Annotated in this window: 42 protein-coding genes; 24 read left to right on the top strand and 18 right to left on the bottom strand. The window is 65.7% G+C overall.

Annotated elements, in window-relative coordinates; translation table 11 throughout:
- Positions 1-227: 227 nt before the first annotated feature.
- The 4 genes from LGM89_RS36845 to LGM89_RS36830 all read right to left on the bottom strand — a co-directional run bounded on the left by LGM89_RS36845 (position 228) and on the right by LGM89_RS36830 (position 5,158).
- On the bottom strand, positions 228-1,787 hold the full coding sequence (locus LGM89_RS36845; protein WP_089494714.1) for a DHA2 family efflux MFS transporter permease subunit: 1,560 nt from the start codon (positions 1,785-1,787) through the stop codon (positions 228-230).
- 28 nt (positions 1,788-1,815) lie between these two features.
- Positions 1,816-3,030: an efflux RND transporter periplasmic adaptor subunit gene (locus LGM89_RS36840; protein ID WP_089494715.1), complete on the bottom strand. Its 1,215-nt coding sequence runs from the start codon at positions 3,028-3,030 to the stop codon at positions 1,816-1,818.
- A 52-nt stretch (positions 3,031-3,082) separates the two neighbouring features.
- The gene (locus LGM89_RS36835) at positions 3,083-4,579 is read right to left on the bottom strand and encodes an efflux transporter outer membrane subunit (RefSeq protein ID WP_226275797.1); all 1,497 of its coding nucleotides are present in this window, start codon (positions 4,577-4,579) and stop codon (positions 3,083-3,085) included.
- A gap of 87 nt (positions 4,580-4,666) precedes the next feature.
- Positions 4,667-5,158: a MarR family winged helix-turn-helix transcriptional regulator gene (locus tag LGM89_RS36830; protein ID WP_089494717.1), complete on the bottom strand. Its 492-nt coding sequence runs from the start codon at positions 5,156-5,158 to the stop codon at positions 4,667-4,669.
- A gap of 330 nt (positions 5,159-5,488) precedes the next feature.
- Here LGM89_RS36830 and typA point away from each other — a divergent pair, with 330 nt between their 5' ends.
- The 6 genes from typA to LGM89_RS36800 all read left to right on the top strand — a co-directional run bounded on the left by typA (position 5,489) and on the right by LGM89_RS36800 (position 15,174).
- The gene (gene typA / locus LGM89_RS36825; protein ID WP_039358989.1) at positions 5,489-7,315 is read left to right on the top strand and encodes a translational GTPase TypA; all 1,827 of its coding nucleotides are present in this window, start codon (positions 5,489-5,491) and stop codon (positions 7,313-7,315) included.
- A gap of 318 nt (positions 7,316-7,633) precedes the next feature.
- On the top strand, positions 7,634-10,498 hold the full coding sequence (locus tag LGM89_RS36820) for a 2-oxoglutarate dehydrogenase E1 component (protein ID WP_046545499.1): 2,865 nt from the start codon (positions 7,634-7,636) through the stop codon (positions 10,496-10,498).
- A gap of 135 nt (positions 10,499-10,633) precedes the next feature.
- Positions 10,634-11,908 carry a 2-oxoglutarate dehydrogenase complex dihydrolipoyllysine-residue succinyltransferase gene (odhB, locus tag LGM89_RS36815; RefSeq protein ID WP_089456100.1) on the top strand — a complete coding sequence of 425 codons (1,275 nt, stop codon included), beginning with the start codon at positions 10,634-10,636 and terminating at the stop codon, positions 11,906-11,908.
- Between the two features lie 83 nt (positions 11,909-11,991).
- Positions 11,992-13,422 carry a dihydrolipoyl dehydrogenase gene (gene lpdA / locus LGM89_RS36810; RefSeq protein WP_089425219.1) on the top strand — a complete coding sequence of 477 codons (1,431 nt, stop codon included), beginning with the start codon at positions 11,992-11,994 and terminating at the stop codon, positions 13,420-13,422.
- A gap of 99 nt (positions 13,423-13,521) precedes the next feature.
- Positions 13,522-14,619, top strand: coding sequence for a cell division protein ZapE (gene zapE, locus LGM89_RS36805; protein ID WP_226275793.1), 1,098 nt, complete (start codon positions 13,522-13,524; stop codon positions 14,617-14,619).
- A gap of 144 nt (positions 14,620-14,763) precedes the next feature.
- A complete protein-coding gene (locus tag LGM89_RS36800; RefSeq protein WP_089494720.1) occupies positions 14,764-15,174 on the top strand; it encodes a transposase in 411 nt (136 codons plus the stop codon).
- A 103-nt stretch (positions 15,175-15,277) separates the two neighbouring features.
- On the opposite strand, the gene LGM89_RS36795 is transcribed toward LGM89_RS36800, so the two are convergent.
- The 4 genes from LGM89_RS36795 to LGM89_RS36780 all read right to left on the bottom strand — a co-directional run bounded on the left by LGM89_RS36795 (position 15,278) and on the right by LGM89_RS36780 (position 20,970).
- A complete protein-coding gene (locus tag LGM89_RS36795; RefSeq protein WP_046545504.1) occupies positions 15,278-15,739 on the bottom strand; it encodes a DUF2147 domain-containing protein in 462 nt (153 codons plus the stop codon).
- Positions 15,740-15,905: 166 nt separating this feature from the next.
- Positions 15,906-17,591 carry a ShlB/FhaC/HecB family hemolysin secretion/activation protein gene (locus LGM89_RS36790; RefSeq protein WP_226206444.1) on the bottom strand — a complete coding sequence of 562 codons (1,686 nt, stop codon included), beginning with the start codon at positions 17,589-17,591 and terminating at the stop codon, positions 15,906-15,908.
- A gap of 144 nt (positions 17,592-17,735) precedes the next feature.
- Positions 17,736-19,160 (bottom strand): collagen-like triple helix repeat-containing protein, encoded by a 1,425-nt coding sequence (locus LGM89_RS36785; protein WP_089494722.1) that lies wholly within the window; start codon positions 19,158-19,160, stop codon positions 17,736-17,738.
- A gap of 40 nt (positions 19,161-19,200) precedes the next feature.
- Positions 19,201-20,970: a collagen-like triple helix repeat-containing protein gene (locus tag LGM89_RS36780; RefSeq protein ID WP_226275791.1), complete on the bottom strand. Its 1,770-nt coding sequence runs from the start codon at positions 20,968-20,970 to the stop codon at positions 19,201-19,203.
- Positions 20,971-21,648: 678 nt separating this feature from the next.
- Between LGM89_RS36780 and LGM89_RS36775 the strand changes: the two genes are divergently transcribed.
- The 14 genes from LGM89_RS36775 (at position 21,649) to LGM89_RS36710 (ending at position 35,280) form a co-directional block, all read left to right on the top strand.
- The gene (locus tag LGM89_RS36775) at positions 21,649-21,819 is read left to right on the top strand and encodes a Flp family type IVb pilin (RefSeq protein WP_089472660.1); all 171 of its coding nucleotides are present in this window, start codon (positions 21,649-21,651) and stop codon (positions 21,817-21,819) included.
- Between the two features lie 82 nt (positions 21,820-21,901).
- Positions 21,902-22,402 (top strand): prepilin peptidase, encoded by a 501-nt coding sequence (locus tag LGM89_RS36770; RefSeq protein ID WP_089494724.1) that lies wholly within the window; start codon positions 21,902-21,904, stop codon positions 22,400-22,402.
- The gene (locus LGM89_RS36765) at positions 22,399-22,869 is read left to right on the top strand and encodes a TadE/TadG family type IV pilus assembly protein (protein ID WP_089494725.1); all 471 of its coding nucleotides are present in this window, start codon (positions 22,399-22,401) and stop codon (positions 22,867-22,869) included. The genes LGM89_RS36770 and LGM89_RS36765 overlap by 4 nt, the downstream gene beginning before the upstream one ends.
- Before the next feature lie 85 nt (positions 22,870-22,954).
- A complete protein-coding gene (gene cpaB / locus LGM89_RS36760; protein ID WP_089494726.1) occupies positions 22,955-23,866 on the top strand; it encodes a Flp pilus assembly protein CpaB in 912 nt (303 codons plus the stop codon).
- 66 nt (positions 23,867-23,932) lie between these two features.
- Positions 23,933-25,267: a type II and III secretion system protein family protein gene (locus tag LGM89_RS36755; RefSeq protein ID WP_089472664.1), complete on the top strand. Its 1,335-nt coding sequence runs from the start codon at positions 23,933-23,935 to the stop codon at positions 25,265-25,267.
- Positions 25,268-25,312: 45 nt separating this feature from the next.
- Positions 25,313-26,593, top strand: a complete 1,281-nt coding sequence (locus tag LGM89_RS36750) for a fimbrial protein (RefSeq protein ID WP_089473244.1) — start codon at positions 25,313-25,315, stop codon at positions 26,591-26,593.
- Positions 26,594-26,596: 3 nt separating this feature from the next.
- On the top strand, positions 26,597-27,961 hold the full coding sequence (locus tag LGM89_RS36745; protein WP_089494727.1) for a CpaF family protein: 1,365 nt from the start codon (positions 26,597-26,599) through the stop codon (positions 27,959-27,961).
- Positions 27,954-28,949: a type II secretion system F family protein gene (locus LGM89_RS36740; RefSeq protein ID WP_179254808.1), complete on the top strand. Its 996-nt coding sequence runs from the start codon at positions 27,954-27,956 to the stop codon at positions 28,947-28,949. Before LGM89_RS36745 ends, LGM89_RS36740 begins: the two co-directional genes overlap by 8 nt.
- A 4-nt stretch (positions 28,950-28,953) precedes the next feature.
- A complete protein-coding gene (locus LGM89_RS36735; protein ID WP_089494729.1) occupies positions 28,954-29,964 on the top strand; it encodes a type II secretion system F family protein in 1,011 nt (336 codons plus the stop codon).
- Positions 29,965-29,987: 23 nt separating this feature from the next.
- The gene (locus LGM89_RS36730; protein WP_089494730.1) at positions 29,988-30,875 is read left to right on the top strand and encodes a tetratricopeptide repeat protein; all 888 of its coding nucleotides are present in this window, start codon (positions 29,988-29,990) and stop codon (positions 30,873-30,875) included.
- Between the two features lie 24 nt (positions 30,876-30,899).
- Entirely contained in the window at positions 30,900-31,229 is a 330-nt protein-coding gene (locus LGM89_RS36725; protein WP_226275789.1) for a DUF3613 domain-containing protein, read from the top strand.
- A gap of 11 nt (positions 31,230-31,240) precedes the next feature.
- Entirely contained in the window at positions 31,241-33,115 is a 1,875-nt protein-coding gene (locus LGM89_RS36720; RefSeq protein WP_089494732.1) for a TadG family pilus assembly protein, read from the top strand.
- Between the two features lie 17 nt (positions 33,116-33,132).
- A complete protein-coding gene (locus LGM89_RS36715; RefSeq protein WP_226206434.1) occupies positions 33,133-34,524 on the top strand; it encodes a sigma 54-interacting transcriptional regulator in 1,392 nt (463 codons plus the stop codon).
- A 54-nt stretch (positions 34,525-34,578) separates the two neighbouring features.
- Positions 34,579-35,280, top strand: a complete 702-nt coding sequence (locus LGM89_RS36710; RefSeq protein WP_226206433.1) for a DUF2968 domain-containing protein — start codon at positions 34,579-34,581, stop codon at positions 35,278-35,280.
- Between the two features lie 77 nt (positions 35,281-35,357).
- Here LGM89_RS36710 and hfq read toward each other — a convergent pair whose 3' ends face one another.
- A complete protein-coding gene (hfq, locus tag LGM89_RS36705; protein WP_226275799.1) occupies positions 35,358-35,936 on the bottom strand; it encodes an RNA chaperone Hfq in 579 nt (192 codons plus the stop codon).
- 295 nt (positions 35,937-36,231) lie between these two features.
- Here hfq and LGM89_RS36700 point away from each other — a divergent pair, with 295 nt between their 5' ends.
- A complete protein-coding gene (locus LGM89_RS36700; protein WP_226275788.1) occupies positions 36,232-36,516 on the top strand; it encodes a hypothetical protein in 285 nt (94 codons plus the stop codon).
- A 23-nt stretch (positions 36,517-36,539) separates the two neighbouring features.
- On the opposite strand, the gene LGM89_RS36695 is transcribed toward LGM89_RS36700, so the two are convergent.
- The 4 genes from LGM89_RS36695 to LGM89_RS36680 form a co-directional block, all read right to left on the bottom strand.
- On the bottom strand, positions 36,540-37,457 hold the full coding sequence (locus tag LGM89_RS36695) for a DUF1571 domain-containing protein (RefSeq protein ID WP_226275787.1): 918 nt from the start codon (positions 37,455-37,457) through the stop codon (positions 36,540-36,542).
- Between the two features lie 29 nt (positions 37,458-37,486).
- Complete coding sequence (locus LGM89_RS36690) at positions 37,487-39,241, bottom strand: AMP-binding protein (protein WP_226275786.1); 1,755 nt, start codon at positions 39,239-39,241, stop codon at positions 37,487-37,489.
- Positions 39,242-39,397: 156 nt separating this feature from the next.
- Positions 39,398-40,219, bottom strand: a complete 822-nt coding sequence (locus LGM89_RS36685) for a TetR/AcrR family transcriptional regulator (protein ID WP_226275785.1) — start codon at positions 40,217-40,219, stop codon at positions 39,398-39,400.
- A gap of 215 nt (positions 40,220-40,434) precedes the next feature.
- Entirely contained in the window at positions 40,435-41,655 is a 1,221-nt protein-coding gene (locus LGM89_RS36680; protein WP_226275784.1) for an MFS transporter, read from the bottom strand.
- Positions 41,656-41,937: 282 nt separating this feature from the next.
- Between LGM89_RS36680 and LGM89_RS36675 the strand changes: the two genes are divergently transcribed.
- From LGM89_RS36675 to LGM89_RS36665, 3 genes are all read left to right on the top strand, one after another.
- A complete protein-coding gene (locus LGM89_RS36675) occupies positions 41,938-42,480 on the top strand; it encodes a GNAT family N-acetyltransferase (RefSeq protein WP_226275783.1) in 543 nt (180 codons plus the stop codon).
- A 136-nt stretch (positions 42,481-42,616) separates the two neighbouring features.
- Positions 42,617-43,243, top strand: coding sequence for a ParB-like protein (locus tag LGM89_RS36670; RefSeq protein ID WP_047850977.1), 627 nt, complete (start codon positions 42,617-42,619; stop codon positions 43,241-43,243).
- A gap of 7 nt (positions 43,244-43,250) precedes the next feature.
- Positions 43,251-44,981 carry a SulP family inorganic anion transporter gene (locus LGM89_RS36665; RefSeq protein ID WP_089494741.1) on the top strand — a complete coding sequence of 577 codons (1,731 nt, stop codon included), beginning with the start codon at positions 43,251-43,253 and terminating at the stop codon, positions 44,979-44,981.
- Between the two features lie 33 nt (positions 44,982-45,014).
- Here the strand turns inward: LGM89_RS36665 and LGM89_RS36660 are convergent, their stop codons facing one another.
- From LGM89_RS36660 to LGM89_RS36640, 5 genes are all read right to left on the bottom strand, one after another.
- Positions 45,015-45,950 carry a carbohydrate kinase family protein gene (locus tag LGM89_RS36660; protein WP_226275782.1) on the bottom strand — a complete coding sequence of 312 codons (936 nt, stop codon included), beginning with the start codon at positions 45,948-45,950 and terminating at the stop codon, positions 45,015-45,017.
- A gap of 131 nt (positions 45,951-46,081) precedes the next feature.
- Positions 46,082-47,026, bottom strand: coding sequence for an ABC transporter substrate-binding protein (locus tag LGM89_RS36655; RefSeq protein ID WP_089425243.1), 945 nt, complete (start codon positions 47,024-47,026; stop codon positions 46,082-46,084).
- An 82-nt stretch (positions 47,027-47,108) separates the two neighbouring features.
- The gene (locus LGM89_RS36650; RefSeq protein ID WP_039358899.1) at positions 47,109-48,146 is read right to left on the bottom strand and encodes an ABC transporter permease subunit; all 1,038 of its coding nucleotides are present in this window, start codon (positions 48,144-48,146) and stop codon (positions 47,109-47,111) included.
- A gap of 42 nt (positions 48,147-48,188) precedes the next feature.
- Entirely contained in the window at positions 48,189-49,742 is a 1,554-nt protein-coding gene (locus LGM89_RS36645) for a sugar ABC transporter ATP-binding protein (RefSeq protein ID WP_226275781.1), read from the bottom strand.
- Positions 49,729-50,976, bottom strand: a complete 1,248-nt coding sequence (locus tag LGM89_RS36640) for an ROK family protein (protein ID WP_089494743.1) — start codon at positions 50,974-50,976, stop codon at positions 49,729-49,731. The genes LGM89_RS36645 and LGM89_RS36640 overlap by 14 nt, the downstream gene beginning before the upstream one ends.
- Between the last annotated feature and the right edge of the window lie 594 nt (positions 50,977-51,570).

Genomic DNA, 51,570 nt, shown 5'->3' with positions numbered 1-51,570 from the left:
AGCGCTGCTGCGCCTCTTTGTACGTCAGCTCGCCCTTTTCGACCTGGGCCACCACCGACAGCTTAAAAGCCAGACTGTAGTCCCGCTGCGTCCGCTTGATCCCTTGCTCCATTTGGCACCTCTTCGCGTCAGCGAAAAAGTGTCAACCTATTTCAGGACAGGTCAATTGGAATAAAAAAGCCCGGTCGATGTCGACCGGGCTTTTTGTTTGCGTCCAGACTGCGTGTTCAGTGTGCAGCCGATGCCGCGGCACCTGCATCGCCGCCGCCCGAGCGCTCGGGTTTCGTGATCCAGATCAGCCCGATCAGCAGCACGAAGATTGCCGCCGAGATGTAGAACAGGTCGTTCACGCCGAGCTGCGCGGCCTGCTGCGTGGCCATGTTGTTGATCAGCCCGTGCGCCTGGTCCTGCGTCAGCCCGAGGTTGCCCATCTGCGTGACGGCCTGGTTGAACGTCGGGTTGTAGACGTTCGCCTGCTCGACCAGTTGCGCGTGATGGAAGTTGTTGCGATGGTCCCAGGCCGTCTGGAAGATCGACGTACCAATACCGCCGCACATGATCCGCACGAAGTTCGACAGGCCCGATGCTGCAGGGATGCGGTGGCCGGGCAGGCCGGACAGCGTGATCGACACCAGCGGGATGAAGAAGCCGGCCATCGCGATACCCTGCACGAGTGTCGGCAGCGTCAGCGACCATTCGTCGACGCCCGTCGTGTAGCGCGAGCGCATCCAGAAGCACAGCGCAAACGTCAGGAACGACGCCGTCGAGATGAAGCGCGGATCGGTGCGCGGCAGATACTTCCCGGTGAGCGGCGACAGCAGGATCGCGAACAGCCCGACCGGCGCCATCACGAGACCGGCGTCGGTCGCGGTGTAGCCGATCTGCGTCTGCAGCCACAGCGGCAACAGCACGAGGTTGCCGAAGTACAGGCCGTACCCGATCGACAGCGCAACCGTGCCGCCGGTGAAGTTCCGCATGCGGAACAGCGACAGGTCGACGACCGGGTGCTCGGCAGTCAATTCCCAGATGACGAAGAACGCAAACGCAATGACGGCGGTCAGCGCGAGCACGATGATGGTCGTCGACGCGAACCAGTCGAGATCCTTGCCCTTGTCCAGCATGATCTGCAGCGATCCGACCCAGATGACCAGCAGCGCGAGGCCCACGCCGTCGATCGGCGCGCGGCGCACGGCCGACTCCCGGTTGCGATAGATCGCCCACGTTGCGGCGGCGGCGGCGATGCCGACCGGGATGTTGACGTAGAAGATCCACGGCCACGAGTAGTTGTCCGAGATCCAGCCGCCGAGGATCGGGCCGGCGACGGGCGCGATCAGCGTCGTCATCGCCCATAGCGCGAGCGCCATCGGTGCCTTGGCGCGTGGATAGCTCGACAGCAGGAGCGCTTGCGACAGCGGAATCATCGGGCCTGCCACCGCGCCTTGCAGCACGCGCGACCCCAACAGGAACGGCAGGTTGGGCGAGAGACCGCACATCCACGACGAAATCACGAACAGGATGATCGACGCGAGGAACAGGCGCACTTGCCCGAAGCGGTCGGTCAGCCAGCCGGTCAGCGGCACCGAGATCGCGTTCGCGACCGCGAACGACGTGATGACCCACGTGCCCTGGTCGGACGACACGCCGAGGTCGCCCGAGATGGTCGGGATCGCGACGTTCGCGATGGACGTGTCGAGCACGTTCATGAACACCGCGAGCGATACCGCGATCGTCCCGATCACGAGTTGCCCGCCCTGCAAGGGCGGGTGAGAGACAGGAGCCTGTGCCATGTCGGTTGTTTTTCCGGAGTCGGAACGGTTACATCATCTTCGCGACGGCATTCGACTTCGACGCGGCCGGCGCCGATGCGTTGCCGCCTGCGTTCTCGGCGACGATGCGGGCGATTTCGGCGTCGGCTTCGTCGCCGTATTTCGCGAACACGTTGGTCTCGTAGACGGTGTTCGGCGCGTTCACGAGCTGGTCGCCGCGTTCGTCCTTGATGTCCACGTCGACCTGCATCGACAGGCCGATGCGCAGCGGGTGCTTGTCGAGATCCTTCGGATCGAGTTCGATTCGCACCGGCAGGCGCTGCACGACCTTGATCCAGTTACCCGTCGCGTTCTGCGCCGGCAGCAGCGAGAACGCCGAGCCCGTACCGGCCGAGAAGCCGACCACCTTGCCGTGGTAGACCGCCGACGAGCCGTAGATGTCGGCCGTCAGTTCGACCGGCTGGCCGATGCGCATGTGCTTGAGCTGGACTTCCTTGAAGTTCGCATCGACCCACACGGCGTTCAGCGGTACCACCGACATCAGCGGCGTGCCCGGCGACACGCGCTGGCCGACCTGCACCGAGCGTTTCGCGACATAGCCGGTGACCGGCGCGGGAAGCACGTTACGGGCATTCGCCAGGTAAGCGTCACGAACCTTCGCGGCCGCGGCCATCACGTTCGGGTGCGAGGCGATCGTCGTGTTCGCGGTCAATGCGCGATTCGATGCGAGCTGCTGCTGCGCGGCGTCGACCGACGCCTGTGCGGCCTTCACCGCGTCGCGGGCATGCGAGATCTCTTCCTGCGACACGGCGCCCGTCTGCGCGACGGCGAGGCGGCGACGCAGGTCGTCCTGCGCCTTCGACAGGTCGGACTGGCGCAGCGCGACTTGCGCGCGGTACTGGTCGTCGTTGACGAACAGGCCGCGCACCTGGCGCACCGTTTGCGCGAGATTGGCTTCGGCCTGCTGCAGCGCGACTTGCGAGTCGGCCGGGTCGAGCACGACGAGCGGATCGCCGGCCTTGACGGTCTGCGTATCGTCGGCCTTCACCGCGATCACGGTACCGGTGACTTGCGGCGTGATCTGCACGACGTTGCCGTTCACGTACGCGTCGTCGGTCCCTTCATGGAAGCGGGCGACGAGGAAGTAATACAGGCCGTACGCAATGGCCGCGATCACGATGACCGCGACGAGCAGCGTCATCATTCGCTTGCGCTTGCCGTTGTTCTGCGGCTGCGCGCTGGCGGCGTTTTGTTGGTCGCTCATGGCGATTTTCTCCGTCCGTTATTTCGAGTGTCTGCGTAGTGGTGGCGCCGGATCAGTTGGCGGCCTGTTTTGTCGGCTTGTCGGCATCGGGTGCGGCGAGCGGCGTGCCGGTCGCGTCGAACCCGCCACCCAGCGCCTTGATCAGCGCGAGCTGCATGTCGCGGCGGCGCATCTTCAGGTTGGTCACCGTCTGCTCCGAGGCGAGGCGGTTGCTGTCCGCGGTCAGCACCTGCAGCTGCGGCGACAGGCCGGCCTTGTAGCGGATGACCGCGAGGTCATAGGCGCGCGTCGATGCGTCGAGTGCGCGTTGCGCATCGCCCATCTGGCGATCGACCGCGCGGATCGATGCAACCTGCGTCGCGACGTCGTTCAGCGCACTGATCAGCGTCTGGTTGTAGTTCGCCACCGACAGGTCGAAGTCCGCGTAGCGGCCCTTGAGCTGCGCGCGCAGCGCGCCGGCGTCGAAAATCGGCAGGTGGATCGCCGGGCCGAACTGCGCCTGACGGCTCGCGAAGTTCAGGAATTTGCCCCAGCCGAATGCATCGAAGCCGAAGCCGGCCGCGAGGTTCACGTCGGGATAGAACTCGGCCTTCGCTTCCTTCACGTCGTGCATCGCGGCTTCGACCTGCCAGCGCGCGGCGACGATGTCGGGGCGGCGCGACACGAGATCGGCCGGCAGGTTGCCGGGCAGCGCGACTTCGCCGCTCGGGTTCACCACCGGCGCGGCGATCTGCAGCCCGCGATCCGGGCCCTTGCCGAGTAGCGCGGCGAGCTGGTAGCGCACCGTCGTGATCTGGCCATCGAGATCCGACAGCGAAGCCTGGGTCGTCGCGATATTGCCGCGCGCCGTCTGGCGTTCGACGTTGGTGTCGAGACCGGCCGACACACGGCCGTCGGTGATCTTGCCGACCGTCTCGCGGTTGGTGATCTCGCGTTGCGCGATGTCGCGCAGCGCATAGAGCTGCGCGAGCGAGTTGTAGGTGCGTGCGACCGACGACGCGAGCGTGATGCGCGCCTGCTGCATGTCGGCTTCCGCCGCCTTTTCCTGCGACACGGCGGTGTGCAGGCGTTCGCGGTTCTTGCCCCACAGGTCGAGTTCCCACGACGCGCTCGCGAGCGCGTTGTTCTCGCTGTACCACTGGCCGCCGTACGGGGGCGGAAACAGCGCGTTCCCCGAATACAGCTCGCGCGTCCACGAATAGCTGGCTTCCGCCTTCGGCATCAGGCTCGAACGCGACGATTCGATGTACGACGACGCCTTTGCGATGCGCGCCTGCGCCTGCGCGATCGACGGATTGCCCTGCAGGGCCTCGTCGATCAGCCTCGGCAGCTGCGGATCGCCGAACTGGCTGGCCCAGTCGAGCGCCGGCCACTGGCCGCCCTGGGCCGGGAGGCTCTGGGCGGATTCGAATTGCGACGCGGGGGCGATCTGCTTGTCGCTCTTGATGCCGATGTAATTCGCGCAGCCCGCCAGCGCCAGTGCGGCGACCGCAGCGGCGACGGCGGTGCGGCACGACCCGGCGCGCACGGACAACGGGGAGGATTTCATCGCGCTGATCCCTGACTCGGAATGAATGATGGACACTGCAAGGATTTCCTTACATTAATCTGTCAAAAGTAATTGTTATGGCAACTATTACGTGATGCTGCCGCCGGCGGTTTCGCAGTAGTTACTGAGAATGCGGCGCAGCATGCTCTTCAGGAACCCGACTTCTTCCGGCGTAAACCCGTCCAGCACCTGGTCGAGCACACTGCGGAAAATCGGCGGCAGCCGTTCGGCGAGCGCACGACCTTCGTCGGTCAGCTCGAGGCGCACGACGCGCCGATCCTCGATGCTGCGAACGCGGGACAGCAGGCCGCGTTTCTCGACCCGGTCGAGCAGGCGCGTGACCGCGCTCGCGTCGATCCCGTACTCGCGCGCGAGCTCGGCGGCCGTCGAGCATTTGCCGACCGCGATCATGAACAGCATGCTCGCCTGCGTACCCGTGATACCGAGCTCTTCCTGCGTGCGTTGCGTGACGAGGTTGGTCATCACCGATTTCACGCGCGACATCAGATAGCCGACGCTGTCGTTCATCTGATATGAAGACAGCTGCGAGACGGGCGGTTGGGTGGAAGAATCCGACATAAAACCCTGAAGCTGCAATAGTTGACTAGGCAGCAGTATAGGCACAGTTGCTTGCCGCGGCAAATGTTAATCGAACGGCAAAGGGCGCGCTTTGTGGCCCATAAATCCACTATCACATTAAGGTTTTTTTGGGCTTGCCAACGGCGCGGGTTTCGGCCGACCGGCGGGTTCCAGGGGAGGGCGTGCCGGCCGTCTGGTGTTGCGTCGCAACGTGTCCGTCAGCTCGCGACATCCGCACGTGCTATAATTTGTGGCTTTCCAAGCTGCAATGCGCGCGCCCGTGAAAAACGAGCGGGCGCTTTTGCGCGTTCAAACGATTTCCAGGTTTCTATGACCCGCGCCCTTCGCAATATCGCCATCATCGCCCACGTCGACCACGGCAAGACTACGCTCGTCGACCAACTGCTTCGCCAGTCCGGCACCTTCCGCGAGAACCAGCAGATTGCGGAGCGGGTGATGGACTCGAACGACATCGAAAAAGAGCGCGGGATCACGATTCTCGCGAAGAACTGCGCGGTCGAGTATGAAGGCACGCACATCAACATCGTCGACACGCCGGGGCACGCGGACTTCGGTGGCGAGGTGGAGCGCGTGCTGTCGATGGTCGACTCGGTGCTGCTGCTCGTCGACGCGGTCGAGGGCCCGATGCCGCAGACCCGCTTCGTCACGAAGAAGGCGCTCGCGCTCGGCCTGAAGCCGATCGTCATCGTCAACAAGATCGACCGTCCGGGTGCGCGGATCGACTGGGTCATCAACCAGACCTTCGACCTGTTCGACAAGCTCGGCGCAACCGAAGAGCAGCTCGATTTCCCGATCGTCTACGCATCGGGCCTGAACGGCTATGCGTCGCTCGACCCGGCCGCGCGCGAAGGCGACATGCGCCCGCTGTTCGAGGCAGTCCTCGAGCACGTGCCGGTCCGCCCGGCGGATCCGGACGCGCCGCTGCAGCTGCAGATCACGTCGCTCGACTATTCGACGTACGTCGGCCGGATCGGCGTCGGCCGCATCACGCGCGGTCGCATCAAGCCGGGTCAGCCGGTCGCGATGCGCTTTGGCCCGGAAGGCGACGTGCTGAATCGCAAGATCAACCAGGTGCTGTCGTTCACGGGTCTCGAGCGCGTGCAGGTCGAATCGGCCGAAGCGGGCGACATCGTGCTGATCAACGGTATTGAAGACGTCGGCATCGGCGCAACGATCTGCGCGGTGGATACGCCGGAAGCGCTGCCGATGATCACCGTCGACGAGCCGACGCTGACGATGAACTTCCTCGTCAACTCGTCGCCGCTCGCCGGCCGCGAAGGCAAGTTCGTCACGAGCCGCCAGATCCGCGACCGCCTGATGAAGGAACTGAACCACAACGTCGCGCTGCGCGTGAAGGACACCGGCGACGAAACGGTGTTCGAAGTGTCGGGCCGTGGTGAGCTGCACCTGACGATTCTCGTCGAGAACATGCGTCGTGAAGGCTACGAGCTGGCCGTGTCGCGTCCGCGCGTCGTGATGCAGGAAATCGACGGTGTGCGTCACGAGCCGTACGAACTGCTGACCGTCGACGTCGAGGACGAACATCAGGGTGGCGTGATGGAAGAGCTTGGCCGCCGCAAGGGCGAGATGCTCGACATGGCGTCGGACGGCCGCGGCCGCACGCGTCTGGAGTACAAGATCTCGGCGCGTGGCCTGATCGGCTTCCAGAGCGAATTCCTGACGCTCACGCGCGGCACGGGCCTGATGAGCCACATCTTCGACTCGTACGCACCGGTCAAGGACGGCTCGGTGTTCGAGCGCCGCAACGGCGTGCTGATCTCGCAGGACGACGGCGCTGCCGTGGCCTATGCACTGTGGAAGCTGCAGGATCGCGGCCGCATGTTCGTGAAGCCGGGTGACGCGCTCTATGAGGGCATGATCATCGGTATCCACAGCCGCGACAACGACCTCGTCGTGAACCCGATCAAGGGCAAGCAGCTGACCAACGTGCGTGCGTCGGGTACCGACGAAGCCGTGCGCCTCGTGCCGCCGGTCCAGATGTCGCTGGAATACGCGGTCGAATTCATCGACGACGACGAGCTCGTCGAAGTGACGCCGCAATCGATCCGCCTGCGCAAGCGCTTCCTGAAGGAGCACGAGCGTCGCCGCGCGAGCCGCGAAGGCGCGGTCGACTAAGCGTTCCGGCCGTTCACTGCATCACGGAAAAGGCTGCCTGCGGGCAGCCTTTTTTGCATCTGCGCAGTGTGCAGTCGGATTGTCTGCAAAACACTGTTCCCGCGGGTCGTGGCAATCCGGCAAAACCCCGTCGCGCGGTGCTTTCAGGCACATTTCGCCGTGAACTCCGGTATCGGTTCTGTGATATGCTGCGCGCACGCAAGTTTTAGGTCCTTCCAAGCAAGACTTGATTCGCAATCCGCTAAACGGTCAGGCCGTGTCGCGGAAGGTTGAGTAACCCGCTATTTCTCGAGAAGCTCGAAGAAAGGTGAGCGTAAAATGTCAGATGTAATGAAGCAGTTTCAGCTGAACTCCTATCTGTTCGGCGGCAATGCTTCGTACGTTGAAGAACTGTACGATGCATACCTCAACAATCCGGCATCGGTGCCGGAGAACTGGCGAGAGTATTTCGACGCGCTGCAGAATGTGCCTGCAACGGACGGTTCGAATGCCAATGACGTCGCCCATTTTCCGATCGTCGAATCGTTCGCCGAGCGCGCGAAGGCCAATGCCTTCATCCCGCGCGAAAGCACGACCAATCTGGCTGCGGCACGCAAGCAGGTGCACGTCCAGTCCCTTATCAGCGCGTATCGCTTCCTTGGCTCGCAATGGGCCAATCTGGATCCCCTGAAGCGTCGCGAACGTCCCGCCATTCCCGAGCTCGAACCCGCGTTCTACGATTTCTCCGAAGGCGACCTCGACCAGACCTACAGCGCAAGCAACCTGTACTTCGGTTTCGACCAGGCTTCGCTGCGTGACATCGTCAAGGGTCTGCGCGACACGTACTGCGGCACGATCGGCGCCGAGTACATGTACATCAGCGACCCGGAACAGAAGCGCTGGTGGCAGGAGCGCCTGGAGTCGACCCGCGCGACGCCGAACTTCTCGGCCGACGAGAAGAAGCACATCCTGAATCGCCTGACGGCCGCCGAAGGCCTCGAGCGTTACCTGCATACCAAGTACGTCGGCCAGAAGCGCTTCTCGCTCGAAGGCGGCGAAAGCTTCATCGCGGCGATGGACGAAGTCGTCCAGCACGCAGGCAAGCGCGGCGTGCAGGAAATCATCATCGGCATGGCCCACCGTGGCCGTCTGAACGTGCTGGTCAACACGCTGGGCAAGATGCCGGCCGACCTGTTCGCCGAATTCGAAGGCAAGCACGTCGACGACCTGCCGGCCGGTGACGTGAAGTACCACAAGGGCTTCTCGTCGGACGTGTCGACGGAAGGCGGCCCGGTCCACCTGTCGCTCGCGTTCAACCCGTCGCACCTCGAAATCGTGAATCCGGTGGTCGAAGGTTCCGCGAAGGCGCGGATGGACCGTCGCGGCGACGAAGACGGCCTGCAAGTGCTGCCGGTGCAGATCCACGGTGACGCGGCCTTCGCTGGCCAGGGTGTCGTGATGGAAACGCTGAACCTCGCGCAGACGCGCGGCTACGGCACGCACGGCACGCTGCACATCGTCATCAACAACCAGATCGGCTTCACGACGTCCGACCCGCGCGATGCGCGCTCGACGCTGTACTGTACCGACGTCGTCAAGATGATCGAAGCGCCGGTGCTGCACGTGAACGGCGACGATCCGGAAGCTGTCGTGCTCGCGATCCAGATCGCGATCGACTACCGGATGCAGTTCCACAAGGATGTCGTGATCGACATCGTCTGCTTCCGCAAGCTGGGCCACAACGAGCAGGACACGCCGGCGGTCACGCAGCCGCTGATGTACAAGAAGATCGCGCAGCACCCGGGCACCCGTGCGCTGTATGCCGAGAAGCTCGTGCAGCAGGGCGTGATCACCGCGGAAGACGCCGACAACTTCGTGAAGGCGTACCGCAAGGCGATGGACGACGGTCACCACACGGTCGACCCGGTCCTGTCGAACTACAAGAGCAAGTACGCGGTCGACTGGGTTCCGTTCCTGAACCGCAAGTGGACGGATGCAGCCGACACGGCCGTGCCGCTCGCGGAACTGAAGCGCCTCGGCGAACGCATCACGACGGTCCCGGAAAACTTCAAGGTCCACCCGCTCGTCGAGCGCGTGATCAACGACCGCCGCAACATGGCGCGTGGCGACCAGCCGCTCGACTGGGGCATGGGCGAACACCTCGCGTTCGCGTCGCTCGTCGCATCGGGTTACTCGGTGCGCCTGACCGGCCAGGACTCGGGCCGCGGCACGTTCACGCACCGTCACGCGGTGCTGCACGACCAGAACCGCGAGCGCTGGAACGACGGCACGTACGTGCCGCTGCAGAACATCGCCGAAGGCCAGGCGAAGTTCACGGTGATCGACTCGGTGCTGTCGGAAGAAGCGGTGCTGGGCTTCGAATACGGTTACTCGACCGCTGAGCCGAACACGCTCGTGCTGTGGGAAGCGCAGTTCGGCGACTTCGTCAACGGCGCGCAGGTCGTGATCGACCAGTTCATCTCGTCGGGCGAAGTGAAGTGGGGCCGCGTGTCGGGTCTGACGATGCTGCTGCCGCACGGCTACGAAGGCCAGGGTCCGGAGCACTCGTCGACGCGTATCGAACGTTTCCTGCAACTGTGCGCGGATCACAACATGCAGGTCGTTCAACCGACGACGCCGGCACAGATTTTCCACCTGCTGCGTCGCCAGATGATCCGCCTGTTCCGCAAGCCGCTGATCGTCGCGACGCCGAAGTCGCTGCTGCGTCACAAGGAAGCGGTGTCGGACCTGTCGGAACTCGCGAAGGGTTCGTTCCAGCCGGTGCTGGGCGAAACCGACGGCGGCATCGACGCGAAGAAGGTCAAGCGCGTGCTGGCATGCTCGGGCCGCGTGTATTACGACCTCGTCGCCCATCGCCGCGAAGCGAAGGCGAACGACGTCGCGATCATCCGTATCGAGCAGCTGTATCCGTTCGCGCACAAGCAGTTCGAAGCCGAAATGAAGAAGTACGAGAACGCGACTGAAGTGGTCTGGGTGCAGGACGAGCCGCAGAACCAGGGCCCCTGGTTCTACGTCGAGCACCATCTGAAGGAAGGCATGAAGGAAGGGCAGAAGCTGGCATACAGCGGCCGTCCGGCTTCGGCCTCGCCGGCGGTTGGCTACTACGCGAAGCACTACGAGCAGCAGAAGGCCCTCATCGAAGGTGCTTTCGGCCGCCTGAAGAGCGCATCGATCGCGAAATAACCGACGGAAGCGGAACGGGAAGGCGCCATGCGCTTTCCCGTCTCTTTTGGCCGGCCGGGCGCGTCGCGCGCCGCACCGGCCGAAGGAATCGCACGAACCTCGTCACACCCCAGATTAAGCATCCAGGAAAATCACATGGCTATCGTAGAAGTCAAAGTCCCCCAGCTTTCGGAGTCGGTTTCGGAAGCCACCATGCTGCAGTGGAAGAAGAAGCCGGGCGAAGCAGTTGCTCAAGACGAAATCCTGATCGAACTCGAGACCGACAAGGTCGTGCTCGAAGTGCCGGCACCGGCCGCGGGCGTGCTCGCGCAAGTGCTGCAGAACGACGGTGACACCGTCGTTGCCGATCAGCTGATCGCAACGATCGACACCGAAGCGAAGGCAGGTGCAGCCGAAGCCGCGGCAGGCGCCGCCGAAGTCAAGCCGGCAGCAGCGCCTGCTGCAGCCGCACCGGCAGCACAGCCGGTCGCCGCAGCCGCATCGTCGACCACCGCATCGCCGGCCGCATCGAAACTGCTGGCCGAGAAGGGTCTGTCGGCGGGCGACGTCGCAGGTTCGGGCCGCGACGGCCGCGTCACGAAGGGCGACGCGCTGGCAGCAGGCAGCGCACCGAAGGCCGCACCGGCCGCCGCACCGGCGAAGACCGCCGCTGCGAAGCCGTCGCTGCCGGAAGTGAAGGTGCCGGCATCGGCCGCGACCTGGCTGAACGACCGTCCGGAACAGCGCGTGCCGATGTCGCGCCTGCGTGCGCGTATCGCCGAGCGTCTGCTCGAGTCGCAGCAGACCAACGCGATCCTGACGACGTTCAACGAAGTGAACATGGCCCCGGTCATGGAACTGCGCAACAAGTACAAGGACAAGTTCGAGAAGGAACATGGCGTGAAGCTCGGCTTCATGTCGTTCTTCGTGAAGGCGGCCGTCCACGCGCTGAAGAAGTTCCCGCTCGTGAACGCGTCGATCGACGGTAACGACATCGTCTACCACGGCTACTTCGACATCGGTATCGCTGTCGGCTCGCCGCGCGGCCTCGTCGTGCCGATCCTGCGCAACGCGGATCAACTGAGCCTCGCCGAGATCGAAAAGAAGATCGCCGAGTTCGGCCAGAAGGCGAAGGACGGCAAGCTGTCGATCGAGGAAATGACGGGCGGTACGTTCTCGATCTCGAACGGCGGCGTGTTCGGCTCGATGCTGTCGACCCCGATCATCAACCCGCCGCAGTCGGCAATCCTCGGCGTGCACGCGACGAAGGAGCGTCCGGTCGTCGAAAACGGCCAGATCGTGATCCGTCCGATCAACTACCTCGCGCTGTCGTACGACCACCGCATCATCGACGGCCGCGAAGCCGTGCTGTCGCTCGTCGCGATGAAGGATGCGCTGGAAGATCCGGCACGCCTGCTGCTCGACCTGTAAGCCGAGTTTCACCGCATTGACCCGCACCGCACGGGCGCGCGACACGCGCGGCCCGTGCGGTTGCACAAGAAGAAAGGATTGTCATGTCCAAGGAATTTGACGTCGTCGTGATCGGCGCCGGCCCCGGCGGCTACATCGCCGCGATCCGCGCCGCGCAGCTCGGCAAGACCGTTGCCTGTATCGAGAAGTGGAAGAACCCGGCCGGCGCGCTGAAGCTCGGCGGTACGTGCCTGAACGTCGGCTGCATCCCGTCGAAGGCGCTGCTCGCATCGTCGGAAGAGTTCGAGAACACGTCGCACCACCTGGCCGACCACGGCATCACGGTCGACGGCGTGAAGATCGACGTCGCGAAGATGCTCGGCCGCAAGGACGCGATCGTCGAGAAGATGACGAGCGGGATCGAGTTCCTGTTCAAGAAGAACAAGATCACCTGGCTGAAGGGCCATGGCAAGTTCACCGGCAAGACCGATGCCGGCGTGCAGATCGAAGTGAGCGGCGAAGGTGAAACCGAAGTCGTCACCGCAAAGAACGTGATCATCGCGACGGGCTCGAAGGCGCGTCACCTGCCGGGCATTCCGGTCGACAACAAGATCGTGTCGGACAACGAAGGTGCGCTGACGTTCGACTCGGTGCCGAAGAAGCTCGCCGTGATCGGCGCAGGCGTGATCGGCCTCGAGCTCGGCTCGGTGTGGCGCCGCCTCGGTGCCGAAGTGACGGTGCTCGAAGCGCTGCCGGCCTTCCTCGGCGCAGCTGACGAAGCGCTCGCGAAGGAAGCGGCCAAGCTGTTCAAGAAGCAGGGCCTCGACATCAACCTCGGCGTGAAGATCGGCGAAGTGAAGACGACCGCGAATGGCGTGTCGATCGCCTACACGGACAAGGACGGCAACGCGCAGACGCTCGACGCCGACCGCCTGATCGTGTCGGTCGGCCGCGTGCCGAACACCGACAACCTCGGCCTCGAGGCAATCGGCCTGAAGGCGAACGAGCGCGGCTTCATCGACGTGGACGACCACTGCCGCACGGCGGTGCCGAACGTGTACGCGATCGGCGACGTGGTGCGTGGCCCGATGCTCGCGCACAAGGCGGAAGACGAAGGCGTGCTGGTCGCGGAAGTGATCGACGGCCAGAAGCCGCACATCGACTACAACTGCATTCCGTGGGTGATCTACACGTACCCGGAAATCGCTTGGGTCGGCAAGACGGAGCAGCAGCTGAAGGCGGAAGGCCGCGAGATCAAGTCGGGCAAGTTCCCGTTCTCGATCAACGGCCGCGCGCTCGGCATGAACGCGCCGGACGGCTTCGTGAAGATGATCGCGGACGCGAAGACCGACGAACTGCTCGGCGTGCACGTGATCGCGGCGAACGCGTCGGACCTGATCGCGGAAGCCGTGGTGGCGATGGAATTCAAGGCGGCGTCGGAAGACATCGCCCGCATCTGCCATCCGCACCCGTCGATGTCGGAAGTGATGCGCGAAGCGGCGCTCGCCGTCGACAAGCGCTCGCTGAACAGCTGAGCGCGGTATAAGCGCCGGCCGGCCATCGGCCGGCGCAGCCGTCTCATGACGAAGGCGGGCGGGGATTCCCGCCCGCCTTCGTTTTTTCCGGTTTGCCCGATGAACGTCACCGAATACTACACGCGCGAACTGACCACGCGCGGCTATCAGTCCGATCCCGCACAGCGCGCGGCCGTCGATCGCCTGCAGCAATGTTTCGACGAGTGGGTCGAGTACAAGGCGCGCCGCTCGAACGCATTCAAGAAGCTCATCAATCATCCCGACCTTCCGCGCGGCGTCTACATGTGGGGCGGCGTCGGTCGCGGCAAGAGCTTCCTGATGGACAGCTTCTTCGCGGTCGTGCCCGTGCAGCGCAAGACGCGCCTGCATTTCCACGAATTCATGCGCGAAGTGCACCGCGAGCTCGAGGAGCTGAAAGGGCAGGCCGATCCGCTCGACGAACTCGCACGGCGCATCGCGAAGCGCTACCGGTTGATCTGCTTCGACGAGTTCCACGTGTCGGACATTGCCGATGCGATGATTCTGTACCGTCTGCTCGACCGCCTGTTCAACAACGGCGTGCAGTTCGTGATGACGTCCAACTATGATCCCGACGACCTGTATCCGGACGGCCTGCATCGCGACCGCATGCTGCCGGCGATCGCGCTGATCAAGTCCAAGCTCGACGTACTCAACGTCGATGCGGGCGTCGATTATCGCCAGCGCACGCTCGCGCAGGTGAAGATGTATCACACGCCGCTCGGCGCGGATGCCGATCGCGAATTGCGGCATGCGTTTCAGAAGCTCGCTGCCGTTCCTGACGAAAGCCCGCTCCTGCATATCGAGAAGCGCGAACTGAAGGCGCTGCGCAAGGCGGACGGCGTCGTATGGTTCGACTTCGCGACGCTGTGCGGCGGCCCGCGCTCGCAGAACGACTATCTCGAGCTGGCGAGCCGCTTCCACGCGATCGTGCTGTCCGAAGTGCCGCAGATGTCGCCGCGGATGGCGTCCGAGGCGCGGCGCTTCACGTGGCTCATCGACGTGCTGTACGACCACAAGGTCAAGCTGCTGATGTCCGCGGCGGTGCCGGCGGAGCAGTTGTACATCGAAGGCCCGATGGCCAACGAGTTTGCCCGTACGGTCTCGCGAATCGTCGAGATGCAGTCGGAGGAATACATCGAAACGCCGCGCCGCATCGTCGATACGTCGCTGACTTGAGTGCGATTTCCGGCAATTGACGGAATTCAAACGTCAATTCCGGTCAAATTAAAGCAATCTCAGGGTAATTTCGGATTTGTCTTATATTCATTGTTGAGGTGAGCCGATATCGTTGTGTCATGGTTACTAAGGCTGGAGATATCCATGACACCGTATCGCGATCTGACCGATCAAGAGTGGCGCTGCGTTGCGTCGCTTCTGCCCGAAATGCAGCCGCGCACCGAGTTGCGCGGCCGCCCGTTGGCCAATACGCGTGCCGTCCTGAACGGCGTGCTCTGGGTGATCTACAGTGGTGCAACGTGGTCGGCCATGCCGCGTCGTTACCCTTCGTACCAAACTTGCCATCGTCGCTTCAAGGTCTGGCACGAGACGGGCACGTTGATGAGTGTCATGCGTGAACTCTATGGCGACGCAGGCGTGAATCTGTGCAACGAGTTGTCCACGCGGATGCGCAAGCACACGCAATCGAAGGCGGCGGAAGCACGCAGCAATGCGGCGCCCGCGTATCGCGCACCGGGCAGCTATGCGTCGGACACGCTGAAGCATGCAGCGTGATGTTGATCAGTTCCCGCCACGCATGCACCAAAACAAAATCGGCCTGACGACTTCGTCGCAGGCCGATTTTTTCATTGAGCCGCGCATTTAAGCGCGAGCCGCATTATTGCTGGCGAACCCAGGTCTGCGAACGGCCGAGCAGCGACACGCCGATGTAACCGCGCACGACGAGTTTCTGGCCACCGTCTTCGAGCGTCATCTTGCACTTGTAGACCTTGCCGTTCTCCGGGTCGAGAATGTTGCCGCCGTCCCAGTGGTCGCCTTCCTTCTTCATGGCCTTGATGATCGTCATGCCCTTGATGAGCTGATCCTTGCGTTCGTCCGTGCAGGCGGTGCAGCGGCGATCAGGCGTATCGTTCGCGCCGAGGCCCTTCACGACCTTGCCGGTCAGCGCACCATCACCGTCCTCGGCGATCTGCACGAGCGCCTTCGGCTGATGCGTGTTGTCGTCGATCGTCTGCCACATGCCGATGGGGCTGTCTGCTTGTGCGAACGTGGGAGCGGCGCAAGCGAGCAGTACGCCGGCGACGGCGATGGCACGAAACGGGCGGGTCAGTTGAATCATTGTCGTCCTCCTTGTTTTGCATGTCGTGTTCGATTTGCTCGCACGACCGTCTGCATGGGGCGGGGCATGTTGCGAGCTTCGCCAGAATACGTGAAACAACGCGCCACGTTTGATAGAGGGGACTCTAATCGAAACAGCCCGCGGGCGCGGGCTGTTGGGTGGCCGATCAGTTGAGCTGATATGAGAATGCGGCGTTGATGCGCGGGCTGCGTGACGCGCTTTCGACGGGAGCGTCACCCACCGGCTTCGCGACGTTCAGGTCGAGGCTGTAGAAGCGGCTGTCGGTGAAACGCACGCCGATGCCGACCGACGACATGCGGTTCGGCGACGGTGTGCCTGCGTGCAGGTACACACGCGCCATGTCATAGGCGATGTACGGCGTAACGGACTTCATATACGTCCAGCCCGGCGTGAAGCCGCGGTTGACCTCCAGCGACATCCCCCATCCCGAGTCACCCGACGCTTCGCCCGGCTGATAGCCGAGCGCGTAACGCGTCGAGCCGAACGAGATCTGCTCGGACGTCGGCAGCGAGTCGGGGCTGTATTGCCCGGTCAGCGAAACCGACGTGCCGATCCGGAACGGCCACTCGTTGGTTTGCGTGAAGGTCGCGCCGGTACGGACGAAGGTCAGTGATGTCGGGTCGGCGTACGTGATCGTCGAGCCGTTTGCCTGGGCGGTCTGCGACTTCGATGCGCCGAGGATGTCGAACGCCTTGGCCACGTTGACGCTCAACTTTCGCACTTGCTTCGGCTGGACGTTCGTGTAGTCGAGTTGCAGTTGCAGCACGCGAACCTGCGACCGATTGTTGAGGGTCGCGCCGGTGATCTGGTTCTGGTAATTGTCCTCGTTGTGCGCTGCGTAGCCCGACACCGTGCCGAGCAGGCTGCGCTGGTTGTTCAGCAGTATCGGATAGGATGCCGAAAGACCGAGCTTCTCGTTCTTGACCGTACGCTGGATGTACGACGGCAAGCCAGGATTGTCCGTCGGCTTGCCGCGATAGGTGCTCGCGTCGAGGCGCGTGATCAGGCCGCTGCTGCCCACGGGTATCGCGCCGCTGAATGCGAAATAAGTTTGCTTGTCGCGCCCCGGCGGCGCCAGCGCGGAAATGCTCAGTTGCTCGCCGAACGACGTGAGGCCGTTTTCGGTCGCGGTGATGAGACCCTGGACGCCCGGGTGGTTGAAGTCGATACCGGTGCTGACGTTGAACGGCTTGCGGTCGACCGCGAGTTCGAGCGTCGTGGCGCCGTCGGTGGTTTGCGGCGGCGGTACGTTCGCCTTGACCGTGAGGCCGGGCAACAGGCCGAACGTGTTCACGTAGCGTTCGAACGTCGCGCGGCGCAGCGGGCGATCGGCAGTGATATGCGAGGCGATCGCACGAATCTTCGATTCCATTGCACCGGGCTTGCCGGTGACCTTGACGTCCGACACATAGCCTTCGACAACCGTGATGCGCACGACGCCGTTCTCGAACGTCTGCGCAGGAACGAACGCGAACGACAGCGCGAAGCCGCGATCCTGGTACAGCTTCGTCACGCCGTTGGCGGTTTCGATCAGCTCGCCGATCGTGATGTCCTTGCCGACGAGCGGGGTGAAGCGACGCGAGATCTCGTCGAACGGAACGGATTTCACGCCTTCGACCTGGAATGTGGTCGGTGTCAGGTGACGCGACAGCAACTCCTGCAATTGCGGTGCTTGCGGTGCGACCTGCACGGTCACGTTCGGGCCGGTTTTCGGCGCGTTGATCTGGGGCAGGGAGTCGAGCGGGTTACCGCCGACGCGCGTTTGTGCATGTGCCGTGCCTGCTGCCGCGATGGCGAGCAGCATCATCCATCTGTCGAGTCTGGATTTCATTGTTCTTCCTCGTTGGCCTTGCTCTTCGTCTTCTTTGTAATGCCGGCGCGCGACACCAGGGTGCCGCGCGCCGCGTGCCGCAATGCCGGTTGTGTTTGTACGGCCGCGCCATTCGCTCCGGCTGCGAAGGTGCGACCGTCCTCCTTACTTGCCAACGCTACCCAGCGTACCCAGCAACCCCGTTACCGGTGCCAGCAGCCCCGTCGAGCTGCCGCCCGACGTTGCCGTACCCGTGACGCCGCCAACCAGCGACGTGACCGGTGCGAGCGGGCTCGATCCCCCGGATCCTGCTGCGCCGCCGACTGCTCCGGTGACAGTATTCAGCAAACCGGTGACAGGCGCGAGAGGGTTTGCACTGCCTGCGCCACCCGTCGCGCCACCGAGCGTGCCCGTGACCGTCGACACGAGATTCGTGACGGGGGCGAGCGGGCCGCCGCTGCCGCCCGCCGCACCGCTCAGTGCACCGGTGACGGTGGAGACGAGGCCGGTGACGGGCGCGAGCGGGCTGCTGCCCGAACCGCCGGTCGCGCCGCCGAGTGCGCCCGTGAGCGAACCGAGCGGCGTCGAGCCGAGACCCGACAGCAGGCCGCCGAGCGGATTCGTCGAGCCGGAGCCTGACGACGTGCCGTTCTGTACGGTCGCCGTCGAGCCGCCGACGAGGCTCGTGATCAGGCCGGGGATCGGTGCCGCGCCGTTCGGGCCGTTCGGGTTGACGAGGCCACCCGCGTTGGTCACGGTGTTGCCGACTGCCGTGACGAGCTGACCGACGTCGCCGACGAGCGGCTGGCTCGACGTGCCGCCCACCTGCTTGCCGGCCGAGCTGATCGCGCCGCCGACCTGGCCGAGCAGGCCCGAGACGGGTTGGCCGAGGCCGGTCGTCGTGCCGACCTGTTGCGTGACCTGGCCGGCGGTGATCACGAGCGGCGTGATTGCCGAGCTGAGCGGTTGCGTGACCTGCTGCACGGCGCCAGACGACAGTGTCGAGCCGATCGTCGTGCCGGCAGCCGTCAAGCCGTTGGCCACCGTGTCGAGCACGGTGCCGACCGGCGTCGTGACGGGCGCGAGCGGCGCGAGCTGGCCGGTGCCGAGCGCCTTGACCGTCGAACTCAGGCCGGACACCGTGTTGCTCGTCGCGCCGACCACGTTGCCGAGGCCCGCGACGGTCGTGCCGACCGGATCCTTGGTCGTGCCGATCTGTCCCAGCCCGTTGCTCACCGCGTCGGCGGCTGCGCCGACGATCGTGCCGGTGCTGGAGAGCGTGCTGCCGACACCCTTCGTCACGCCGTCGCCCAGGCCCGGCACGCTGATGTTGCCGACCGTGCTGCCGAGGTCGGTGGCCGTCTGGCCGACCGTGCTGACCACGCCCTTGGTGCCGGTGGACGTACCGCTGGTGCCGCTCGTGCTTGGCGTACCGCTCGTGCTCGGGTTGTTATTGTTGTTGCTGCTGGTGGGCGGCGAGCTGACGCCACCGCCGCCGCAGGCGGCCAGCAGGCAGGCGGCGGCGAAGGCCGTGAGGGGCGCGCGCCACTGGCGCAGGGCGACTGTCGTGAGAGAACGTTGCTGGGACATGATGGACTCCTCGCTGTCTTGTCGATTGATGGATGTCGGTTTACTTGCCGTGCGTGCCGCCGAGCAGGCCGCCGATCAGCGACGTGACGGGCGCGAGCGGATTCGACGACGAACCCGAGTTCGTGACGGCGCCCGTGCCGCCGGTCAATGCCGGTGCGCCGACCGTGCTGGTCACCGTGGACACGACGTTCGTCACCGGAGCGAGCGGGCTGCTGCCGCCTGCACCGCCCGTCGCGCCGCCGAGTGCGCCCGTGACCGCGCCGAGGAGACCCGTGACCGGGGCGAGCGGGCCACCGCTCGTGCCGCCCGTGGCGCCGCCGAGTGCGCCCGTGACCGTCGAGACGAGGCCGGTGACCGGAGCGAGCGGGCCGCCGCTGCCGCCTGCTGCGCCGCCGAGTGCGCCCGTGACCGTGGAGACGAGGCCGGTGACCGGAGCGAGCGGGCCGCCGCTGCCGCCTGCTGCGCCGCCGAGCGCACCCGTGACCGTCGAGACGAGGCCGGTAACCGGGGCGAGCGGGCCGCCGCTGCCGCCTGCTGCGCCGCCGAGTGCGCCCGTGACCGTCGAGACGAGGCCGGTAACCGGGGCGAGCGGGCCGCTGCCGCCGCCTGCTGCGCCGCCGAGCGCACCCGTGACCGTGGAGACGAGGCCGGTGACCGGGGCGAGCGGGCTGCTGGCGCCACCCGTTGCGCCGCCGAGCGTACCCGTGACCGTCGTGAGGAGACCCGTGAGCGGTGCGAGCGGGTTGGTCACCCCGCCGGTGCCGCCCGTGAGCAGGCCGCCGACGGCCTTCACGGTGTTGCCCGTCGACGAGACCGTGTTGCCAAGGCCGGTCGTGACAGGGTTGCCGCCCGCCGACGCGAGCAGGGCGCCGGCCTGGTTCAGGCCGTTGCCGACCGTGCCGAGCAGCGTGTTGACGGGCGCGCCGAGGCCGGTCGCGGTGCCGATCGTCTGGGTCGTCTGGCCGACCATCGTCGTGATCGGCGTGATGGCCGAGCTGACCGTCTGCGTGACTTGCTGGATCGGGCCGGTCGACAGCGCGTTGGTGAGGGTGGTGCCGCCGTTCGATACGGCGCCGCCGAGCGTCGACACGAGGCCGCCGACGGCGCCCGTGACCGGTGCCAGCGGCGTCAGCGGGCCGCTGCCGAGGCTCGAGACCAGATTGCCCGTCTGCGTGACCGCGCCGCCGAGCTGGTTGACCACGCCGCCCGTGCTGGCGAGCGTGGTGCCGAGCGGATCCTTCGTCGCGCCAAGCTGGCCGAGACCGTTGCCAAGGCCGTTGCCCAGTGCGGTCACGGCGCCGCCAACGCTCTGCACGATGCCGCCTGCGGCTTGCGTGGTGGCCGGGTTGACACCCGGCAGCGACTGGTTGGCAATGACGGAGCCGAGGCCCGAGACGGTTCCACCGGCGCTCGTGAGGATGTTGCTGCTGCTTGCGAGGACAGTTCCCACTGGGTTCGACGACACACCCGAGGTGCCGCTCGTGCCCGACGTACCGCTGGTGCCGGAGGTGCCGCTCGTGCCCGAGGTGCCGCTGGTGCCGCTGGTGCCGGAGGTGCCGCTCGTGCCCGAGGTGCCGCTGGTGCCGGACGTACCGCTGGTGCCCGAGGTACCGCTGGTGCCGCTCGTGCCCGAAGTACCGCTCGTGCCGGAGGTGGAGATCGTATCGCCGCCGCCCGAGCTCGAGCCGCCGCCGAGCCCCTGGCTGATGGAGCCGGAACCGCCGCACGCGGAGAGGGAAAGCATGGCTGCAACGGTGGCCGCGATCAGAGTCGTCCGGAACACGCCATGGGGGATAACCTTAATGTCCATTTCGTCCTCGCATTAAAAATGTGTTGTGAACTTCGTTGTGTTGAGTGGTGCGAGGACTACTCTGCAACTGTCGTGCCATTTCGATGCTCGACGGTTCGACAACAGGTTTTAAACGGGGCAATTCCTTGTCGGAAAAGGAGGTTATGGAAATTGAAAGATTGTTGAATCTGTTTAAGGACAGACGAATGAGAACGGTTTCGCGCGTTTCGTAACGTAACGTCACAACATTGGCGTTACGCGTGCGGCGTAACGTGGGGGGCGTGCAGGCTTGGTGGACGAGGCAATTGTTTTACTGGTGGATTAGGTGTGCACATCTAACCTATCGTAAATCCTATGTGTAAGTCGTACCGAAACGCCGTACAAATACGTTGTGCTCCTGGTCATTTTTTTCGATCCGTGTCGTTAAAAGAGGTTGGAATTTAAATGGGATCGGATATAGAATCGGCAGCAGATGTAAGCAAATGTACGGTTCGGTACACAACGTTCGAGGAGGGTCACTATCGCGAATGTTAACTTGCATCAAATGTTGAGCCATGCCCCTCGGGGCAATCTATAAAGAAAGTGCACCCGATTGTCGCTACAGCAGATGTGGCGAACAGAGCGGGGCAACCGGCCAGATATGCGAGGACGTATACGTATAAAAGGCCAAAGAACGTAAATACAGGCACGAGGAATAAAATGAAAGCAATGATGATTCGCTTCCTTCGGGAAGAAGACGGGGTTACCGCGATCGAGTATGGTCTGATTGCGGGTCTGATTGCGGCCTTGATCATCGGTAGCGTCACCACTATCGGTACCAAGATCTCGGCGCTGTTCACCACGATTGCCAATACGTTGCCGACCGGCTGATCCTCGTTAGTTCGATGGGTGGCGAGCGGTCCGTTTTCGCGGCCCGCTCGCCCTTACGTCGACATGGTCGGTCGATCGCGATATGGCACATCTTCTCAGTACCAGCATTTTTTTTGCCTGGGCGACGCTCGTTGCCGCCGGTGATATTCGATTTCGGCTTGTTCGAAATACGCTTGTCGTCGTCGGACTCCTGGCGGCGCTTGCCAGTGCATTGGCCAATGCAAATCCGTTTGGTATTTCAGTCGGGCAGGCATTGATCGGCATGCTCGTCGGATTCTTGAGCTTTTTCCCGCTTTTTGCATTTCGCGTGATGGGCGCGGCGGACGTGAAGGTGTTCGCGGTTCTCGGCGCGTGGTGCGGTTTGTCGATACTGCCGTGGCTGTGGGTTGTCGCCAGCCTGGTGGCCGGTATACATGTCCTCGCGCTGATGACGCTGTCCCATACGCCGCTGGGCGCGCTGTGGTCGCGCGGTTCGCCGACGTTCGCGCTCGGTGCGCGGCGGGCGACGCCGTATGCGGCCTGTCTCGTCGCGCCTGCAGCGATATGGCTGGCCTATCTCGTCGTTACCGGGGGGGTGCAATGAAGCGACAGTGCCGGCCGCGGTCGTGGCGGCGTCAGCAGGGGGCGACGGCGGTCGAGTTCGCGCTGGTGTTTCCGCTGTTCTTCCTGATCATGTACGCGATCGTGACGTACGGGCTGATCTTCGCCGTTCAGCAGGGCTTGACGCTCGCGGCGACCGAAGGCGCGCGTACGGCGCTGAATTATGTCTACGAGTCCAACGGGTCGGGGGCGCAGGCGCTGACGGACCGTGCGAAGGCGGCACAGTCGACGGCGGTCGGGCTCACGACGTGGCTGGCCAACGTTCAGATTCCGACGCCGGTGTCGGGGGCATGCAGTTACGACGCAACCATGTATTGTGTGACGGTCACGGTGACGTACCCGTACAAGACCAACCCGCTGGTTCCATCGCTGCCCCTGCTCGGACTCGTTACGCCGACGCAGTTGACCGGCACGGCAACCGTGCAGATCAACCCGGCCACCATTTTATGAAACGGACGCCGGGCGGCGCGCGGTAACAGGTGCAAGCGGCGTTCGCATATCGACATAACAACATTTACGGCACTCGACATTCACCATGGGCAACAACTTGACGAAGATCATCGCCGGGCTGCTGATTGCGCTCGCCGTGCTGCTCGGGATCTATGCGTGGATGCTTGGCCGCGCGCCGGCCCATCCGCCGGCCGCGGCGCCCGCTGTGGCGACGGTGCAGACGGTCCCGGTGGTCGTGGCGACGCGTCTGTTGCCGGCTGGTCAACCGATTCCGGCCGATGCCCTGAAGCTGGCTTCGGCACCCATGATGCCGACCGGCGGCTTCAGCGATCCGTCGCTGCCTGTCGGTCGTATTCCGGCGAACGACATTCTTGCCGCCGCGCCGGTCGTCGAGGGCGGCTTGACGTCGGGGCTGGCGAACCAGGTGGCGCCCGGCGAACGGGCGGTGGCCATCAAGGTCGACGAGACGAATGCGGTCGGAAACCGGTTGCGCCCCGGCAACTTTGTCGACGTGTTCCTGAATTTGCGGCGCGACAACTCGGGGATGGCGCAAACCGGCTCGGAAATTCCCAATTCACAGGCGCGATTGCTGATGTCGAAGCTGCGGATCCTGTCGTTCGGCGACGCGACGCCCGATCGTGACGGCAGCGGCGGCCCGGGCGGCGCGGTACGGACCGCCGTGCTCGCCGTGCCGACGGCACAGGTCGATGCGCTGACGCTCGCGGAAGCAAGCGGCCGGCTGACGCTGGCACTGCGCAATCCGCGCGATGACGAAGTCGCGACGCAGACGGTCGCGATCCGCACGGCCGGTGACCTGACGCCTTCCGGGCAGGCGGCCGCCGGCGTGTGGCTCGATGAACTTTCAGGCGGGCGGGCACGCAATACGCCCCGCGTGCAGGCGCCGGCGCGTGCGCCGCGCGCACCGATCGTCGCGCGCGAAGGCGGGAGCAGTATTGAAGTGATTCGGGGTGGGCGAACCGAAACGGTCGCTTATTGACAACCTAAACACGGTCATCGACAGCAGTAACGGAAGGGAGAAGGCCGTATGACGGTCTCCGACACAATGACAAAAAAACTGATTGCATACGCGATTGCCATCTGGGCCATGACCTTCGCCGTGTTGTCCGGGGCCGCCGGCACAAACGGGTCGATCGATCTGGCGGTCGGCTCGCAGCGACAGGTCGCTACCGGCCGCACGCTGCAGCGGATCGCGGTGGGCGATCCGTCGGTCGTCGACGTGCTGGTCATGAAGGGCAGTCGCGCCGGCAATGTGCTGCTGGTTGCGAAGGCGCCGGGTTCGACGAATGTGATGCTGTGGGAGCGCGGTCGCGACGAGCCGACCGTGTGGAACGTCAATGTCGTCGATGCAGCCGCACAGGCCGTGCTGGACGGCGCGGGACCGTCCGTGAGGGCGTATGGCGGCGCGGCAGTCGTGTCGGGCGCGGCAGCGTCGCTTGACGCGCACGAGCGGGCAGTTGCCGTCGGCAAGCGGATGGGCGGCAAGGATGCGGCGGTGATCGATGCGTCGACGGTCGGCAATCGGAACGTCGTGCAAGTCGACGTCCGGGTCGTGGAATTCAGCCGTTCGGTGCTGAAGGAAGCGGGGCTGAATTTCTTCAAGCAGAGCAACGGATTCGCTTTCGGCGCATTTTCGCCGGGCGGTCTCCAGTCGGTGACCGGCGGGGGGACGGGGGCATTCCAGGCGACGGGCGGCATTCCGATCGCGTCCGCGTTCAACCTGGTGGTGAATTCGGCGGGGCGCGGCATTTTCGGCAATATTTCGATTCTCGAGGCGAACAATCTGGCCCGTGTGCTCGCGCAGCCGACCCTCGTGGCGTTGTCCGGGCAAAGCGCCAGCTTTCTCGCCGGTGGCGAAATTCCCGTGCCGGTGCCGCAGGCGCTCGGCTCGACGGCGATCGACTGGAAGCAGTACGGCGTCGGCCTGACCCTGACGCCGACCGTGCTGAGCCAGCGCCGCATCGCACTCAAGGTGGCGCCCGAATCGAGCCAGCTCGACTTCCAGCATGGCGTCACGATCAACAGCGTCTCGGTGCCGGCGATCACGACTCGCCGCGCCGACACCACGGTCGAGCTCGGCGACGGGGAAAGCTTCGTGATCGGCGGCCTGATCGACCGCGAAACGATGTCGAACATCAACAAGGTGCCGGTCCTGGGCGACCTGCCGATCATCGGCGCCTTCTTCAAGTCGCTGAACTATCAGCAGAACGATAAGGAACTGGTGATCATCGTGACGCCGCATCTCGTTGCGCCGATCGCGAAGGGCGCGCCGTTGCCGACCACGCCGGGCGAATTGTCCGAACAGCGCGATGGTCCGGTGTGGCGGTCGTATCTTGGCGGTATCGCATCACCCGATGCGGCGCCCGGATTTTCGAAATGAATGCGGGACGAGATGTCGCGCGATATGTAACCGGGGGTGTTCAACATGAACGCGAGAACCCTATCGTTGGCTGAGCCTGCCGTGACCGATTATTTCGTGTGCGCATCGCAGCAGGACGAGCATGCCCGCTGGCTGGGCGAGACACTCGTGTCGGCCGGCACGGTGGAAGCCTTGTCGCTCGAACCGGGCGCGCTGAGCCAGCGCATCACGGGGCTCAATCCCGCGATCGTCTTCATCGATTTTTCCCGTGCGCACAGCGCGGCGAGCGCTGCCGCGGCTGCCGTACGGCTGGCCCATCCAGGCCTGCCGGTCGTCGCGCTCGGCACGCTCTCGGAGCCGGAAAGCGCGCTGGCCGCACTGCGGGCCGGCGTACGCGATTTCATCGACGTGTCCGGTAGTGCCGAGGATGCGTTGCGGATCACCCGCGGGTTGCTGGAACATACCGGCACCGAGCCGGCCAACCGGCACGGCAAAGTCGTCGCGTTGCTCGGCGCACGCGCCGGGATGGGCGTCAGCACGCTCGCCTCGAATCTGTCCGTGTGGCTGCACAAGCGCATGGGTTCGGCCGACCCGGAAGGCGGCACGCCTGCATTCGGCGTCGCCGCGCCTCACGCGCGGCAGACGGCGCTGGTCGATCTCGGGCTTCCCGCGGGCGACAGTGCGCTGTTCCTCAACACGCGCTGCGAATTCCATTTCGTCGAAGCCGTGCGCAACCTGCGGCGCATCGACCGGACGTTCGTCAATACCGCGCTGACGCGCCACGCGAGCGGCGTCGCGCTGACCACGTTGCCGCCCAATCTCGCCGACCTGCGCGACGTGTCGTACGCCGCATGCGTCGGGCTGTTGAACCGGCTGCGCGCGTTCTTCGATCAGCAGATCATCGATCTCGGCGGATTCACGAACCATGAATTCGTTGCGCAGATCACGGCGGTGGCCGACGAGGCGTGGCTCGTGTGCGACCAGGGCGTCGCCTCGATCGTCTCGGCGGTCGACCTGCTGGAAGGGCTGCGCGATGCGGGCGTCGACATCGGCAAGATTCGTCTCGTCGTCAACCAGTACGACGCGACGCTGAGCCTGACGCCGGCCCAGATCGCGGAACGGCTCGGCATTTCGCACCTGGCGACGCTGCCGGCGCGTCGCGTGGCAATCGGCCAGGCGGCCAACCAGGGGCGGCTGATCGTCGATACGGCCGAACGCGATCCTTATGTGCGTGCCCTCGAGCCGCTCGCAGATCGACTGGCCGGCCCGGTTTCCGCCGGCCAGCGCACCGCATTGGGCTTGTCCGCCCTGAAGCGTTTCATTCAACCTTCGTCCAGGCGATCGTAAGCGATGGCACACGACATCCAATTTGCCGACGGCGCAGCGCCGTTCTCCCAGTCGCAGCAGTTTCACGACATCAAGAATGCCGCGCACGAGCATCTGCTGACGCGCATCGAGGAACTCGGCGCCGAATTCGGCCGTTGGTCGCGCCAGGCGATCAACCAGTTCGTCGATCTGGAAATCGACAGCTTCGTGCGTCTGCGGCGCATTCCCCTGAACGAGACCGAGGTCAGGGCGATTGCGGAGGCGCTGACGAAAGAGCTCGCCGGGTTCGGTCCGATCGAGGACCTGCTCGCCGATCCGCACGTCGAGGACATCCTGATCAACGGCTACAACGACATCTACGTGTCGCGCCACGGCATCCTGGCGAAGCTGCCGATCCGTTTCACCGACAACGCGCACCTGCTGCGGATCGTGCGCCGCATCCTCGCGCCGATCGGCCGACGTCTCGATGAGTCGAACCCGATGGTCGACGCGCGGCTGCCGGACGGCGGGCGCGTCAACGTCGTGATCGAGCCGCTGTCGATCGACGGGCCGGTCGTCTCGATCCGGAAATTCCGCAAGGATCCGCTGAAGCCGGCCGACCTGCTCGCCAACGGCACGTTCAATACGGAAATCGGTACGTTGCTGGAAGCGGCGGTCGAGGCGCGCTGCAACGTCCTCGTGTCGGGCGGCACGAGCTCCGGCAAGACGTCGCTGCTCAATGCGCTCGCGTTTCACATTCCCGAGCACGAGCGGGTCGTGACGATCGAGGACACGGCCGAGCTTTCGCTGAATCACCCCCATGTCGTGCGTCTCGAGAGCCGCCCGGGCGGCTTCGACGGCAACGGCGTCGTGACGATCCGCGACCTGCTGCGCAATACGCTGCGGATGCGGCCGGATCGCATCATCGTCGGCGAAGTGCGCGGCGGCGAGGTGCTCGAGATGTTGCAGGCGATGAATACGGGGCACGACGGATCGATGGGTACCGTCCACGCGAGTTCGCCGCGCGAGTGTCTGTATCGCCTCGAGATGCTGGCCGGTTTCGCGGGTTTCCAGGGAACGGAATCGAGCCTGCGCCGGCAGATCGCGAATGCCATCGACTTCATCGTGCAGATCGGCCGGCTATCGAACGGCCGGCGCCGGATTCTTTCGGTTACCGAAGTGACCGGACTGTCCGACAACATCATCGCGACCCAGGAACTGTATCGCTACGAGGCGCGTGTGACGCCGGAGGGCGAAGAGGTCGACAACTGGGAGTCGCTCGGCATTCATCCGCATTCGCCGAAGCTCGCACGCTTCCGCCAGTCGCTGCAGGCCGCCGGTTTCGGCGGTAGCGGCGGCAGTGGTTTCGGTGGCGGCTTCGGGCGCGGGGGCGGGGGCTTCAATGTATAGCCTGATGGCCGGCGTGCTTGCAATGGCACTGCTTTGCGTGGCCGCCGCGTTGATGCTGTGGCGGCATGGCGAGGCGAAACGCGGCCGAGCCGACGTGCAGCGCTTCATCGACAGCCGCATCGAGCCGGCCGCGCGGGCGGCGGGTGCGATTCAGCGCGACGCGCGGCCGGCGCCGAACGTCGCGGCCGCGTCCGGCGCGGCGCGCGCGCAATCCGCCGCGCCGGCGTCGCGCTGGGCACACTGGCGCGAGATCGCGATGGAATACCTCGCCAACCTGGCGAGTCGTGCAGGGATCGAGGATGCACGCGGCAAGGCGCTTCTCGCGCTATTGGGATTGGCCGCGGTCGGGCTCGTGGCCGGTAACCGGGGCGGCTGGCTCGCTTGCATCGCCGCGCTCGTGTGCGGCGCGTCGCTGCTCGTGTTCTGGCTCGTGTCCCGCATTCAGCGGCGGCGCCTGGCGATCGTGCGCCAGTTGCCGTCGTTCCTCGACGGCATCGTGCGTCTCGTCACGCTCGGCAACAGCGTGCCGGCGGCGTTCCAGGCTGCGCTGCTGACGACGGAGGCGCCGTTGCGCGGGTGTCTGGACCACGTATCGCGGATGTTGCGCACCGGGGTCGAGATCGACCGTGCGATGGGGCATATCGCGAGCGTCTATCAGACCAAGGAGTTCGAACTGGTCGGTTCGGTGCTGCGGCTCTCGGTTCGGTACGGCGGCCGCGCCGACGTCATGCTCGACCGGATGTCGACGTTCATGCGCGACCTCGAGCAGGCCGAGCGGGAGCTGGCGGCGATGTCGTCGGAGACGCGGTTGTCCGCGTGGGTGCTGGTCATGTTGCCGATTGCGATCGGCAGTTTCGTGATCGCGACGAATCCGCTCTATCTCCAGTCGATGTGGAACGACTACACGGGACGTCAGCTGTTGTTCGTCGCCTTCATGCTGCAGTTCGCGGGCGGGATCTGGTTGTACCACATGGCCAAACTCAGGTGACGGCATGACAGCCAATCAACTCGGTTCGCTCGCACTGGCACTCGGCGCGCTCGGCGTCGTGCTGCTGGCATGGCTCGCGGTGCGCCGCGCGGGGGCGCAGACGCGCAGCGATCGCACGCTGGCCAGCGCGCTCGAGCGGCGCACCGCGACGCTCGAGGCAGCGGGCGCACGGGCCGCACAGCAGTCCGATGAATCCCGGCCGAATCCGGTCGGGCGCGCTGCCGGCGCCAGGCCGTCGTTCGTCGTGCAATGCCTGGACCGCCTGTCGATGGTCGGGACGCGCCTGCTCGATACCCGTCTGGGCCGGTATCTCGTCGCCGACGAAGATCGGCTGTTGCTGGAGCAGTGCGGTTACGCCGACACGCGTACCCGCGGGCTGTTCCTGAGCGCGCGGCTCGCCTGCGCGATCGTCGTGCCGTTGCTTTTCCTCGTGCTGATGGGCTCGCACCTGACCGGCGCGCAATGGCGGGCCGGCGGGGGCATCGCGCTCGTCACCGGCTTCATGTTGCCGAAGCTCTACCTGCGACGTCGTGCTGCACAGCGCCGGCAATCGGTGATCGACGAACTGCCGCTGCTGGTCGACATGCTTCGCTTGCTGCAGGGTGTCGGATTGTCGCTCGACCAGAGCATCCAGGTCGTGACGAACGACTTCAAGGGAATGATGCCCGTGCTGTCGCTGGAAATGGAAATCGCGCAGCGGCAATTCGCTGCCGGCCGGACGCGCGAGCAATCGCTGCAGCGGCTGTCGTCCGGTTTCGAGAACGAGGATCTGCGTGCGATCGTGCGGCTGCTGATCCAGGTCGACAAACACGGCGGCGCGGTACAGGAGCCGCTCAAGCAGTTCGGTGACCGGTTGCGCGAGGCGCGCCGCGCGATGCTGCGTGAACGGATCGGCAAGCTGACGGTGAAGATGACGGGCGTGATGATCCTGACGTTGCTGCCGGCGCTGCTGATCGTGACGGCCGGGCCGGGAATGATCTCGGTGTTGCGCGCGCTGAGCCAGGCGCAGCCCTGATGCCGGGAAGCCAAGGAAGCAAGATGAGACGCATCGATGAAATCGTGAAAGTGGCCGGCGTGCTGGCAATGGTGGGCCTGCTCGGCGCGTGCTCGGCGTTCAAGGAAAGCGGGTACGGCGTCGGTCCGCAGGCCGAGCGTGCCGCGCTGATGGACGCGGCGGCGCAGAAGCAGGCGGCGCCGGATACGCCTGGCATGTATCTCGGCCTGATCGAGCGGATGCAGTCGCAAGGGCTGTATTACGCGTCGCTGGCGCATATCGACGCATACGAAAAACAGTACGGCGCATCGCCGCAGACGATCCTGCTGCGCGCCGATGCGTTGCGCATGACGGACCAGCCCGCCGCGAGCGCCGCGGTGTATACGCAGTTGCTCAACACGGCGCTCGCCGCGCGCGGCTATCGCGGTCTCGGGCTGATTGCCGGCGGCGCGGGCGATTTTCCGCGCGCCGCGCAGGCGCTGTCGCAGGCCACCGTGCTGGCGCCGACCGATGCGTCGACGCTTTCGGATCTCGCCTACGCGAAGCTGCGCAGCGGCGACGTCGACGGGGCGCGCATTCCATTGATGAAGGCCGCGGAGCTCGATCAGAGCAATCCGAAGATCATCAGCAACCTGGTGCTGTACCTGCTCGCATCCGGCCGGACCCATGATGCGCAGAAGCTGATGGCGCAGCAGAAGCTGTCGACGGACGTTCGCAACGACATCCGCAACGACGCGGCGCGGATCACCGCGGCGGCGCGCACGTGGCGTCGCGCATCCCAGGCGCCGGCTTCGGCGTCGGTTGCCACGCCGATCGGTTCGGGGAGCGTGGTCGACGTGTCGGGCTCGGATGTCGCGAAGCGTCCGTCCCCGGTGGCGAACATCCAGGGATTCGATCCGACTGCGCCGCTGCTGCAGCGGTTTGCACAATGAAAAAAGGCATTGGGGGGAACTGACATGACGAACAACAAGAATCCCGGTCGCGTGGCACGCGTGTGCCAGGGTGTCGCGCTTCTCGTGCTCATGGGGGCCGCTACCGCGGCGTATAGCGACCAGCCGGCGCCCGACGCGTCGGAAATCGGTCACGCAACGAACGCACTGCTGGCATTCCAGCGTGACGGACGTGCGGCCGGGCCGGCGTTGCCGGCACTGGGCGATACCGCGTCGCTGTCCTATCAACGCTATCTCGAATCGTTCAAGCACAAGATTCCGGAATCGATGGGGTCGCCGGTCAGCTCGAGCGGCAACGGATCGTCCGGCGGGCAGGGTTCATCGCAATCGTATTGAGCGGAGCCGCGATGAGCATTGCTCGACATGCATCGAACCGGATGGCCGGACCCGGTCGCGCGTCGCCGCGGCGGCAGCGGGGTTCGGTCGTCGTCACGGCGGCCGTGTGGATCCTGCTGTCGATGGTGATTCTCGGTTCGGTCGATATCGGCAACGTCTTTTTCACGCGCCGCGACATGCAGCGCGTGGCCGATCTTGCTGCGCTCGCCGCGGTTCAGAAGCTGGACGACACGTGTGCGAACGTGACCTCCGTGGCCACCAGCAACGCCACGACGAACGGCTTCACGCTGGACGGCAGCGGCACCACGTCGCTGTCGGCCGAATGCGGTTACTGGGCGCCGTCGGCGACCGGGACGGCGAGCTCCTTCTATTCGTCGAAATCGACGGTGCCGCTCGCGACGCAGTTGAATGCCGTGCGGGTGACGGTCTCCAAGACGCTGCCGTATTTCTTCTTCGGGCCGACCCGCACCGTGACCGCCACGTCGACCGCGAAGGCAACCAACATCGATACCTTCTCGATCGGCGCGACGCTGGCCGCGGTGGGCGGCGTCGGCTGCTCGGGCGCGCCGAGCGGGAACCCCGGCCTGGTGAACGCGCTGCTGGGCTCGTTGTTGCAGGGGCAGGGCGGCACGCCGCTGAACCTGAACCTCGTGTCCTACCAGGGGCTCGCCTGTGCGAACGTCAAGCTCGGCGACATCGCCGTCGCGCTGCAGTCGCTGTCGGTCGGCAACGGTACGATCGGCGGGCTGGTCAATGCCAACGCGTCGGTCGGCACGTTGCTCAACGCGATGGTGGCGGCCGTCAACAAGACGACCACGCTGGGTACGACGCTGCAGACCAGCGCAACCGGCGCACTGACCACCCTCGCCAACCTGAACCTGCTTAGCAACACGGCGCTCAAGGTCGCCAGCCTGACCGGACAGGGCGCGACGTCGCTGCTGACGCTGGGCCTCGCGAACACGCAGGCGGCGGCCGACGCGACCGTGAACGTGCTCGATCTCGTGATGGCGATGGCGCAGATCTCGCAGGCCGGCAAGCCGGGCGTGGTGATCGGCGCCAACGTGCCGCTGACGCTGCCGAACGGCAACTCGGTATCGATCGTCCAGTTGCAGGCGCAGGTCATCAGCCCGCCGACCATTGCGGTCGGTGAAGGCGGGAAGGACAAGAACGGTGCGTGGCGGACGGTTGCGACGAACGCGCAGGTCGGCCTGTATCTCGTCGTCAACCTGGGCGTGAATCCGCTGCCGGTCGTGGTGTCCGCGAACGTGTATCTGCCGCTTTACGTGCAGCTGGGTGCCGGCAGTGCGACGCTGCTGTCGACCAACTGCCTGACATCGCCGAATTCCGCGACGATCACCGCGCAGCCGAGCATCGCCAATCTCTGCATCGGCCAGCCGCCGCTCACGGCCGGCAATCTGCTGAACCTGCCGGCGAACTACAGTTGCTCGACGCCGGCCAAGGTGCTCGACGTGCTGGTTCTGGCCGGCGCCGTAGAGGTGTCCGCGACCGTTTCCAACGTGTCGGTGAATCTGGCCGGCAGCCCCGCAACCAACACGTTCTACGGGCGCGGCGGCAGCGATCCGTCGTACTACTGGACAACCAATACGAACGCGCTGGGTTCGGCCGTGAACAACGCGCTGACGGGATTGCAAAACGCCCAGATCACACCGACCGTGAGTCTGCTGTTCGGGATCGTCACGGTCACGATTCCGCCGAATTTCATTTCATCGCTGTTGTCGGTCCTGACCACCGTGCTGAGCCCGCTTTTGACCGCGCTCGACGGTATCATCGATCCGTTGCTGGACCTGCTCGGTGTCCAGCTCGGTGCCGCCACGGTGCATCAGATGTCGCTGACCTGCGGCGTCGCGCAAACAGTCAGCAATTAGAGAAGCAAGACCACCCGATGAGAACCACGCCCGCATTCGAAGAGCTCGACCTGTACGTCTGGGAAGGCAAGGCGGACATTGTCGACCGCGTCGCCCGGTGCATGGCGAGCTTCGACGTCGAAGTGATCCGCGCCGACAACGCGGAGATCTCGCCCGAGCGCGCCGCCTTGCGGCCGTCGCTGGCGATCATCAGCGTGACGATGATCGAAATCGGCGCCGCGTTCCTGCGCGACTGGCAGGCCAATATCGGCATGCCGGTCGTCTGGGTCGGCGCGGCGCGCGATCACGACGCGTCGCAGTATCCGCCCGAGTATTCGCACATCCTGCCGCTCGACTTCACGTGTGCCGAGCTGCGCGGCATGATCGGCAAGCTCGTCACGCAGTTGCGGGCGCATACGGCCGAAACGTCGCATCCGACCGAACTCGTCGCGCACTCGGAATCGATGCAGGCCCTGCTGCACGAAGTCGATACGTTCGCCGATTGCGACACCAACGTGTTGCTGCACGGCGAAACCGGCGTCGGCAAGGAGCGCATCGCGCAACTGCTGCACGAAAAACATTCGCGTTACCGGCATGGCGAATTCGTGCCCGTGAACTGCGGCGCGATTCCCGACGGCCTGTTCGAATCGCTGTTCTTCGGTCATGCGAAGGGATCGTTCACGGGTGCGGTTGTTGCGCATAAAGGCTATTTCGAGCAGGCGGCCGGCGGCACGCTGTTCCTCGACGAAGTCGGCGATCTGCCGCTATACCAGCAGGTCAAGCTGCTGCGCGTGCTCGAGGATGGCGCGGTGCTGCGCGTCGGCGCGACGTCGCCGGTCAAGGTCGATTTCCGGCTGGTCGCGGCGAGCAACAAGAAGCTGCCGCAGCTCGTGAAGGATGGCCTGTTCCGCGCCGATCTCTACTACCGGCTCGCGGTGATCGAGCTGAGCATTCCGTCGCTGGAAGAGCGCGGCGCCGTCGACAAGATCGCGCTGTTCAAGTCGTTCGTCGCGCAGGTCGTCGGCGAGGAGCGGCTCGCTCAGTTGTCCGATCTGCCGTACTGGCTGACGGATTCCGTCGCGGACAGCTATTTCCCCGGCAACGTGCGTGAACTGCGCAACCTCGCCGAGCGTGTCGGCGTGACGGTGCGGCAGACGGGCGGGTGGGATGCCGCGCGGCTGCAGCGGCTGATCGCGCACGCGCGCAGTTCGGCCCAGCCGGTCCCGGCGGAGAGTGCGGCCGAGGTGTTCGTCGATCGCAGCAAGTGGGACATGAACGAGCGCAATCGCGTCATCGCGGCGCTCGACGCAAACGGCTGGCGGCGTCAGGATACGGCGCAGCAACTTGGCATCAGCCGCAAGGTACTGTGGGAAAAAATGCGCAAATACCAGATCTTCGACGAGGAACCCGAGACCCGCGAAAGCGAGTAATTAATGAGATAAAATCGCGCTGAATTACAACGACTCGGGCGGGAATAGAACTTCATGAGCCATATGACGGGGTTGGGAAGGGCGTGCGTATTGCTCGCCCTGGCGGGAGGCATGCAGGGCGCATACGCGCAAAGTCTGGCGGACAGCGGCGCGCCGGTCGTACAGCAGGCATCGGCGCCGGTGGCGGCGATTCCGGCGATCGATTCGCAGACGTCGCTGCAGCCGCAGGCGGGCGAGTCGACGGGGCCGAGCACGGTCGACGACTTGCAGCGCCAGATCCAGGCGCACACGCTGACGGAAATGCGCACGAGCTACAACGGCAGCTACGGCGCGAGCCTGCTGTTCAACGTGAAGGACGGTGGGTACTTCGTCGCGCTGTTCCAGCAGAAGGCGTTCTGGCGCGTCATCAAGACTTACGACGAAACGCGTGCGGAAGCGATCTATCGCGATTTCTCGCGCCAGGCGGAGCGGCTGGCCGTGAACGAACTGCGGGCGGCGAAGCTGGAATCGCAGAAGGCGCAAATGGACAAGCAGATCGAAGTCACGCAGGATCGCGCGCGGCGTCTGCAGGCCGATATCTCGATCGCCCGCCAGCAGCAGGCGGCGGTCGCGGATCGCCAGAAGAGCGTACGTAACGAGACGGCCGCCTTGCAGGCGCAGCAGGCCGAGCTTCAGTCGCAACTGCGTGCGTTGCAGCAGCAGGTGCGTTCGTTGCAGCGTGAGGCCGATGCGGGCCTGCCGACGACGGCACGCTGAACCCGGCGGCGGTGCGGCGACATGCCGCGCCGGTCGCACCAGTAAAAAGGGCAAGCCGGTTGGCTTGCCCTTTTGTTTTACTGGCCGTCCGGCACGATTCGCCGGCGGCGCGTCACGATGACCGGCCCGCTGCCGCCGCGGGCATCCGACGGCGAGGCGTTGCCGGATGCGTCGCCGGTGTCGCGCGGTGCGCCGTAGCTTTCGCGCGGTTCACGGGGTTCGCGCGGGGCACCGTAGCCTTCGCGTGGCTCACGCGAGCCGTAACCCTCGCGCGGTTCGCGCGAGCCATAGCCTTCACGCGGTTCGCGGGAGCCGTAGCCGCCGTCGCCGCGCGATTCACGCGAGCCGCCGTGCGAGCCGTACGGGCTGTGACCGCCGCCTTCACGGCCGCCGGGGCGCCCGCCGGTGCGCGGCCCGCGGGGGCCGCTGCCGCCCGGGCGCGAGCCGCCCGTGTCGAGCTGGATCGTGGAAATCGCGCGCTTGTAGATGCCTTGCAGACCCACGGGGGTGCGCAGCATCACCAGGTACTGGTCGAACGACTCGATGCACCCCGTCAGACGAATGCCGTTGACGAGATAGATTTCAACGCGCTTACGTTCCTTGCGCGCCGAATTGATGAAGTCGTTTTGCGGATGGGATTCTGCGGGATTGGCCATTGAGGTGCGGCAGGAGCCTGCGTCAGAGAATATGTTGTGCGTGTGTGTGGCGTGTTCGTCCACAAGGTGTTTGGCGGGATTCTACCCTGTTCAATCGGGGAGCGCGTAGTCGTGATTGTGTCGAACCGTAACCCACTATAGACGTTCCAGCGCATTTTCGCGATTCGGCCAAACGGCTAACGCCATTTCGTTACGTCGCGTTACGACTCTCGCAAGGCCGTATCACCTGGGTTCGCGCGCGACGTTTACTTTAGTCGCGCGAGCCGGGCGGGCCGGCATATCAGGGATTCAGAACATGAACAAGAGACGATGGGCAGGGTGGGTCGGGAGCGTGGCGTTGCTGGCTTCCGGCAGTGCGATGGCGGGGCATGTCGACCTGTCGGTCGGCATCGGCGTGCCGGTCGCGCCGGTCTATGTCGAGCCGGCCCCGGTCTATGTGGCGCCGCAACCTGCCGTGGTCGCCTATCCAGGCTACGGATACGGCTACTACGGCGATGACGACGACGACCGCTATCGCAAGTGGCGCAAGCACTATTACAAGCATTGGCACCGGCACCACGGCGACGACGATGACGATTGAGCCCGAGGCCAGCCCCGCGCGCATCAGAACGCGTAGTCGGGGTTTTTCGGGTCGAATGCGGTGTCGTCGAGCGTCGCCGGGGCGATTTTCTCGATGACGATCCGCTCGAAGATCTTGCCGTCGTTGTCATACGACTCGACGGTCCGGAAATAGGGCGCGTGCAAGTCGAGCCCCAAAACTTCCTTCTTCGCGTAGAACTGCGGCCGGCCGGTCGGTGTTTCGTAGGTGAGCGTAACGACGCGCACGCCGTTGATCGTTCTGGCTTCCACATCGGTCGGCCGCTGCACGCCGGCTTCCAGATATTTCTTCCCTTCGGTCAGGTACAGGTTCGTGATGAATTCGGTGCCCAGATCCTTCACCTGGTGATTCGACTGGGCGCGCGCGAGTGCGCCGTCGATGGCCGTCCATAGCGGAATCTTGCCGAGCAGGCCGCCGAGGTGGCCGTACATCTCGTCCTTGCGCTGCGTCGTGTCGTAGATGGTCTCCTGTCCGACGTGCGCGCCGCCCGGCAGCCATTTCGCATAGACGCGCAGCGGCTCGCGGGTGGTCTTCACGAGCATGCGGTCGGGCGTATCGGACCATTTGCCGCTGATGCGTTCCTGGCGCACCATCGTGAACTGGTAGGACGGATAGCCGTTGGGACCGTTGCGGATATAGAGCGGCACGGCGAGCGGATCGAGCGCCTTGAAAAGCGCGGTGAGCGTCGCGTCATCGAGTTGCGCGAGCGTGCCGCGCTGCGCGGCCGTGCGCAGCCAGCGCGCCTGTTGCGCGACCGGTTCGCGGGTGACTTTCGCGAGATCGGCCGGCAGCGCGACCTCCTGCGCCGCGCCCGCGGCGCTGGCCGCTTCCTGCGCATGCAGGCCAGTCTGGGCGAGCGACAGCATGCACGCGACTGCCACGGCGGCGGCATGCCGCGCGTGGCGCTTCTTTCCTTCGTTCATCGACGGCGTCTCCCGGGGCGATGGATCGTTCAGCCTTGCTTCGCGGCCTTGATTTTGGCGAGTTCCTCGTCGCGCAATGCGCGGCGCAGGATCTTGCCGACGTTCGTCTGCGGCAGCGCGTCTCGGAACTCGACGAATTTCGGCATCTTGTAGCCGGTCAGGTTCTTGCGGCAGTGCGCGAGCACGTCGTCGACCGTCAGCGCCGGGTCGCGGCGCACGACGAACACCTTGATCCGTTCGCCCTGCACCTCGTCGGGAATGCCGATCGCCGCGGCTTCGCTGATGCCCGGATGCATCACCAGCACTTCCTCGATCTCGTTCGGATACACGTTGAAGCCCGACACGAGGATCATGTCCTTCTTGCGGTCGATCAGGCGGATGAAGCCGCGTTCGTCCATCACGCCGATGTCGCCGGTGCCAAGCCAGCCGTCGGCGTCGATCACCTTGGCCGTCTCGTCGGGGCGCTGCCAGTAGCCGCGCATCACCTGCGGACCATGCACGCACAGCTCGCCCGGTTCGCCGACGGGCGCCCAGGTGCCGTCCTCGCGGCGAAAGCGCACGACGGTGGACGGCGCGGGCAGGCCGATCGAACCGCTGAACGCGGCCATGTCGTTCAGGTCCACGGGGTTCATCGTGACGATCGGGGAGCACTCGGTCAGGCCGTAGCCTTCGACGACCGGCCGGCCCGTCACCTGCTGGAAGCGCTCCGCGACCGCGCGTTGCATCGCCATCCCGCCGGCCATCGCGAGCTTCAGCTTCGAGAAATCGCGCTTGCGGAATTCCTCGTTGTCGAGGAACGCGTTGTACAGCGTGTTGATGCCGGTGATCCCGGTGAACGTCTCGTTGCGGATGATCTTCATCACCATCGTCATGTCGCGCGGGTTCGCGATCAGGATGTTGCGCCCGCCGAGCCCCATGAAGATGAAGGCGTTCACCGTCAACGAATAGATGTGATACAGCGGCAGCGGCGTGAGCACGGTTTCGACGTCGCCCGAGACCTGGTCGGCGATCCAGGCCTTCGCCTGCAGCAGGTTCGCGATCAGGTTGCCGTGCGTGAGCATCGCGCCTTTCGCGACGCCGGTCGTGCCGCCCGTGTATTGCAGGAACGCGAGGTCGTCACGCGTGATCTGCACCGGCTGCGGCGTGCCGCGCGCCCCGAGCGCAAGCGCCGAGCGCAACCGGATGGCCTGCGGCAGGTGGTAGGCCGGCACGAGCTTCTTCACGTGCTTCAGCACGAAATTGATCAGGCGTCCTTTCGCATTGAAGCCGTCCGCGAGCAGGTCGCCGAGCGCGGTGACGACGATGTTCTTCACCTGCGTTTCCGGCAGCGCGTCCTGCAGCGTGCGCGCGAAGTTCTCGAATACGACGATCGTCTGCGCGCCGCTGTCCTTCAGCTGGTGCGCGAGTTCGCGCACGGTATAGAGCGGATTGACGTTGACGACGATCGCACCGGCCTTCAGCGTGCCGAACAGCGCGACGGGGTACTGGAACGTGTTCGGCAGCATGATCGCGACGCGGTCGCCGGGCTTGATGCCGATGCCTTGCAGGTACGACGCGAACGCGTCGACTTTCCGCGCGAGCGTGCGATAGGTCATCGATGCGCCGGCGCTCACGTAGGCGACGCGCTCGGCGAAGCGGCTCGTGCATTCGTCGAAGAACTGCACGAGCGATGCGTACTGCGTGACGTCGATCTCATGCGGGACGCCGGGCGGGTATGACGCGTACCAGATGCCGTCGGTGTTCGGCGGAAGCTGGGCCGCTGCGGTTGCTGCGGAAGATGACATGACGAGTCTCCGGTCTTTGCTCTCGGCGAGGGCGAGCGCTTCGGCGCCGGCCCGTGCCTCGTGCCGCACGGTCGATCGACGGGGCGCCTCGACGCCCCGCACGACCGCGCGTTTCAATCAAATCGTGAACAGGAAGCCGCGCGTGGCCTCGCGCGCTCAGTTCGTGGAATGCAGCGTCGCCGTATCGACGGCGGTCGCAGCCGACTGCGGCAGCCCGAACGCTTCGCTGGCCCCCGCATCGTCGAGCACGGCCGCGAAGATCGACAGTTGCGCGCTGTCGGGCATCGGCGCTTTCAGCGCGGCGACGATCAGCGACGACAGTCGCGCGATCATCTGCACGTCGTTCATCGTGCGGCCTTGCGAGAACTCGTCGATCAGGCTTTCCGTTTCGGCGCCCGCGAGCGCGCCGGACAGCGCGCCGATCGCGAAATGCAGCCGCCAGCCGAGCTCCGTGCGCGGCAGGTGCGGCAACGCGCGCTGGAACGCGTCGAAGAAGCGGCCAGCGACGCTCGCGTAGTGCGCGGTCAGGAAGTTGCGCACGAACGGCGACGGATCGGTGTACGCACGGCCGATCAGGCGCAGGAAGCCGGGCCCCCCGCGTTCGGGATTGCGCGAGGCCTTCAGCGCCGGAATGAACATCGCGCCGAGCACGTGCTCGCAGGTGATATGCGTGCCGAGTTGCGCATCGAAGCGGTCGAGGATGCCGAGGCGCTCCTGGTTGAGCTGGTCGAGCCGGCGCGACAGCATCGCGTGGATCAACGCCTCCTTGCTGCCGAAGTGGTAGTTGACCGCGGCGAGGTTGACCGCCGCGCGCGAGGTGATCTGGCGCATCGACATCGCCTCGAAGCCATGCTCGATGAACAGGTCCTCGGCCGCATCGAGGATGCGCGCCTTCGTCCCGCCGGTCTGCCGCGTGCCGGATGACCGTGCCCCGGACGGCCGTCCCGCGGCTGGCCGCCCCTCCTGACTTACTGCCATGTCCCGCCTCCCATGCCGGTCGCCCGGCCGCGAACTGGTGATTTGTTTGTCTGATTCAAACAGCCGTTTTTATTAAGATAAAAAATCGCGGACGGAGCGGGCAAGCGGGGAATCTGGACAAATTCCTCTAGTTCGATGTGCGAATGCGGAAAGTATCGCGCGTGCCCTCGGCAGGACGGGGTACGCGCGATGATGCGGTGCGGCAATGCGCGGGTTCAGCCGACCGTGCTACGCGTATTGACCGATTGCGTCATGTCGATGCCGCGCCGCTCGCGGCTGAACAGGATCAACACGGCGATCACGACGGCGACGACGCCGGCCACGAGCGCGAGCGCGAAGCCGTAATTGTTGTTGTTCGACACGGCGAGCGAGGCCTGCATCGTCGCGTTGCCCGACGCGAGCAGGTTGCCGAGCTGGTAGACGACGCCGGGGAAGGTCGCGCGGAGCTCGTCGGGCGAGATCTCGTTCAGGTGAACCGGGATCACGCCCCACGCACCCTGCACCGAGATCTGCATCAGGAACGCCCCCGCGGCGAGGGCAACCGGGCCGCTCGAGAACGCCCACAGCGGCAGCACGGGCAGGGCGATCAATGCGGCGATGAAGATGGCGCGACGCCGGCCGATCCGCTCCGAGATCGCGCCGAACGACAGGCCGCCGACGATGGCGCCGATATTCAGCACGATCGTGATCCACGACACGGTATGCGGATCGAAGTGATGCTGTTCGCGCAGGAACGTCGGATAGAGATCCTGCGTGCCGTGCGAGAAGAAGTTGAACGCGGTCATCAGCACGATCGCGTAGATCGTGAGCTTCCAGTTCTGCTTCAGCGTGGAGCCCAGGCTCGGGCGCGGGCGCTTTTCCATCTGCTTCCATGCCGGCGATTCGGGCACGTGCGAGCGCACGTACAGCACGAGCAGCGCGGGCAGCACGCCGACCATGAACATGCCGCGCCAGCCGATGTACTGGTAGAACAGGCCGAACACGACGGACGCGAGCAGGTAGCCGCTCGGATAGCCGGCCTGCAGCAGCCCCGACACGAAGCCGCGCGCATGGGTCGGCACGGTTTCCATCGTGAGTGCCGAGCCGACTCCCCATTCGCCGCCCATCGCGACGCCGAACAACGCGCGCAGCACGAGCAGCGCGGTCAGGCTCGGTGCGAAACCCGATGCGAGTTCGAGCAGCGAGTAGCATGCGATGTTGACCATCAGCGTCGGACGGCGGCCGAAGCGATCGGCGAGCCGGCCGAAGATCAGGGCGCCGAGCGGGCGCATCGCGAGCGTCAGGGTGAGCGCGAACGCGACGGCGGGAATCGTCGACCCGAATTCGGCGGCGATGTCCTTCAGCACGAACACCATCAGGAAGAAATCGAACGCATCGAGTGTCCAGCCGAGGTAGGCGGCGATCGTGACGTTGCGTTGTTCGCGGGTCCAGCTCATGTCCGAGGTCTCCTCGTTGGCTTGCGCGCTCACGTTGTGGATGCGGATGCCGGCCCGGCTTGCGCGCGGTGCGGGGGCATGGATCGAGTGTAGGCGGCGGCGCCGGACGATGTGGGGCGCGATAACGTCGAATCGGGAATAATCCCTAGGAAATGAACTGTTTCGGAAATGGCAATGCCGTCGCACCAAGCCGGCGACAGGCATCTGTATCATTCCGGAAGGCTGTTTGTAGCTGTTTTGTAATGCGCCCCGATGCGCATCGTCACCGAATCAGGAGTCCCGATGACCGAACGTTCCGCCGCCACGCTGCCCGTGCTCGAGACTGCGCGGCTGTGGCTGCGTCCGCGTGTGCTGGCCGATCTCGACGCGTGCGTCGCGATGGATCGCGATCCCGAGGTCACGCGGCACATCGCGGGCCCGTGGCACGATCCCGTCGAGCATCGGCGCTTCGTCACGCACCGGATCACGTGCGGGTATCCGCCGGGCCTCGGCTACTGGTCGATCTTCGAGAAGGCCGCCCCCGATGCGTTCGTCGGCTGGATCCTGCTGATTCCCGACTATGTGGACGGCGCGCGCGACGTCGAGATCGGCTGGCGGCTGGTGCGTGCGACATGGGGGCGCGGCATCGCGAGCGAAGCCGCGGCGGCCGTCGTGCGTCACGCGTTCGACACCGTGCGCCTGCCGCGCGTGATCGCCGATATCGCCGAGGCCAACAGCGGCTCGCTGAATGTCGCGCGCAAGCTCGGGATGCGTCGCGTGAGTGTCGTGCACGATGGCATTCCTTACATTCGACATCGTCTCGAACGCAACGATCTGCGCGCGTAGCGCGGCGTCGTGCGTGGGCGGGCCGTCGGGCGGTTGTCAGAGATCGTCAACCGCAGGCGTATCGAGGTCATGACGTATTAACGGCTCGCGCGATCAGGAGTATCTTTGCCGGAATTTCGCAACATGGGGTACGACCATGGCTCTCGGCAACGATGTTCACCTGATTCCCGTCAAGCTGGAAGAACTGCGTCCCACGCAGATGACGGTCGGCTATCGCGAAGTGAAGGCGAAGCGCAAGCACTGGAAGGCGCTCAACAAGCGGGCACGCAAGGCCGCGATCGAATCGCACTGGTTCCCGGCCGTGCTCGGCCCGGGCGGGCTGCACTACATCACCGATCACCACCACCTCGGCCTCGCGCTGATCGAGGAAGGCGAGGCACGCGTGAACGCGATGCTGCTGAAGGATCTGTCGTGGCTCGACGACACGATCTTCTGGCGGATGATGGAACACAACCAGTGGGTGCATCCGTTCGGCGCGGACGGCACGCGTCGCGACTACGCGAATCTGCCGAAGGCGCTGACGGGGCTCGTGGACGATCCGTACCGCAGCCTCGCCGGCGAGCTGCGCACGGCGGGCGGCTACGCGAAGGATGCGACGCCGTTCAGCGAATTCCTGTGGGCCGACTACCTGCGCCAGCACGTGTCGCTCGACCAGATCCGCAAGAACTTCGCGAAGGCGCTCGACATCGCGCTGCATCGCGCGCACGAGCAGGATGCACGCTATCTGCCCGGCTGGTCGGGCGTCATTGCCGTCAAGCCCTGACCGCCTCATGACGACCGCCCCGATCCGTCCCGATGCCGGCCCGCAGCATGCCGACCATTTTGCCGCGCTCGACGCGGCCGCGCCGCCGCCTACGCGACGCATCAGCCTCGATGCGCTGGCCGGCCTGTCGATCGCGGGGCTGCTGATCCCCGAGGCGGTCGCGTACGCGGGGCTGGCGAACCTGCCGCCGCAGGCCGGTCTGATCGCGTTGCTGTCGGGGCTCGTCGTCTATGCGCTCACCGGCAGCAGCCGCTTCGCGATCGTGTCGTCGACGTCATCGTCGGCCGCCGTGCTCGCGGCGACCGTGCTCGCGGAGTCGGGGATGGCGCTCGCCGCGCAGCTCGCGCTCGCGGCGGCGCTCGTCGCGATGACGGGCGTGCTGTTCATCCTGGCCGGTGCCGCGCGGCTCGGCGGCATGTCGGATTTCGTCGCGCGGCCGGTGCTGCGCGGCTTCACGTTCGGCCTCGCGCTGACGATCGTCATCAAGCAGTTGCCGAAGATCCTCGCGATTTCGGTGCAGCACAGCGATGCGCCGCATGTCGCGCTCGACCTGATTACCGGCGCGCCGCACGCGAATCTCGCGAGCGTCGTGCTCGGCGCCATTGCGCTGGCGTTGCTGTTCACGCTCGGGCGCAGCTCGCGCGTGCCCGCGACGCTCGTCGTGATCGTGCTGTCGATCGCGGCCGGCTACGCGATCGACTGGCAGCGATACGGGATCGCGATCGTCGGCCATATCGATTTCAAGCATATCGAGTTCGGCCTGCCGACCCTCGACCGCAACGCGTGGATGCAGACCATCGAGCTTGCGTTCGCGCTGATGCTGATCCTGTACGCGGAATCGTACGGGTCGATCCGCAACTTCGCGCTGAAGCATGGCGACAGCGTGTCGCCGAACCGCGACCTCGTCGCGCTCGGCTGCGCGAACCTCGTGTCGGGCCTGCTGCACGGGATGCCGGTCGGCGCCGGCTATTCGGCGACCTCGGCGAACGAAGCGGCCGGCGCGCAGTCGCGCTTTGCCGGCCTGTGGGCGGCGGGCGTGGTCGCGCTGATCGTCTGGCTGCTGCTGCCGCAGCTCGCGCGCACGCCGGAGCCCGTGCTCGCGGCGATCGTGATCTTCGCGGTCAGCCACTCGCTGCATCCGTCGGTATTCCGGCCGTACTGGGCCTGGCATCGCGACCGGCTCGTCGTGATCGCCGCGCTGCTCGCGGTGCTCGTGCTCGGCGTGCTGCACGGGCTGCTCGCGGCCATCGGCGTGAGCCTGCTGCTGACGCTGCGCAAGCTGTCCGAACCGAACGTCAGCGTGCTCGGCAGGCTGCGCGACAGTCACGATTTCGTCGACGTGGCGAGCCATGCCGAGGCGAAGCCGGTGCCGGGCGTGCTGATCGTGCGGCCCGAGGCGCAACTGTTCTTCGCGAATGCGGACCGGATGCTGAACCGCGTGCGTGCGTTGATGAAGGCTGCGCCGGACGCGCATACCGTGATGCTGAGTCTCGAGGAAACGCCGGATGTCGACAGCACGACGATCGAATCGTTGCGCACGTTCGCGGCGGAATGCACGGCGCGCGGGTTGCGGCTCGCGATCGTGCGGCTCAAGGTGCACGCGCTGCATGCGTTGCGCCGCGCGGCCGACGATACGCTGCACGACGATGCGATGTCCGAACTGAGCGTCGACGAGAGCCTGCAACTGCTGCAGGCCCGGATGCCGCCGGACGGCAGCGACGGCACGACCGCCGCGTGACGGGGCGGCGCGGGGGCGCCGCGCCGGTGAGTGCTATGGCGACACTGCGGCGTCGGCGGAACGATCGATCATGTCGGTCACTTCGGCCGCCGTCGGCGCATAGGCGCCTGCATGTGCACAGGCGACCGCCGCACAGGCGGCTGCGTAGCGCAGATGCTCGGCGGCGGATGCATCGGGACGCGCGAACTGGCTCGCAAGCCAGCCGCCGATGCTCGCATCGCCGCAACCGACGGTGTCGGCCACGTCGGTCGGGAACGCGGGCTGGAACAGCACGAGGTCGCGATGCAGGAGCTGCATGCCGGATGCGCCGCGCGTGACGAGCATCGCGGCGTCCGGCGCCCACGCGCGCAGTTGCGCGAGCGCGGCGGCTTCATCGAGTTCGGGAAACAGCCCGCGCAGATCCTCGTCGGATACCTTGATCCAGTCGGCGAGCCCGGCCAGCCGGCGCAGCGTGTCGCGATACGACGGCGCGGCCATCGGTGCGCGGAAGTTCGGGTCGAACGAGATCCGCTTGCCGGCCGCCCGCGCAGCCTGCGCCACGTCGATCAGGCGCGACGCGAGCGGCTCGCGCACGACACCGAGCGAACCGACGTGCACGATCTCGGCCGCGTCGAGTGCGCCGGTGGGCAGGTCCGCCGGATCGAACGCGAGATCGGCGCTGTTCTCGCCGATGAAGAAGTAGTGGGGCGGCTGCTTCGACACGACCATCGCGAGCAGCGGCGCGCGGTCGACCTGCCGGATGAAGCGCAGGTCGAGCCCCGCGTCGGCGCTCTTGCGCATCAGCTCGTCGCCGAAGGTGTCGCGGCTGACCGTGCCGGCGAAGGCCGTCGGCACGCCGAGTCGCGCACCGACGCGCGCGACGTTCCAGCATGAGCCGCCGGCGACGCTATGCCAGTGCTGGTCGTCGTCGCGGATGAAATCGGTCAGTGCTTCGCCGAATACGATCAGGCGGGGAAACGTCGTCGTCATGTCGAAACCTTGTGCCGCGGTGGTGTGCGCGGCGATGCAGCGATTGATCTGAAAAGGCGGGCAGTGCGGGCCGTCGCATGCAGCGACGCAGTCCGGCACTGCCCGGTAGCGCGAGCGGACGGGGGGCGCGATCAGCGCGGGGTGCTCCAGCCCTTGTAGCTCTTCACGTTGTCGCGCGTGATGAGCGTCGGCTCGATCAGGATCATCGGATTGGCCGGCTTCTGGCCGTTCATGATGCCGTAGCCGACGTTGACGGCCTGCTGCGCCATCGCCCACGGGTCCTGGCTCGATGACGCCTGCACGAGCGTATTCGACTTGAGCGCGACCTCGATATCGGGCGCGCCGTCGACCGACGTGATCACGATGTTCGGGCGGTTCAGCTGTTTCGCGGCGAGATCGCTGCCGATCGCCTGCGGGTCGTTGATCGTGAACACCGCATCGAGCTTCGGAAAGCGCGTCAGATAGCCCTGCATCGCGTTCATCCCGCCTTCACGCGAGCCCTTGCCGTCCTGGTCGCTCGACAGCACCTTGATGCCGGCGCTTTTCGCGAGCACGGTCTTGCAGCCGTTGACGCGATCGATCACGGCCGACACCTGCGGGCCGTTCTCGATGATCACGTTGCCCTTGCCGTTGAGTTTCTTCGCGATGTAGTCGCATGCCAGCTCGCCGGCCTTCACGTTGTTGGTCTGCACGGTCGCGTTCGCGCCGGCCGCGGCGACGTCGACCGCGACGACCGTGATGCCGGCCGCCTGCGCCTTCTTCACCGCCGGCTCGATCGCCTTCGGATCGGTCGCGTTGAGCAGGATCATGTCGACGTGCGCGGAGATGAAGTTGTCGATCTGCGTGAACTGCTTGTTCAGGTCGTAGTCGGCCGACACGGCCGTGACCTTCGCATTCGGGTTGATCTGCCTGGCGCGTGCCTCGGCGCCCTTGACGATCGTGACGAAGTACGGGTTGCCGAGCGACCCGACCGTGACGCCGATCGATTTGAGCGGCTTGTCGGCCGCGTGCGCGGCGGAAGCGCCGAAGGCGAGTGCGCAGGCGACGGCGGTCAGGGCGGCTTTGTGCTTGAACATGTCGTGGTGTCTCCGTGAAGTGGCTTGGCGGGCGGGCGCAGGGATCGGCCTGCGCCGCCAGGTTGAATGGACGGGCAGGGGCTCAGGTGCGGGCCGAATCGCGCTGGCGGTAGCGGTCGAGCGCGACGGCGCCGATGATCACGAGCCCCTTGATGATGTATTGCCAGATGTCGGACACGCCGAGCAGCACGAGCCCGTTGGTCAGCACCGCGATGATCAGTGCGCCGATCAGCGTGCCGACGATCGAGCCGACGCCGCCGACGAAGCTCGTGCCGCCGAGGATCACCGCGGCGATCGCGTCGAGTTCGTACGACTGGCCGAGCTGCAGGCCATTGGCCGCATAGAGCCGTGCGGCCGACATCACCGCGCCGAGGCCGGCGAGCAGCCCCGACGCCGCATACACGAACAGCTGGATCGCCCGCACGTTGATGCCCGACAGGCGCGCGGCTTCCGGATTGCCGCCGACCGAATAGATGCGCATCCCGAGCACCGTGCGGCGCAGGATGAACCACGAGATCGCGATCACCGCGCACGCGATCACGACGAGCCACGGCACGCCGAGGATCGTGCCGTTGCCGATGAACGCGAACGGCAACTGCGGATTGAACACGGTCGTGTCGTTGCCGATCAGGCGCGCGACGCCGCGCACGGCGGTCATCGCGCCGAGCGTGACGATGAACGGCGGCAGACGCAGGAACGAGATCAGGCCGCCGTTGATCGCGCCGAACACGAGGCCGACGAGGAGCGCGAACGGCACGCCGAGCCAGCCCCAGCCCGGGATGGTCGACGCGAGCAGCGCCGCGACGGCCGCGGCGGCGAGCACCGAGCCGACCGACAGGTCGATGCCGCCCGTCAGGATCACGAAGGTCATGCCGGCGGCGAGCACGATGTTGATCGACGCCTGCTGCGTGACGATCGACAGGTTCTGCAGCGTGAAGAAACCGTCGGTCAGGAAGCCGAAGCCGATGCACAGGACCAGCAGCACCGGCAGCATGCCGGCGGTGCGGATCAGCGACTGCATGCGGGCGCGTTGATCGGCGCCGCGCAACAGCGGCGTACGGGTGGCCACCGGCTGGGCCGTCGCGGAAGCGAGGTTCCGCTGCTTGGTCGGGTTGATCATTTCGGTAACCTGGATGTAAGAAGGAAATGAAAAGGGCGCGGCTCAGTGCGCGTCGGCGAGTTCGGCCTGCGAGCCGGTGGCGAGCGCGATGATGGCTTCCTGCGTGATGGGCGTCTGCGTGTAGCCGCCGAGTTCGCCGGCGATCTCGCCTTCGCGCATCACGAGCACGCGGTCGGCGACACCGATGATCTCCGGCAGTTCGCTCGAGATCACGATCACGCCCACGCCGGCCCGGGCCAGTTCGTTGATGATCCGGTAGATCTCGGATTTCGCGCCGATGTCGACGCCGCGTGTCGGCTCGTCGAGGATCAGCACGCGCGGCTTCGTTTCGAGCAGGCGCGACAGCAGCACTTTCTGCTGGTTGCCGCCGGACAGCGCGCCGACGTTGACGTTCGCGTTCGGCACGCGGATCGACAGCGACGCAATGGCGTCCCGCGCGCGTTCGGCGCCGCGCGCGAGATCGAGGGCACCGAGCCGCGCATCGCGGTTGCAGACCGAGATGTTGATGTTGTCGCGCACGCTCATGTCGAGGAACAGGCCCTGGCGCTTGCGGTCTTCGGTCAGGTAGACGAGGCCCGCGTCGATCGCGTCGCGCGGCGAGTGCGCGCCGAACGTGCGTTCGCCCACCTTCACGTCGCCGCGCACACGTGGTTCGGCGCCGAAGATCAGCCGCGCGAGTTCGGTGCGGCCTGCGCCGACGAGACCCGCGATGCCGAGCACTTCGCCGGCGTGCAGGTCGAGGCTGCAGCCGCGCACGCGTGCGCCGTCGGCGATGTCGCGGACCGACAGCAGCAGGTGGCCGGGGTCGTACGGTGCGTGTTCCTTCTTGTAGAAGCCGGAGATGTCGCGGCCGACCATCATCGCGACGAGGCGCTCGGCCGACAGCGATGCGCGTTCGAGCGTGCCGACGTATGCGCCGTCGCGCAGCACCGACACGCGGTCGGACAGCTCGTAGATCTCCGCCATACGGTGGCTGATGTAGATGATCGCGAGACCTTCCTCGCGCAACTGGCGGATCAGGCGGAACAGGTGCTCGGTTTCGCGCGACGACAGCGGCGTGGTCGGCTCGTCCATCACGAGGATGCGTGCGCGGGTGTGCACGGCGCGTGCGATCTCGACGAGTTGCTGCTCCGCGATCGACAGCGTGTCGACGAGCGTGTCGGGCCCGAACGATGCGCCCAGGCGCGCGAGCACGTCCTCGCAGCCGCGCGCCATCGCCGCGCGGTCGATCGTGCCCCAGCGCCGGTTGCCGCGCCGCAGTTCGCGGCCGATGTAGATATTTTCCGCGACGGTGAGGTTCGGCGACAGGCACAGTTCCTGGTAGATCACCGCGACGCCTGCATCGCGCGCGGCAAGTGGGCCGTCGATGTCGATGCGGGCGCCGTCGATCAGGATCTCGCCGCCGGCGTCGGCACGGTAGGCGCCCGACAGGATCTTCATCAGCGTCGATTTGCCTGCGCCGTTTTCGCCCATCAGCGAATGGATCTCGCCGGGATAGACGGTCAGGCTGACGTTGTCGAGCGCACGCACGGCCGGGAACGTCTTGCTGATCCCGCGCATCTCGAGCAACGGGCGGGGCGACTCAGATCGCGACATGGTTGACCTCCTGCGAGTCGGTGCGGGCGCCCTTGAGGATGCCGGCCCGCGGGGAGAAGTTGAAGAACATCGGCAGCGTGGCCGCGCCGATCGCACCGGCGTCGGCGCCGAACGTGCCGCGTACGAGCACCGGCGTGCCGCGCGCTTCGGGCGCGGTGGCCACGAGGGCGGCGCGCAGGCGCGTCGTGACCGCGTCGAGCAGGCCCGCGTCGGTATCGGCGTCGAGCACGACCACCGGCGCGTCGACCACGCACAGCACCGCGCGCAATGCCGGCGCCAGCGCGTCGACGCAATCGTCGATCCATTCGTCGACGGCGGGCAGGCCGCGGGCGATGCACGCTTCGAGATCGGCCCGGTTGTCGACCGTTTCACCGTGATGGCGCAGATGGCGCACCAGCGCATGCAGCGATGCACGCGCGAGCAGGATGTCCCACGGGCCGCGTGGCGGCGGCGCGGAAGCCAGCCGGCTCGGCGGCACGGGAATCACGGCGATGTCGCCTGCATTGCCGGTCACGCCGCGCAGGCAGTCGCCGTCGATCGCGATGCCGCCGCCGATGGCCGGCCCGATGAACAGGTAGACGAAGTCGTCGCACTGCCGGCCGTATCCGTAGAACAGCTCAGCGATCGCGGCTGCGTTGCCGTCGTTTTCGCCGAACACCGGAAGCGACAACGTGCGACCGAGGTCGGCCGCGAAATCGACGTCCTCCCACGCGCGGAACGTGTCGGGTGCGAGGCCCAGCTCGCGCATCCACGCGCCGAGGTTGTACGGCTGCGCGACGCCGATGCCGGTCAGGCGGGCGCGCTCGTGGTCGGGGAGCAGGGCCTGCATCGCGTCGATGTCGTGGCGGACGATCTCGAGCACGTCGGCGGGCGGCGGCAGCAGCGTGTCGTGCGAGCGGCGGCCAAGCACGTCGCCCGCGAAGTTGACGAGGGCCGTTTCGATGCGCATGCGGTCGAGATGGACGCCGATGCCGAACGCACCGCTCGGATCGAGGCGGATCAGCGAGGCCGGCTGGCCGCGCTGGCCTTCGGTGCGGCCCGCGAATTCGATCAGCTTCGCATCGGCGAGCGACGCGATGATGCTGCCGACTGCCGTTCCCGTCATGCTCGCGAGGCGGGCGAGGTCGGCCTTCGACGCGCTGCCTGCGCGGCGCAGCGTCTTCAGCAGCAGGCGCTCGTTGTAACGGCGCACGTTGGCCGAGTTGCTTCCCTGGCCGAAGTGCGGGCTTCTCATGGCGTCTCCTTCCATGGTGCGCTGTCCGGCAGCGCATTAAATAAATCACGTTGATTTATTTAACCGCGCGCACGTCGGCGTGTCAGCCTAGGGAAATCCCGGTTTCGGTGGAGGCGGGACGGTGGTGCGGGGGTGTTCGAAATCGGGGATGGATCGCGGAGATCGAGAAAGTCGGGCGCAGAGTGGTTTGTGGGGCGATCCGAGCGCGTCGCGCCGGGTTGTTGCGGGATCATGCCCTTAGGCTCGCTGGCACCGGTGTGCAAAGCCAAAGCGACTGGTTTGCTCTCTGGGATGGGGGTGTTTTCGGTGCCGGAAATGAAAAAAGGCCGGCTAGAAGCCGACCTTTTTATAAAACAGATGGTGCCCAGGAGAGGACTCGGTCACACAAGCGCGACCCCGGCTGCGCTTGCAAGCGCAGCCTTTCGAGTCCTCGCGCAAAGCGCGCAGGCGCTTTGCTTCCTGGGCCGGTGACCCGTCCTGAAATAGGTTGACACTTTTTCGCTGAAGCGAAGAGGTGCCAAATGGAGCAAGGGATCAAGCGGACGCAGCGGGACTACAGTCTGGCTTTTAAGCTGTCGGTGGTGGCCCAGGTCG

Origin of the sequence: Burkholderia sp. AU31624, from assembly GCF_020420065.1 — a bacterium.
Lineage (GTDB): Bacteria > Pseudomonadota > Gammaproteobacteria > Burkholderiales > Burkholderiaceae > Burkholderia.
Note: the sequence above shows the minus strand (reverse complement) of the source record. Positions and strands in the feature narration are given on the sequence as shown.

What these genes read in the sequence shown, in the direction of transcription:
- LGM89_RS36845 (WP_089494714.1), bottom strand. Translation starts at nt 1,787, where the DNA reads ATGGCACAGGCTCCTGTCTCTCACCCGCCCTTGCAGGGCGGGCAACTC.
- LGM89_RS36840 (WP_089494715.1), bottom strand. Translation starts at nt 3,030, where the DNA reads ATGAGCGACCAACAAAACGCCGCCAGCGCGCAGCCGCAGAACAACGGC.
- LGM89_RS36835 (WP_226275797.1), bottom strand. Translation starts at nt 4,579, where the DNA reads ATGAAATCCTCCCCGTTGTCCGTGCGCGCCGGGTCGTGCCGCACCGCC.
- LGM89_RS36830 (WP_089494717.1), bottom strand. Translation starts at nt 5,158, where the DNA reads ATGTCGGATTCTTCCACCCAACCGCCCGTCTCGCAGCTGTCTTCATAT.
- typA (WP_039358989.1), top strand. Translation starts at nt 5,489, where the DNA reads ATGACCCGCGCCCTTCGCAATATCGCCATCATCGCCCACGTCGACCAC.
- LGM89_RS36820 (WP_046545499.1), top strand. Translation starts at nt 7,634, where the DNA reads ATGTCAGATGTAATGAAGCAGTTTCAGCTGAACTCCTATCTGTTCGGC.
- odhB (WP_089456100.1), top strand. Translation starts at nt 10,634, where the DNA reads ATGGCTATCGTAGAAGTCAAAGTCCCCCAGCTTTCGGAGTCGGTTTCG.
- lpdA (WP_089425219.1), top strand. Translation starts at nt 11,992, where the DNA reads ATGTCCAAGGAATTTGACGTCGTCGTGATCGGCGCCGGCCCCGGCGGC.
- zapE (WP_226275793.1), top strand. Translation starts at nt 13,522, where the DNA reads ATGAACGTCACCGAATACTACACGCGCGAACTGACCACGCGCGGCTAT.
- LGM89_RS36800 (WP_089494720.1), top strand. Translation starts at nt 14,764, where the DNA reads ATGACACCGTATCGCGATCTGACCGATCAAGAGTGGCGCTGCGTTGCG.
- LGM89_RS36795 (WP_046545504.1), bottom strand. Translation starts at nt 15,739, where the DNA reads ATGATTCAACTGACCCGCCCGTTTCGTGCCATCGCCGTCGCCGGCGTA.
- LGM89_RS36790 (WP_226206444.1), bottom strand. Translation starts at nt 17,591, where the DNA reads ATGAAATCCAGACTCGACAGATGGATGATGCTGCTCGCCATCGCGGCA.
- LGM89_RS36785 (WP_089494722.1), bottom strand. Translation starts at nt 19,160, where the DNA reads ATGTCCCAGCAACGTTCTCTCACGACAGTCGCCCTGCGCCAGTGGCGC.
- LGM89_RS36780 (WP_226275791.1), bottom strand. Translation starts at nt 20,970, where the DNA reads ATGGACATTAAGGTTATCCCCCATGGCGTGTTCCGGACGACTCTGATC.
- LGM89_RS36775 (WP_089472660.1), top strand. Translation starts at nt 21,649, where the DNA reads ATGAAAGCAATGATGATTCGCTTCCTTCGGGAAGAAGACGGGGTTACC.
- LGM89_RS36770 (WP_089494724.1), top strand. Translation starts at nt 21,902, where the DNA reads ATGGCACATCTTCTCAGTACCAGCATTTTTTTTGCCTGGGCGACGCTC.
- LGM89_RS36765 (WP_089494725.1), top strand. Translation starts at nt 22,399, where the DNA reads ATGAAGCGACAGTGCCGGCCGCGGTCGTGGCGGCGTCAGCAGGGGGCG.
- cpaB (WP_089494726.1), top strand. Translation starts at nt 22,955, where the DNA reads ATGGGCAACAACTTGACGAAGATCATCGCCGGGCTGCTGATTGCGCTC.
- LGM89_RS36755 (WP_089472664.1), top strand. Translation starts at nt 23,933, where the DNA reads ATGACAAAAAAACTGATTGCATACGCGATTGCCATCTGGGCCATGACC.
- LGM89_RS36750 (WP_089473244.1), top strand. Translation starts at nt 25,313, where the DNA reads ATGAACGCGAGAACCCTATCGTTGGCTGAGCCTGCCGTGACCGATTAT.
- LGM89_RS36745 (WP_089494727.1), top strand. Translation starts at nt 26,597, where the DNA reads ATGGCACACGACATCCAATTTGCCGACGGCGCAGCGCCGTTCTCCCAG.
- LGM89_RS36740 (WP_179254808.1), top strand. Translation starts at nt 27,954, where the DNA reads ATGTATAGCCTGATGGCCGGCGTGCTTGCAATGGCACTGCTTTGCGTG.
- LGM89_RS36735 (WP_089494729.1), top strand. Translation starts at nt 28,954, where the DNA reads ATGACAGCCAATCAACTCGGTTCGCTCGCACTGGCACTCGGCGCGCTC.
- LGM89_RS36730 (WP_089494730.1), top strand. Translation starts at nt 29,988, where the DNA reads ATGAGACGCATCGATGAAATCGTGAAAGTGGCCGGCGTGCTGGCAATG.
- LGM89_RS36725 (WP_226275789.1), top strand. Translation starts at nt 30,900, where the DNA reads ATGACGAACAACAAGAATCCCGGTCGCGTGGCACGCGTGTGCCAGGGT.
- LGM89_RS36720 (WP_089494732.1), top strand. Translation starts at nt 31,241, where the DNA reads ATGAGCATTGCTCGACATGCATCGAACCGGATGGCCGGACCCGGTCGC.
- LGM89_RS36715 (WP_226206434.1), top strand. Translation starts at nt 33,133, where the DNA reads ATGAGAACCACGCCCGCATTCGAAGAGCTCGACCTGTACGTCTGGGAA.
- LGM89_RS36710 (WP_226206433.1), top strand. Translation starts at nt 34,579, where the DNA reads ATGAGCCATATGACGGGGTTGGGAAGGGCGTGCGTATTGCTCGCCCTG.
- hfq (WP_226275799.1), bottom strand. Translation starts at nt 35,936, where the DNA reads ATGGCCAATCCCGCAGAATCCCATCCGCAAAACGACTTCATCAATTCG.
- LGM89_RS36700 (WP_226275788.1), top strand. Translation starts at nt 36,232, where the DNA reads ATGAACAAGAGACGATGGGCAGGGTGGGTCGGGAGCGTGGCGTTGCTG.
- LGM89_RS36695 (WP_226275787.1), bottom strand. Translation starts at nt 37,457, where the DNA reads ATGAACGAAGGAAAGAAGCGCCACGCGCGGCATGCCGCCGCCGTGGCA.
- LGM89_RS36690 (WP_226275786.1), bottom strand. Translation starts at nt 39,241, where the DNA reads ATGTCATCTTCCGCAGCAACCGCAGCGGCCCAGCTTCCGCCGAACACC.
- LGM89_RS36685 (WP_226275785.1), bottom strand. Translation starts at nt 40,219, where the DNA reads ATGGCAGTAAGTCAGGAGGGGCGGCCAGCCGCGGGACGGCCGTCCGGG.
- LGM89_RS36680 (WP_226275784.1), bottom strand. Translation starts at nt 41,655, where the DNA reads ATGAGCTGGACCCGCGAACAACGCAACGTCACGATCGCCGCCTACCTC.
- LGM89_RS36675 (WP_226275783.1), top strand. Translation starts at nt 41,938, where the DNA reads ATGACCGAACGTTCCGCCGCCACGCTGCCCGTGCTCGAGACTGCGCGG.
- LGM89_RS36670 (WP_047850977.1), top strand. Translation starts at nt 42,617, where the DNA reads ATGGCTCTCGGCAACGATGTTCACCTGATTCCCGTCAAGCTGGAAGAA.
- LGM89_RS36665 (WP_089494741.1), top strand. Translation starts at nt 43,251, where the DNA reads ATGACGACCGCCCCGATCCGTCCCGATGCCGGCCCGCAGCATGCCGAC.
- LGM89_RS36660 (WP_226275782.1), bottom strand. Translation starts at nt 45,950, where the DNA reads ATGACGACGACGTTTCCCCGCCTGATCGTATTCGGCGAAGCACTGACC.
- LGM89_RS36655 (WP_089425243.1), bottom strand. Translation starts at nt 47,026, where the DNA reads ATGTTCAAGCACAAAGCCGCCCTGACCGCCGTCGCCTGCGCACTCGCC.
- LGM89_RS36650 (WP_039358899.1), bottom strand. Translation starts at nt 48,146, where the DNA reads ATGATCAACCCGACCAAGCAGCGGAACCTCGCTTCCGCGACGGCCCAG.
- LGM89_RS36645 (WP_226275781.1), bottom strand. Translation starts at nt 49,742, where the DNA reads ATGTCGCGATCTGAGTCGCCCCGCCCGTTGCTCGAGATGCGCGGGATC.
- LGM89_RS36640 (WP_089494743.1), bottom strand. Translation starts at nt 50,976, where the DNA reads ATGAGAAGCCCGCACTTCGGCCAGGGAAGCAACTCGGCCAACGTGCGC.